Source organism: Nonomuraea sp. NPDC003804, assembly GCF_040610675.1.
Classification (GTDB): domain Bacteria; phylum Actinomycetota; class Actinomycetes; order Streptosporangiales; family Streptosporangiaceae; genus Nonomuraea.
On the sequence record NZ_JBEXMT010000013.1, the window covers coordinates 1 to 57,671 of the forward strand.

The following is a 57,671-nucleotide window of genomic DNA, read 5'->3' on the forward strand; positions in this document are numbered from 1 at the left end:
CGACTCGACGGCTGAGATCCTTGGCGAACACATCGGACACCTGGGCCTCCAACACGGGAATTCTGGTCCCTGAAATATAGGCAGCCCCGAGGTCCGCTGTCTGGTGAATCATTACGCGCTGGACCAGCTCGCACTCTTCGCCACTTTTACCGTATAGCGCACCCCGGGGCTTGCGGCAAGACCCGGGGCATGCTGCCTCATCGCGCGCGCACGAATGGTCGTGCTCTCGCTGGGACCTGGTGAAGGGACGAAAAACTACGTCCGGGTATGCCCCCGGGCCGAAAGAAATCGGCTGGTCCCCTGGCTCCCCGAGTCGACCAGCCGAGGAAACAAGCGCCGCTGTGGACCGCGGGCTCGCTGCCCGGGTCGGTGCGCGATCTGAAGGCCGTTCGCATCCGGGGGATCCTGCGCCGTCTGGCCGCCGCCGGGCTGGTCACGCTCGCCGACAAGGGTTACGGCGGCGCGGGTGAACATGTGCGGGTGCCGTACAACGGGAAGAACAAGCCCGCCTCGCAGAAGAGCGCGAACTCCGCCCACGCCAAGCTGCGCGGCCCCGGTGAGCGCGCCAATGCGCGACTGAAGACCTGGCGTATCCTCCGAAAGCTCCGCTGCTGCCCACTTCGCGCAGGCCGGCTGGTCAAGACGATCCTCCTACTACAGCTTCGCGAGAGCCGCTGAAACGGGCATCACGACGCCGATAAGGGCGCAACCGGAGTACGAATGTGAATACGCACTTTTCCCGCCCCGTCATCGCGGTGAAAGGCCGTGACAACGTGCGACCTCAACCGGGAATGGCGGCTGCTGGAAGTAAGGATTCATCAGCCGCGTACAGGCCCGGTATATCCACGCGCTGCCCGATGGGCTTCACCGGGGCGTGTCCGCCGTCCTCTCCTGGTGGGCGGCCCAGAGCCGGGCACTCGGCAGGGGGCATCCGGCCACGGCCTCCCACCCTGCCGGCCGCGGGCTCGGCCGGTCAGACCGTGTCCCATGCGGTGAGCCGGAGGAACCGCTCGCAACAGCACTCAGTGGCGGCGAGGACGAGGAAGGCCCACCGGCGATTCGTCGGGTCAAGCTCATCGCAGGCGTGACCGGTACACCCGCCTGGCCCGCTCGTACACGGCGAGGTGGTCGGCGTGCTGCTCCTCGCTCTCGAACCGGCCGAACTCCGCGATCAGCTCCTCCAGCCGGTCGAGCCACGCCAGGCACCAGCGCACGTCCGCCTCTCGGGCCACATGGTCGCCCGCCACGTCCAGGTAGACGGGGCTGGTGTGCGCGTAGACGCCGCGCCGAGCCTGCGAGCGTGGGTGCGGACCGCCGCTCGCGACGGCCACCACGTAGGTCGGCTCGCCCACCGTCAGCGTCGTCGTCAGCCGGCCGGGCGGCCCTTCGGCGACGACGCCGTCGGCGGTGCGGATCTCCAGCCGCTCCACCTCGGGCCCGATGGACACCACCTCGATCTCCACCCGGGTTCCCGGCGCCAGGTCCAGCGTGTCGCCAGGCTCGTGGCCGTTCACGGTGAGCCCGAGCCACGGTCCGGTGGTGGCGAACGTGCGGCCGAGCAGTACCGCCTCCATGTACGACTCCGCGGTGAGCGGCCCGTCCACGTGCGCGTACACCCGGGCCCATCCTGGAGGGCCGGATGCGGTGCCGCGCCGGCAGAAGGACAGCACGGCGTCGGTGCCGGCCGTGACCGCGAGCCGGTTGCCGGCCCCGACCAGGTGGCGGTAGACCACCGCCGTCCCCTGGATCGACGAGTGGTTGAGCACGTCGAGCGTGTCGACCAGTCCGAGAGCGGCGTCGGCGACGATCTCCCTGGAGGAGCAGTCACGCCCGCGGTCGAGGACCGCCTCGGGCGGGTCGTCGTCGGAGACCGGTCGGTGGAACGGATGACCGTAGCCCGTCATCGCGCCCAGGGCGCGAAGTTCCTCCAGCGCCGTCGCGTTCGGCGGCCAGTCGGCCTCGTCCGCGAAGCCCGAGTGGTAGCGCTCGGGCAGGCCGCGCGGCCCGAACGCGCTGAAGTGGCCCACCAGGTCGTTGCGGTACTCGACGCCGAGCCGGGCGATGTGCTCGCTGTCGGACCACGGCAGGTCGCGGCCCACCCAGTGGGCCAGCGCCTCCAGGTCGTAGACCCGCCGACCCGCCACGTTGCCCGCGACCAGCCCGAGCACGTGCAGGCCCTCGCCGTGCTGCGCCGCCGCCGCCAGCCGGGGAGCGGCGGGCTCCTCTCCCATCCAGTTGAGGTGGACGTGCAGGTCGCCGCCGTACCAGCCGTGGGCCGCCGCGTCGTAGAGCCGCTCGGGTGTCAGCTCCACCAGCGTCTCCTCTCCTGCGGCCGGGGTGAGCGACACACCCGACTCGGTGTACTCCATGCCGCGCGTGACGCTCACTCTGACCGGCTCGGCCGGCACCTCCACCACCAGGTCGTCGCCGTGGAAGTACGGCCGCAGGTGCGCGTCCACCTTGTGCGGCGCCCCCTCGGGATACCAGCCCTGCCCGTCCACGCCGGTGATGCTCCACCGGCACGGCAGGCCGGCGCGCAGCCGTAGCCTGGCCGCAGGCGCCCGCCTGGCGACCGGCGCGAGGTCCACCGCCTCGCCGCCGATCCGTACCTCGCGTGCGGCCTCGACCACCTTGGCGCCGCGCGGGGCCACCTCGTGGGCGACGCCGTCCACGACGACCGTGACCGGCTCCTCCCGGCTGGAGTCGAGCAGGAGGGCCGTCCGGAACGGCGCGTCGCCGAGCACGACCCTCGTGCGGGCCTCCAGGGTGACACCTTCGGGTGTGAGGCGCAGCGCCGGCAGGTGGCCGAGCACGTCGCCCCCGAGCCCGTCGCGCACCGCCCGGTCCACGTCCACCTCGCCGAGCCGGTCCTCCAGCTCGCCGGGGGAGGCGCCGGGGTGCCGCTCGGCGAGCTGCCGCAGGGCGGCGGTCACGTAGTTGTAGCGCCGGTCGAGGAAAACGGTGGCGCGGGCCTGGACGACGTACCCCAAGGGTGCCTCACCCCAGGTGAGGCCGTGCCTGTCGCGCAGGTCGCGGTAGTCGGCGACCGCGCGGGCCACCGGCTCGGGAAGCATCGGATCGTCACACATGCGTCACTCCTGGTCGACGGAGCATCTCGATCTTCATCAGGTGTCGGATGGTCGGGGCCGGGCAGCCTGGCCCTTGCCGGTCGGGTTCAGGTTCATGATCGCCATGGGACGCGCTGCACCCGGCTCAGCCACCCGTGATCGCGACCCGTCGTCAGGTTCTCATGAGAGGGAGGGCGGCGGTGGTACCGGCCACTCCGTACATCGCGATCGCGGCCGACGGTCCGGCGAGATCGGCAAGCGGGCCGCTGCAGCACGCCCAGCCCCTCTACCGTGGTGAGCGCCGAGGCCGCCACGCCGACCGCCTGGCCGCGCCGCTCGGCCGGGGCGACGCGGACGAACTCTGCGCGGGGGCCGGGGTGGCGGGGGCCGCCTGCCCTGTCCGGAGGGTGGGTGGCCGGTAGGGTGGGCGCATGATCGTGCGGGCGGTGGCACGCGATGCGGGACAGATCCTGACGGTGCAGCGGGCGGCCTACGTCACCGAGGCCCAGCTGTACGGTGACCCGTTCATCCCTCCGCTGGTCGAGTCGGTGGAGCAGGTGCGCGCCGCGATCGAGTCGGCCGTGGTGCTCAAGGCCACCGACGGCGAGCGGATCGTCGGCGCGGTCAGGGGCCGGCTGGCCGGCACCGCCTGCCGGGTCGGGCGGCTGATGGTCGCGCCGGATGCGCAGGGCCGCGGCGTCGGCACCGCCCTGCTGGAGGCCCTGCACGAGGCGGTGCCGGAGGCGGCGGCGTTCGACCTGTTCACCGGTCACCTGTCGGAGGGCAACCTGCGCCTGTACCGTCGCCTGGGCTACAGGGAGACGCACCGGGAGCGGATGGACGATCACCTCACGCTGGTGCACATGCGGCGAGACTGATCCGCGGCGACCGCGCGGCGGATAGGCTCTGCCTGTGCTGAAAGTGGGTCTGACCGGCGGCATCGGGTCGGGTAAGAGCGAGGTCTCCAAGCGGCTGGCGCAGCGCGGCGCCGTGGTCATCGACGCCGACAAGATCGCGCGTGAGGTGGTCGAGCCCGGCACGCAGGGGCTGGCCAGGGTGGTGGCCGCGTTCGGCGAGGAGATCCTGCGCCCGGACGGCTCGCTCGACAGGGAACGGCTGGGCTCGATCGTGTTCGCCGATCCCGACAAGCTGGCCACGCTGAACGGGATCGTCCACCCCCTGGTGGGTGAGCGCGTCGCGCAGCTGCAGCAGGACGCGCCCGACGACGCCGTGGTGGTCTACGACGTGCCGCTGCTGGTGGAGAACAAGCTGGCCCCCATGTACGAGGTGGTGATCGTGGTCGACGCCGCCGACGAGGTCCGGCTCGAGCGGCTGACCCGGGTGAGGGGCATGTCCGAGCAGGACGCGAGGGCGCGGATCGCCGCCCAGGCCGGCAGGGAGGAACGGCTGGCGGTCGCCGACGTCGTGATCCCGAACGAGGGCTCGCTGGACGACCTGGACGCCCGGGTCGCCGAGGTGTGGCGGCGGCTCACGGGTTGACCGTCGCGACGTGGTCGCGGTAGGGGTCGAGGTGGTCGAGCGCGATGCGGGTGACCTCCAGCAGGTCGGCCGGGGCCAGGTCCACGGCCACCCCGAGGGCGGCGAACAGCTGGTGGGCCTCCTCGACGGTGGGTGTGTCGCCGAGCGGGGTGGCGCGCTCCAGCGGGAGCCGCCGGGCCTGGCTGAGGCTGTTCTCCAGCTCGGTGGCCCACAGGTTGTAGTGGGGGCTGCCGCGCGGGATGGACACGGCGGGGAAGGCGGGGCCGCGCTGGGTGATGATGAGGCGGCTCCACGACAGGTCCCAGCGGAACAGCGAGAGGGTCTGGGAGACCCGGACCTCGATGTCGAGTAACTGCCGGTTGCGCTGGCGGTACCAGCAGGCGGCCAGGATGGTGGCGTACAGCTCCTGGCGGGTGCCCAGGTCGGTCCAGGTCTTCTCCTCGGTGCCGGCCGGGGCGAGGTCCCGGTGGAGGCGGGTGTAGGCGGCGCACAGGTCGAGGTCGGCCGGGTCGAGGATCTCCAGGCGGAAGGTCAGCTTCCTGCGCTGGCGCTGGGCGTGCTCGACGCACTCGGGCAGGGTGACGGCGCGGGTGAAGGTGCCGGTGCTGCCCTTGAACAGCCAGCGGTCGGTCTCGGCGCGGGCGGCGGTCAGCTCCCTGCTGATGGCGGGCCCGGTCAGCGTGATGACCGACTGCCCGCTGGTGAGCAGCGACCACATGCCGTCGGTCGTGGTGGCCACCTTGGCCAGCTGGTCGGCGACGCGGCGCTGGCGGTGGCGGTCCCTGATCCACACGAAGGCGAGAGCCGCCAGCACCGGCAGGATGACGCCGTCGGCCTTGCCGTCCTCGATGACGTTGAGGAGGTCGAGGCCGCCGACCACCATGGCGACCACGAAAACCACGATGATGTCGAGGTTGCCCGCGATGTCGCGCAGCCGCGCGGAGATTCCCATAGGACGCCATCTACCACGATCAGAATTCGGCGTCCAGGGCGACCGACCGGACGGCGGGCAGGTGCGGATCCAGCTCGCCCAGCTCGAATCTGGCCGTCCCGATCACATGCCAGAACTGCCCGGCCACCTCGCCCTGGAACTTGTAGCGCCCGTCGGGCGCCAGCGCCGCCCAGCCCTCGGGCAGGCCGAGGAGCGTGGCCTGCCGTACGCCGTCGCGCCAGAGGATGACCACCCCGTCGTCGCCGGCGCTGGCCAGCAGCCCGTCGGGGGAGAAGGCGACGGTCAGCACCCGGCGCGTGTGGCCGGTCAGCGTGTGCAGCAGCCGTCCGGTGGCGACCTCCCACACCCGCACGGCCAGGTCGTCGCCGCCGGTGGCCAGCAGGTCGCCCCCGGCGGAGAAGCCGGCGCTCCACAGCCGGCCCGCGTGCCCGCTGAGCGTGTGCAGCAGCCGGGGATTCCACGGATTGCCCGGGCGCAGCTCCCAGATCATCGCCCTGCCGTCGTTGGAGGCGCTGGCCAGCAGGCGGCCCGTGGGGTCGAAGGAGACGGAGTAGACGCGGTCGGTGTGCCCTTCCAGCGTCGCCACCCTGCCGCCCGACTCGACGTGCCAGACGCGGACCAGCCGGTCGTCGCAGCCGGTGGCGACGAAGACCCCGTCGGGGCTGAAGCCGATCGAGCGCACCCTGCCCTTGTGGTCGGCCAGGTCGCTGACCAGGCGGGCGGTCGGCCGGTACCAGATGCGGACGCTGTCGTCGTCGTTGGCGGTGGCGATGTGCCAGCCGTCGGGGCTGAACGCCTCGGCCCACACGTGGTCGGTCTCGACGTTCAGCTCGCGCTCGTGGTCGCCGGTGACCGCGTTCCAGAAGTGGACGCCGCCGTCGTTGCTGGCGGTGGCGAGGACGGGCCCGGCGGGGGAGAAGACGGCGGAGATCAGGCGGTCGGCGGCGCCGGTGAACTCCCGCAGGCGGCGGCACGTGCGCGGCTCCCAGATCCGTACCACGCCGTCGTTGCCGCTGGTGGCCAGCATCGAGCCGTCGGCGCTGAAGGAGACGGAGGAGATGCGGCGGCCGTGGCCGCGCAGGATGCGGGTGCACTGGCCGGTCACGGGATCCCACAGGCGGGTGGTGCCGTCGTTGCTGCTGGTGGCCAGTTGCGCCCCGTCGGGGCGGAAGGAGAAGGGCCACACCGAGCTGCGGTGCCCCGACAGCTCGGTCCTGCGCGGCCCGCCGATCTCCTGCACGCGGACGGTGCCGTCGGAGTCTCCGGTGGCCAGCAGCTCGCCGGTGGGGGAGAAGGTCACCTGGTAGACGGCGGCCCGGTGGGTGGTGTGCAGGCCGCGTGAGTGGCCGGAGCGCGGCTCCCACAGCAGGACGGCGCCCTCGGTGTCGCCGGTGGCCAGCAGGTCGGCGTCAGGTGAGAAGGCGACGCAGTAGACCCGCCCCTGGTGCCCGGACAGCGTGTGCAGGAGCTCGCCGTTCCGCCACACCCGCACCGTGCCGTCCTCGTGGCCGGTGGCCAGCAGGTCGGCGCCGGCGGCGGCGCGGTAGACCGCGCCCTGTCCGGAGAACAGCGTGCGCACGTGCCGGCCTGAGCGGGGGTCCCACACCCGGACGGTGCCCGCGGAGTCGCCCGTGACCAGCCCGGAGGGGGTGAACGCGGCGGTGAAGATGGGCGCGGTATGGCCGCTCAGCCGGTGCAGGAGCGCGCCGGTCGAGGTGGACCAGATCCGCACGACGCCGTCCCCGCCGCCGGCGACGATCAGGTCGCCCGCGGGGCTGAAGCGCACCGGCCACACCCCGTCGGCGTGGCCGCGCAGCGTGTGCAGCGGCCGGCCGGTGAGCGGGTCCCACAGCACCACCGTTCCGTCGCTGGCGCCGGTGGCGAGCAGGTCGTCGCTGAAGGCCACCGCGTAGACGCGCCCGCTGTGGCCCTGCAGCGTGCGGACCGGCAGCCCGCCGGTGGACAGCAGCACGCCGCCGTCCTCGTTGCCGACCGCCAGCAGCGCGCCCGAGGGGCTGTAGGCGATCGGCTCGGGCAGGCGGCTGGTCTGGAAGTGGTACCCGTACGGCACGCCGATCGCCGCGGGCGCCAGCTCCACCTCGACCGGGTCGCCCGGCACGACGGCCGCCCCGCGCAGCGGCGGCAGCGTCCCCTTGGTGTTGATGAGCGCGGCGCGGTGCCAGCGGCTGCCCTCGACGGAGACGTCGCTCAGGTCGGTGCCGAACAGCCGGGCTCCTGACAGGTCGGCCCCCCGCAGGTCCGCGCCGGACAGGACGGCGCCGTCGAGCCGGGCCCCCTGCAGGACCGCGTCGCGCAGGATCGCCCTGGACAGGTCGGTGCCGGCCAGCGTCGCCCCGTCCAGCCGCGCGCCGGTGAGGTCGACCTCGCGCAGGTCGCGCCCGGACAGGTCCTCGCCCTGCAGGTTCGCGCCGCGCAGGTCGGCCTTGGCGGGGGTGCGCAGCCGCGCCAGGATCTTGACCGCGTTGGCCCTGACCACGTCGTCGGTGCCGGGGTCGGACAGCACCGTGGCCACCCAGTTCTGGGTGGCCCTGATGTCGGCCAGGTCGCACAGGAACTCCACCATCAGCGCCGACAGCGGGCGCCTGGCCAGCAGCGACGAGTCGGGCAGTGAGGCGGCGACCTGCCGGGCGATCAGCCACTCCATCACCGAGGCGTGGATGAAGCCGAACATCCCCTCGTCGGTGCGCACCATCAGGCTGCCCGTGCCGACCGCGTGGGCCGCCTGCACACCGGTCAGCTGCCCGTCGGCCAGGTCGGTGAGCGTCTCGGCGATCTCGGTCAGCTCCGCCAGGCCGAGGAAGGACTCGCCGGTGTCCCACAGCCGCAGCGCCAGCGCCGTGACCGCCCGCCACAGCTCCCCGGCGGTCAGCGGCGCGGGGGCGCCCGGCACGCTGGTGCGCCGCTCCTCGAAGGCGAGCCAGGAGGTGAGGATCTCCTCGTACAGCAGGGCCGGACTGATCGTGTGGCGCGCGGTGGCGACCGTGCGCAGCCGCTCGGCGTCGAGATCGGCGATGAAGCTCAGCATCCTGGGGTTGCGCCCGAGGTCGAGCAGGTCCTTGATGCCTTCGAGCAACGACAGGCGGGCCTGCGCCTCGTCGCTGCCGGCGAAGCGGTTGGCGAGGTAGGCGCGGATCTGCCCGTGCGTGAAGTCCTCGACGCTGATGACGCGCCGCTGCGGCAGGACCCCGACCATCTCGCCCAGCGTGGTCAGCACCTGCCCGTGGGACTTGAAGTGCTGGGTACGGCTGGCCACGACGATCTTCGCCTTGTCCTCGGCCGCGGCCAGCAGCGTCGTCAGGTGGTCGGCCGCCCGGTCGTAGGTGACGCGGGTGACCAGCTCGTCGAACCCGTCGAACAGCAGCACGATCCGGCCCTGCCGGAGCAGGTAGTGGAAGGCCTTGAGGTCGATGAGCTCCTCGCCGTGGTTGGCCAGGTGCGCGGCCACCAGCCCGTCGACGGAGTGCGCCTTGTCCAGGGCGCGCAGCTCGATGAGGATCGGCGTCAGGTGCGGCAGCTCGGCGGGGATGCGCCTGGCCAGCTCCCGCAGGGCGAACGTCTTGCCGTGGCCGAAGTCGCCGAGCAGCAGCAGGAACCTGCCGTGGTCGGCCGACAGCAGCCGCATCAGCTCGTCGGTGAGCCCGTCCTTGGTCTCGGGCGTGGGGCGGTCGAGCTCGCGGTAGCGCTGGGGCACGTACAGCTCGGGCGGGTAGCGGCGGTCGGCGCGCAACCTCATGGACTGCTCGGCGACGTACTCCGACAGGTCGAGCAGGCCCTGGAACTCGGTGAAGCTGCGCACCCGCACGCCCCTGCGCATCAGGTCCTCGCGCAGCACCCTGGGGGGCGGCGGGCCCTGGTAGACGAGTTCGAGGGCGAGGGTGGTGGCGTGCGCCTGCCGGACGAGGGCCTCGGTGTGCTCGGCGGACAGCTCGCCCACGTGGGCGGCGATCATCGACTGGCGGACGAAGCCGTCCTCCGGGTAGGTCATCACCAGATGGGTGTCGAACCTGCGGATCTTGACGCGCTCGTGCCTGGCCTCGCACACCTCGGCGATGCGGTCGAGCAGCAGCTGCGCGGGGCTCGGCTGGCGCTCGACGACCTCCGGGGTCTTGGCGGGGCCCGGCGCGGCCTCGCCGGTGAACGTCGACCGGGCCGCCTTCCACCGGTACGGCGTGCGCTCCGGCTCCCCGTCGGGCCGCCAGAGCCGGATGCCGGTGGGGGTCAGCTCGACGACCTGGTGGCGCCTGGGCGCGCCGACCGTGCCCTCGGCGGTGGGGCCGGGCCCGTGGAAGAGCAGGTTCAGCCGGTGCCCGATCAGCCGCTCCATCGTGGTGATGTCGCGCAGCCCGCTGGGCGCGTGGCCGATCGCGCCCAGGCGCATCCAGGAGCGCTCCTCGTACTCGCGCAGCCGTTCGGCGAACCAGGCCGCCTGCGCCTCGCCGACCAGGCCGTAGGCGTCCTTCTCCAGGTGGCTCATCGCCATCGTGGAGTTGAGCCCCGCCACGGCCAGCCGCAGCTCGGGCAGCTCGAACAGGGTCCACGGCTGCCCGCCGTCGAACACCGCCCCGTCGTGGTGCAGCTCGGCGAACATGCCCGCGTAGTGGCGCCACTTCGGCCAGTACGGCGGGTGCGGCCGTACGTCGTCGGCCTCGCAGGTGGCGAAGTAGGCCTTGGCGGCGGCCTTGGTGACGTCGCGCGGGCCCGGCACCACGACCAGGCGGCGCGGTTCGAGACCGAGCAGCACGCGCAGGCTGGTCAGGAACTGGGTGGCGTGACCGAACTGGGTGAGCGTGCCCGACTCGGTCAGGTCGCCGGTGACCAGCATCAGGTCCGGCTTGGGCATGCCCTTGTCCTGCATCCTGGTCAGGTCCGCCCAGATGCGGGCCTGCAGGTCCTCCGGCGTGAACGGCTCGCCGGGTTCGGGCAGCGCCCGCCCGAACCTGGTGCCGCCCAGATGTAACACGCTGAGCGTGTCACGGGTGCGCTGCTGCGCCGGGCCGAGCGGGAACGACGGGGCGGTCCGCGGGGTGCGCCTGGCCCGGTCGAGGCGCTCCCTGGAGGGCGCCTCGTGCGGGGGCTCCGGCTCCGGCTCGCGCTCAGGCTCGGCCGCGCCGTGCGGGAAGGCGGGCGGCAGGTGGGGCTTGGCCCGCCCGGCGACCGCCTCGGCGATGCGGTTGAGCAGCAGGCCGCGCGCCGTGCCCTGGTCGGTGACGCCCACCAGGTCGACCCAGGTGATGGTGGACAGCAGGCCCCCGAGCGGGACGTCCTCGAGGCGGACGGTGATCAGCTTGGCGGAGGGGTTGTCGGGCACGGCGCGCAGCGCGGCCTGCCACTCCATGCGGCCGTAGCGGGAGCCGAGGTAGTTGCGTGACAGCACGGCCACGACGACCTGCGCCTCGCTGACGCCTCTGTCCATGAAGTCGATGAAGTTCGTGCCGGGCACGAAGTCCCACGCCTGGATCATCGTCCGGTAGCCGGCCGCCTCGAGCTCCCAGGCGATCCACGTGGCCCAGGCCGTGTCGGCGGGGGAGTAACTGACGAAGATGTCGGTGGGCCTGCCGTCACGCGCCATTGCGCCAGTATCCCCGCTACGGACGCGGTTGTGGAGGGTTACGGCACGCGACACGATCAGTTCGTCGACTCGGGTCCATGTGCGAAGATCGACCCGTGCTGAGCCGACTGGGCGTCCTGGACTGGATCAGGATCGGGCTGCTCGCCCTCGGGCTGGCGTTCGTGGCGACGGGGCTGCTCCCCCTCGAGAGGGCCGTCGAGGAGCTCGACGGCATCTGGCCGCTGATGATCTTCCTGGTCGGGGTCATCGTGCTGGCGGAGCTGACCAAGGAGGCCCGGGTCTTCGACGTCATCGCGGCCAGGATGGCGGTGCTGGCGCGGGGCAGCAACGTCGCCCTCTTCCTGCTGTGCGGGCTCTTCGCCTCGCTGGTGACGATCTTCCTCAATCTCGACACCACGGCGGTCCTGCTGACGCCCGTCATGCTGGCCCTGGCGCCACGCGCGGGCATCGCCGCGCTGCCGCTGGCGATGACGACGATCTGGCTGGCCAACACCGCCAGCCTGCTGCTGCCGGTCTCCAACCTCACCAACCTGCTGGGCATGGCCAGGATCAACCTGTCCACCAGGGAGTTCGCTGGGCACATGTGGGCGGCCCAGCTGGCGGCCATCGCGGTGACGATGGTGTTCCTGTGGGTGTTCTACTGGCGGGGCAACCGGCGCTACACCCCTCCCGTCCTGGAGCCGGTCGCCGACCGGGTGCTGTTCTGGGCCGCGTCCGTGGCGTGCGTGCTGTTCGTCGGCGCGCTGCTGCTGGAGGTGCCGGTGTCGGTGGCGGCACCGGTCGCGGCGGCCATCGTGGTGGTCGCCTTCTCGGTCAGGGACCGGGCCAAGCTCACCTGGGGCCTGGTCCCGTGGCAGCTGCTGATCTTCGTCACCGGGCTGTTCCTCGTCGTGCCGACGCTGAGCGCGCACGGGCTCGGCACGGCCATGTCGTGGCTGCTGGGCGAGGCCCAGGACCCCTATCGCACCGCGTTCGTCGGCGCCGGCCTGGCCAACCTGATCAACAACCTGCCCGCGTACAAGGCGTTGGAGAGCGTCGTGACCGACCCGCTCGCCCTGCTCATGGGCGTCAACGTGGGCCCCGTCGTCACCCCGTGGGCGTCGCTGGCCACGCTGCTGTGGTTCGAGTCGTGCGCCAGGCACGGGGTCAAGGTGCCCATGCGCCGCTTCCTGCTCACCGGCGCCGGGCTGGCGGTCGCCGGGATCCTGGCCGGCGTCGCCGCGCTGACGGCCTCCTCAGGCTGACCCGATCAGCTCCAGCAGCGCGGGGATCGCCCGCGGGTGCCCGGCGACGAAACTGCGGTCCTCGGGCGGCCCCTCCAGGCTCCAGGGGAACGGGCCGCCGTCCAGCGCCCTGATCTCGATGCCGGCCTCGTGGGCCAGCAACGCACCCGCGGGCAGGTCCACGGCCTCGGCGCAGTAGCCGACGAACCCGTCGATGTCGCCCCTGGCCAGCATCGCCCACGACAGCAGCGGCGCCCACAGCTGCAGCACCCGCCGGGCCCCCAGGTCCAGGCGCATCTTCAGCGGGTGCGCCGCAGCGCGCGAGACCCCGTGACCCTGCGTCCACGCCACCACGGGCCCGTGCCGCCAGGGCCGGTACGGCGGCGCCAGCCGTACCCCGGCAGGGCCGTAGGCTCCGCTCCCGCGGAGGGCCGACCAGGTGCGGTCGGCGACCGGCTCGTGCACCACGCCCACGACGGGCCGCCCGCGGTGGCACAGCGCCAGCCCGACGACGTAGGCGGGCAGGCCGATGGCCACGTTGTTGGTGCCGTCGAGCGGGTCGATGAGCCACGTCCACTCCCCGCCCGCCGCCCCCACCAGCCCCGACTCCTCGGCGATCACCGAGTGGGAGGGGAAGGCCGTCAGGATCCGTTCGAGCAGGAGCTTCTCCGAGGCCAGGTCGAGGTCGGTGACCACGTCGCCGGTGTCGCCCTTCGGCCGCACGGCGGGAGCGGGCCCGCCCTCGCGAAGGATCCTCCCGGCGGCTTCGGCGGCCTGCACCGCCACGTGCCGAGCGTGCTCGAGATCCACGGGATCCTCCCTAGATGAGGTGCTCGGCGATCAGCCTCGCCGCGCGGGCGGTCTCGGCGGCGTCGAGATGCTCGCGGACGGTGTGGTGGGCCGGCGTGCCGAGCGGGCCGAGCGACAGGTCGTGGCTGCCCGGACGGCCCCTGCCCAGGGCGATGGTGGCCGCCTCGCCGTCCTCGGGGATGACGCTGGCGTGGAAGCGGTCGGCCGGCAGCGTGTAGGTCTCGCCCTCACCGAACACCTCCACCTGGCTGGTGCGGTGCCGCACGGTCCGCTCGGTCGGCTCGATGCGGTCGCCGCCGGGGTCGCTGACCACCTCGAACACCCGGTGCGTTGCGTCGGCGGCGGCGTCCTCGACGATCACGTGGACGTTGCGCACCTGGCCGTACAGGACGTGGCTGACCAGGTCCCAGCTGTGGCAGTGGATCTGCGAGGTGGTGGCGTCGGCGTGCGGGAACGCCTTGGACCACAGGTGCAGGCACACGCCGTCGACGCCGTCGCGTTCGAGTGGCAGGCAGACGAAACCCAGCGGATGCCGTACGGCGCGCAGGTCGCCCAGGCCGGCCAGCGCCTCCAGCGCCCACCGCCGGGCGCCGCCGCGCAGGATCTCCTCGTACACCGCCTGGTGGCTCATGACCCGTAGGGGTCCTTGGCCTGCAGGGCCTTCCTGGTGACGTCCACGACGTCGTGCTCGGTGTAGGCCTTGGGCAACGGTAGCTCGATCCGCCTGAACAGCTCCTCGACCTCCTCGACCGTGGGCTCGTCGCTGAGCGGCACCGCCTTGTAGCGCTCGACGGGGACCCGCCGGGCCTGCTCGAGACTGAGCCGCAGCTCCGAGTCGCAGTTCTCGTAGTAGAAGGTGCCGGCCAGGGCGCTCATCGCCCTGTTCGGGTCTTCGACGGTCATGACCAGCCGCGTGGCCGACAGGTCCCAGCGGAAGGTGGTCATCGTGCGGGACAGGCCGACGCCGATGTCGAGCAGCCCGTAGCGCTGGCGGTGCCAGAAGACGGCCAGGATCGTCGCGTAGGACTCCTTCCTGGCCCGGTCGGTCGACCATCGCTCGCCCGTGCCGTCGGGCAGGTCGGACAGCGAGCGCCGGTAGTGCGCGTAGGCCTCGCAGACGTTCTCGTCGGTGGGGTCGATGATCTCGATCGTGATCGTGAGATGCCGCCGCACCCGGCGCGCGGCCGCCACGCACTGCGGCAGCGTGACGGCCCGCAGGTAGGTGCCCGTGCCGCCCTTGAAGCTCCAGCGTGTGGTGTCCCTGCGGGCGGCGGCCAGCGCCTCGGCGATCTCCTGCCGGCTGCCGAGCACCCTGACCAGCTGCAGCTCGTCGAGTGCCCGCCGGGTGCCGGCGACCAGCGACTCCAGGTGCTCCAGGCGCTGCAGCCGCTCGGGCAGCTGGGTGAGGGCGCCCGAGGTGATGGTGCGCTCGACGGGGGCCTGGCGTGCCCGGTCCCTGAGCAGCGCGGTGGCGACGAGGGCCAGGATGACCAGCGTCGCGGAGCTGATGAGCTGGGTCTTGACGGTGTCGAGGATGACCGGGTCCGGCATGATGCCGAGCACGCCGACCACGACCGCGAGCGTCAGCGCGATGGCGCCGTCGGCGTTCTGCGCCGCCCAGGGCGCGGCCCGCTTGATCCCCGTGACGAGCCGCCTCATGGTGTGCCCCGCACCTCCTCATGACTCCCCACGCCATGGTAACGAGGACGTCACGCGATCACCAGCGCACGGTAATACCAGGGGAGGAGGCGGACCCGACTTCCGGCCGATGTCACGACATATCGCCCACCCCTACGGTCAACGGACGGGGCTCACGGGGGTGGGATTTGTTCTTCGGCCGGTACGGCACGCGCGCGCTCAGCCTGCTCGTCGGCGGCGCGCTCATCGTGCTGGCGGCGTTGCCGGTGGCGGTCCGCCCGGACAGGTGCCTGTCCGGCCGGCCGCCGGAGGGGGAGCGCTACGTCCAGGTGGTGGCGCACCCCGACGACGACCTGCTGTTCATGAGCCCGGACCTGTTCGCCGCCGTGGTGGCGGGGTGGCCCACCATGACGGTGTTCCTCACCGCGGGGGAGGGGACGGCGGGCCTGGACGACGATCACGATCCGCACGAGTACGCCCGGCGACGGCAGGACGGCATCCGCGCCGCCTACGCGTGGCTGGCCGGGGTGCCCGACCGGTGGCACGGCCGTACGGAGCTGGCGGGCGGGGTGCCCGTCAGGACCGAGTGGCTGGTCGGCAGCCCGAGGGTGCGGCTGGTCTTCGCCGGGTTACCCGACGGCGGCGACCCGCGCGCCGACGGCGGGCCGGACGCGCTGTCGCGGCTGCTGTCCGGTGTGACGCGCTGCGTGCGGGCCTTCAGCCTGCCGGGCAGGTGCCTGTCGAAGGCGGACGTGGTCGGCATGCTGGCCGCGCTGCTGACCGGGTTCGGGCCGACCGAGCTGCGCACGCTCGACCCTGACCCGTCGGGAACGCCCGCCGACCACCACGACCACACCGCCTCGGCCAGGTTCGCCAGGTCCGCGGCGGCGGGACTGCGGGTGCGCGTGCGGTCCTACCGCGGGTATCCGATCACGTCGGCGCCGCCGAACCTGCGGGCGGGAGCCGCGTGGCTGAAACGGGTGGTCTTCCAGATCTACCGGCGCCACGACTACCGAACCCGCGGCGCGCCGCGCTACGGCAACTGGGTCGGCCGGATGTACACCGTCGCGCCGCCCGAGCGGTAGGCGGGACGGGAGTGAGGGGCCGGGCGGCCCCTCACTCCGTGCCGTACCCCACGGGCTAGAACCAGCCGCGGCGCCGGGCCATCTGCTCCAGGCCCGCCTGCAGCGCCTGCTCGGCCGCGCCGGGGTGGTCGCCGTAGCGGACGGTGAAACGGTTGTAGGTGTCGTGGCTGGAGGTCAGGAAGCCGCCGCGCTTGTCGGCCTCCAGGATCACGTCCATCTGGGTCGGGCCCGCGATGAACGTCAGCTCCAGCTCGTTGAAGTGGCCGCGCCACTGGCCGCCGGCGTAGTACTCGATCTCCTGGAAGAACGGCATCGTCGAGCCGTACAGCGTGCCGCGCTCCAGATCGGCCTTCTTGAAGCGGAAGCCCATCCGGTCGAGCGCGGCCAGCACGTGCTCCTGGGCCGGCAGCGGCGTGACGTACAGCGGGTCGAGGTCGCCCTTGTCCATCGCGCCGGACAGGGACAGCTCGGTCTGCACGCCCAGGCGCATCCCGTGCAGCGGGTGGTTGCCGATCGCGCTGATCGGCGTCTCCCACGGCACCGGGATCTGGAACGGCTGCTGGTGGGCGGCCCCCCCGGCCAGGTGGAACGGCCCGGCCACCTGCTGGCGCAGGAAGCTGTAGGTGGTCTTGAACTCGTGGTCGCCGCTCTCGACCTCGACGACGGCGGTCAGGTCGATGGTGATCCCGTCGACCTTGTAGTCCGAGCTGCCGCTCTTGAAGTTGACCACGCCGCGCAGGGCCTCACCCGGCCGGACAGTGGTGTTGTGCAGAACCGTGTCGACCTCGACGCCTGCCCCGAAGGCGGCCTTCAGCTTGCGGAACACCATGAGCGTTCTCCTTGAGGTTTTTACTGGCCAACGGGCGGGTTGGCCGGGCCGTTCCCCGCGATCCTGGGCAGCAGCTGGGCCAGGAGCAGGGTGGACAGCGCCGAATCGCCCTGCCCGCTCGCCGTACGGACGACGAGCGGCTGCGGGGCGTTCTCGGCCAGCTTGGCCCCCACGTCGAGCCGGCGGCGAGCCAGCTCGTACTGCAGGACCGCGCGGTTGTCACGGTAGGAGTCGGCGAGCCTGCGCAGTGCCTTGGCCTCGTTCTCGGCGGCGGTGAGCTCGGCCCTGCCGCGCGCCTCGATCTCCCATCGCACCCGCTGGGCCTCGGTCTCCTGCTCCTCCAGCATACGGGCGACGTCCTTGCGGGCGGTGTTGTGCGCGGCCTTGACCTCGACGACGCGGGCGTCGCGGGTCTTCTTCGACCGCTCGATCTCCATCAGCAAGGTGTCGATGCGGCGCTTGCGGGTCAGCTCCCACTCCCGCTCGTAGGCCGACAGCTCCTTGGCGACCTTCTCCCTGGTGGCCAGGTGCTGCTGGTACTGGTCGGGAAGCTGCACGTCCGGGATGTTGGCGCCGGTGACGCGCACGCCGTAGCGGCCGAGCTGCCTGTTGAGCGCCTCCTGCATGTCGCCCACGTCGGAGCCGCGCAGGTCGTAGGCGCGCTCGGTGTTGACCCTGCGGCTGCGCTGCCTGATGGCGTCCTGGACGGCGCTCGACAGCACCAGGTCGAAGTTGCCCGCGCCGATCGTGCGGACGAAGGCCACCGGGTCGACGATGCGGAACTTCAGGAAGAACTCGATCGACTTCAGCGGCACGTTCTCGGCCGTCGGGCAGGCGGAGATGGGCGCCGAGTAGGGGATCTCGGTGGAGGTGTCGACGACGGCGTCCACCTTGTCCCAGGGCAGCCACAGGTAGTGGCGACCGGGGGGAAGCACCCCGGTGATCGCGCCCCACCTGCTGCGCACGCCCGTGGTGCCCTCCTCGATCTCGATGATGGCGCGCCGCCACACCGAGATCAGGGCGATCAGCAGGACGGCGATGGCGGCCAGGACCGCCAGCAGCTCGCCGGTGAAGACGGCCATCAGCGCGAAGTACAGGGCGAGGAACACCAGGGTCATCCACGCGAAGCCGCGCCTGTCCTTGGGGATGACCACGGGGACGAGCTGGCCCTGCTCGCCGCCGCGCAGCAGCTGGCGGATCTCGGACCAGGCGGCCAGCGACTCCTTGATCTTCGAGAACTCGCGGCTCATCGGGCGTCATCCTCCTCGTTGCCCTGGGGCTGCCGGGCGGGCCAGACGGGGGTGCCGAGCGGGCGCGGCTCGGGCGGCGGCGCCGGCCAGCCCCCGCCGGACGGGCTGGGGGCGGGCGCGCCGGGGACCGAGCCGGGTGCGGACGCGCCGGGGAAGCCCGGCGCGGACGGGCCGGGGACGGCCGAGCCAGGGGCGGGCGGCGGGGGCACGGGCCGCTCGTAGGAGGGCAGCGCGCTGGGCGCCGAGGGAGGCGCCGGGCTGGGCAGGCGCATCGGGCGCTCGATCGTCGTCTCGGCGTCGACGTCCGCCCAGTCGGGGCCGCCGGCCGCCGCGCGGGGGGAGCCGGCCGCGCCGTCACCGGGGGCGGCGCTACCGGAGGCGCCGCTACCGGCGGCGCCGGGGGCGGCAGTGGCCGCGGCGGGACGCGCCGGCTCGGCGGGTGCCTGCGCGATGGCGGGGATCACGGTGTCGGGGACGGCCGCGGGCTCGGGATCGGCGGCGGTCGCCACCTCGTCGGCGGCGCGCCTGAGCAGTGCGGTGATCTCGTCCTCGCGCTGCTCGACCCGCTGCGCGATCTCGGACAGCCTGGCCCTGATGGCCGCCATGTCCTCGGGCGAGAACAGCGCCGCCCCCTTGCCGCCGACCAGCTGCTGGGCCAGCGCGAGGAAGTCGATGTCGGTCTCCTCGCCCACCTGCACCACCTGGGGCAGGCGCGCGGCCACCGACTCCAGCTTGTCCAGCAGGTCCTGCTGGAAGCGGTAGTCGAGGATCTCGGGCGCCTCGGCCGCCGACAGCGCCCTGATGTCCAGCGCCTGGGCCTCCAGCAGCGCCGCGTTGGCGTTGGCCGTCGACTCGGCCTCGACGAGCCGCTGCCTGGCCTGCGCCTTGGCCTGGTGCGAGGCCCGCTCCAGCGCGGTGTCCATGCGCGCCTGGTAGGAGGCGATCTCGGCCTGGATGGCGCTCAGCGTCTCCTGCAGGCCGGCCAGCTCCTTGACCAGGTCGCCCTCGTTCTGCTCCTTGCGCAGCTGCAGCTCGTACTCGTAGGTGTAGGCCTCCTTGGCCACCCGCACCATCTCGGGGGCCGCCAGGTCCATCCGGTACTCCTGGCTGGACGGCTCGGCGTGGGTGATGTTCACGTCCGTCAGCCGTACGGCGGGCAGGAACTGCTGGTTGAGGCTGTCGAGCATGCCGAGCGTGCTCTCGCCCACCAGGTCGTAGATCTCCTCGGCGCGCTGCGCGTAGATGAGCGAGCGGGTGACCTCGCTGATGGCGTTCTGCAGCTTGGACTGGAAGCCGCTGACCGAGCCGAGCACGAAGATGAACTCCGCCGGGTTCTCGATCCTGAACTGCAGGAACAGGTCGACGCTCGCCTTGACGCCCTGCTGGGTCGGCGCCTCCCTGATGGGCGCGTTGAACGGGTACTCGCGAGTGGTGTTGACGATGTAGCTGACCCGCTTCCACGGGTTGAACAGCGTCACCCGGCCGGGATCGGCGATGTGCACCAGCTTGCCGAACTTGGTGATCAGCGCCTTGCAGCCCTCGGGCACCATGACCACGCTGCGCCGCCACCACAGGAACGCCGCGGCCAGCACCAGCACCACCCAGTAGTGCACGCCGAACAGCACGTCGACACCGGGCACCACGTTGCCGAGGGCGCCGACGAGCCCCAGCACGACCAGGATGGCCAGCGGGATGAGCACCTTGGCGGTGCTGCCCTTGGGGATCACGACGGGGGAGATGACGTGCAGGGGCTCGCCGTTCGGGCCGCGTTCGGTGAAGCTGCGGCTGACGATCTCACCGGCCTCGCCCAGCGTCGCCGACCGCGCCTCGATGATCGTGCCGACGGACGCGCCGCCGTCACGGGCGGCCAGGAAGTCGCGGGGGTTGAGCTGGAAGCCCGGTGCCTGCCCTGCCAGCTGCCCGACCTGGTCCACGGCCTGTTCGACGGCCTGGCCCATCGCCTGCCGTACGTCTCCGCCCTGTGCCATGGCTTGAGCTATGCCCTGACCGGCTTGGATCAGGGCTTCTCGTGGTCGAGACATCGCACCTCTCTTGTCGAACCGGGGGGAATCCGTACCGTATCGGGCAAGCCTTGATGATCGCTTGCAAAAGAGTGTCAACAGCCCGTGACGGTCGAAGGTCTCGGCCGGTGCCCGAGGTGTCGTGCTGGGACGGTGCGGACCTCCCTAGGAGATACCCGAGGAGGCGCCCCGGTGTAAACGCCCTGTTACCTCTTCGTGGCTCATCGCGACGCGATCGTGAGGTCGACGACCGTCAGCCTGCCGTCGAGCTCGTAGGCGAACACGCCCGGAGCGCGGCGGTCGAGGTCCGGGGAGGCCGATCCGCCCTCCGCCTCCGCCCTGATGCCCAGATCACCCGACCTGCCGGTGGCCAGGTCGTACAGCTGCGTGTGCTGGAACCGGCCGTCCTCGACCGTGGTGGCGAGCACGAACCGGTCCATCGCGGGCACGTCCCAGGCATGACCGCCCAGGAGGCGTTCGCGCGAGCCGTCGCGCGTCAAGGCCCGCTCGCCGGCGACACACCAGGTGATCCCGCAGTTCACCGGCCGGTCCTGGCCGGCCGCCGGAGCCGCGCGCCGCTCGCCGGTCAGCACGTTCACCAGCTCGCCGAAGGGCGGCTCCGGCTGCTTCTTCGTGCGCGGATACTGGAACGCCGCCGCCCACGGCCAGCGGAGCAGGTGCAGCCCCTCGGTCCCGCCGATCCTCCTGGGGGCGCCGCCGCTCAGCGGTGCCTCGTACAGGCCGCCGTCCCCGCCCAGCGACCAGACCACCTTCCCTTCGGCGACGGCGAAGTGGCCGATCTCCCCTCGTCCCGGCGCGCTCTCGAAGGAGGTCACCCTGCGCTGCGCGCCGCCCTTCACCGGAGCCGCCCAGATGTCGGTCACCCGGCGGGCCCCGTCCTTGCGGAGCGTCCACCAGACCAGCCGGCCCTCCCCGGCGGCGGTGAAGGGCCAGCTCACCACCGTGCCCTTCGGCGGCTGGACGGCGACCAGCCTGGTCAGCGCGCCGGACTTCACGTTGTAGGACCACAGCCCGTCGGCGCGGTCGGCGTTGCCGTCCTTCGTCGTGCGCACCAGCAGGGTGTCCCGGTCGAGGAACCTCTCCACCTGGTACGGCCTGCCGTCCGGCAGCGTGCGCGGAAGGGTGTGGACCGCTTGCGGCCACACCTTCCTCAGCGGTCGCGGGTCGCCGGAGGCCGTGGCGGGCGCGGCCGGTTCCGCCGGCCGCGCCGGCGTCAGCGAGGACGTCACGAGGAAGCCGGTCATCGTGACGGCGACCACGGCGACCACGGCGGCCGCGGCGGCCGCGCCCGCCGCCGCCGTGCCCCTGCGACGGCGGCGGCGGGCGGCGGCGTCCACCCGCTGGAGGAGGTCGTGGGGGGCGGCCGGCGCGCGGCCCGCCGAGCGGGACAGGGAGTCCTGCAGCAGGGTTTCCAGCTCGCTCATCGTGCCCTCTCCGTTTCTCGGGGGATGGGTCGCGCCGATCCGGGACGCTTGGCGCGGCGGCCGGGGGATCGGCGTGCGCCGGGGCGCAGGCTCGGCCCGCGGGTCGCGGGGGCAGGGCCGGTGACGGTCATGGGGACGGTCATGGAGATGGCCATGGAGATGGTCATGGAGATGGTCATGGGGTGGTCAAGGGAGGCGGTCATGTCGTCGGCTCCGGTTCGGGGAGCAGGGTCAGGCTCGACCTCAGCTTGTCCAGCGCGCGGGAGGCCTGGCTGCGGACCGTGCCCTGGGAGACGCCCATGATCGCGGCGATCTCCTCGTCCGACCGGTCCTCGTAGTAGCGCAGCACGATCACCGTGCGCTGACGGCGGGGCAGCTTGGCCAGCTCCCGCCACAGATCGGAGTCGAAGTCGGCCCACGCCGACGGGACGTCGGCCGTCTCCCTCTCCGGCGGGTCCCACGCCAGATGCTCGCGCCGCCGCCGGCGCCAGACGTTGATGTGCAGCCGGGTCATCGACACCCGCACGTAGCTCTCGGGGTCGTGCTTGCGGCACACCCGCGACCAGGAGCCGCGCAGCCGCACCAGCGCCTCCTGCACCAGGTCCGCCGCGTCGTGCGGGTTGCCGGTCAGCGCGTACGCGTAACGGGTCAGCGCGTCGGCCCGGCCGGCGACGAACGATTCGAACAGCGCATCGTCGGTCATGTGGTCCCTTCCATCCCGGTATAGACGGGGAGGGAGGCGCTGACGTTGCACGGCGGGCGGGAGAAAATGGGCCCGATGCGACCGCGGGTACCGGAGTCTCGCCGGAGTGCCCGGGCAGGCGTCAGCGGGCGGGCGGGCTTGCCGTGAGAAATGTCAGTCCCACCACCTACAGTGAATGACATGCGGCCGGTAACAGATTTGCAGCGCAAGGTGGCGCCCTTCGAGGTCGTCACCGAGATGACCCCCTCCGGCGACCAGCCGACGGCGATCGCCGAGCTGGAGCGCAGGGTGAAGGCGGGGGAGAAGGACAACGTGCTGCTCGGCGCCACTGGCACGGGCAAGACCGCCACGGTCGCCTGGCTGATCGAGCGCCTGCAGCGGCCCGCGCTCGTCATGCAGCCCAACAAGACACTGGCCGCGCAGTTCGCCAACGAGCTGCGTGAGATGCTGCCCAACAACGCGGTCGAGTACTTCGTCTCCTACTACGACTACTACCAGCCTGAGGCCTACGTGCCGCAGAGCGACACCTACATCGAGAAGGACTCCTCGATCAACGACGAGGTCGAGCGGCTGCGCCACTCGGCGACCAACTCGTTGCTCACCAGGCGCGACACCATCGTGGTCGCCTCGGTCTCATGCATCTACGGCCTGGGCACGCCCCAGGAGTACGTCGACCGCATGACCAGGCTGCGCGTCGGCATGGAGGTCGACCGCGACCAGCTGCTGCGCCGCCTGGTCGACATGCAGTACACCCGCAACGACCTGGCCTTCACGCGCGGTACCTTCCGGGTGCGCGGCGACACGATTGAGATCATCCCGAAGTACGAAGAGCTGGCCGTGCGCATCGAGATGTTCGGCGACGAGATCGAGAAGCTCTCCACGATGCACCCGCTGACCGGCGACGTCATCACCGAGGACGAGGAGCTCTACATCTTCCCCGCCTCCCACTACGTCGCGGGCGAGGAGCGCATGGCCAGGGCCGTCGAGGGCATCGAGGCCGAGCTGACCGGGCGGCTGGCCGAGCTGGAGCGGCAGGGCAAGCTGCTGGAGGCCCAGCGGCTGCGCATGCGCACCACCTACGACATCGAGATGATGCGTCAGGTCGGCACCTGCGCCGGCATCGAGAACTACTCACGCCACATGGACGGCCGCGAGGCGGGCAGCGCGCCCAACACGCTGCTCGACTACTTCCCCGAAGACTTCCTGCTGGTCCTCGACGAGTCCCACCAGACGGTGCCGCAGATCGGCGCCATGTACGAAGGCGACGCCTCCCGCAAGCGCACCCTCGTCGACCACGGCTTCCGCCTGCCGTCGGCGCTCGACAACCGGCCGCTGAAGTGGGAGGAGTTCCTGGAGCGGATCGGCCAGACCGTCTACCTGTCGGCCACGCCGGGCACCTACGAGCTCGGCCGGGTCAAGGGCGAGGTGGTCGAGCAGGTCATCCGCCCGACCGGCCTCGTCGACCCCGAGGTCGTCGTCAAGCCGACCAAGGGCCAGATCGACGACCTGGTCCACGAGATCCGCGAGCGCGCCGACAGGGACGAGCGGGTCCTGGTCACCACGCTCACCAAGAAGATGGCCGAAGACCTGACCGACTACCTCCTCGAGCTCGGCATCCGGGTCCGCTACCTGCACAGCGAGGTCGACACGCTGCGCCGGATCGAGCTGCTGCGCGAGCTGCGCATGGGCGAGTTCGACGTGCTGGTCGGCATCAACCTGCTGCGGGAGGGCCTCGACCTGCCCGAGGTCTCGCTGGTGGCCATCCTCGACGCCGACAAGGAGGGCTTCCTGCGCTCGGAGACCTCCCTGATCCAGACGATCGGCCGCGCGGCCCGTAACGTGTCCGGCCAGGTCCACATGTACGCCGACAAGATCACCCCGTCGATGGAACGGGCGATCGAGGAGACCTCGCGGCGCCGCGCCAAGCAGATCGCCTACAACGAGGCCAACGGCATCGACCCGAAGCCGCTGCGCAAGAAGATCGCCGACATCCTCGACTCGCTGCAGCGCGAGGACGCCGACACCGAGCAGCTGATGGGCAGCGGCAGGCAGCAGTCGCGCGGCAAGGCGCCGGTGCCGGGTTTTGCCGCGCAGCGCGCACTGCGTGCCTCCGGCGCGACCCCGGCCGGCCAGCACGCCAAGGCGATCGCGGGCGAGATGCCGCGTGCCCAGATGGAGACGCTCATCGACTCGCTCACCGAGCAGATGCACCAGGCGGCGGCCGACCTGCAGTTCGAGGTGGCGGCCCGGCTGCGCGACGAGATCAAGGAGCTCAAGCGCGAACTCCGCGACATGCGCGAGGCCGGGGTGAAATAGCCCCGCCGGTATGTGCAGGGTCCCTCGCCGACCTGCGACGGGGCCCTTACCCCGGCGTCCGCGGGTGTCGGTCGGCGTCCCCTGGGTGTCTGTAGCGGGGCGTTCCTGGGGTGTCGGCCGATATCCGTGGGGTGGTGGTCGGGGCCGCTGGTGGGTGCCCGTACGGCAAGCGGGGTCACGGCCACCGTGGTCACCGGTGGCCGCCCGTCCATCACGCGTACTCCAGCGGGACTCCGGCTGATGTCCCCGACGCCGGCTTTGCGGGCTGATCGTCAGGGTGAGCGCCCGTTGGGTTGGTGACGGACTCAGGGTTGTGGGCGACCTGGCCAGACCGGACCGCCTGTCCGCGGTTCGATGCCGCCCAAGAGGAGCATCCGGCCGGCCCGAAGGGCGCATCACGCACCCCGAAGGGCCGTATCACGCATCCACCCGGAAGCACCGCACGTATCCACCCGGAAGGGCCGTATCACGCATCCGGAAGGGCCGCAGCACGCTGCCACCTGGGAAGGGCCGCAGCGCGCATCCGGAAGGGGCGCGGCAAGCGCGTCCTGCGGTGGTGAAGGAGCGGGTGTGCCCGGTCAGGAGGCGGGGATGTGCGACATCATGCGTTCCATGCCGTTGATCCAGTTGTCGCGCAGCGCCTCGCCGGCCTGGGCAAGATCGCCGGTCATGAGGAGTTCGGCCACGCGGCAGTGTTCGGCCGCCTCGCGTTCGAGGGGCGTCTCGTCGCCGGCGAGCAGGTGGGCGTAGCGGCGCATCCCGGCTTTGACGCTGGTGATGAGGTCCAGCAGCCGCTCGTTGCGGCAGCCGCTCAGCAGCAGGTCGTGCCACTCGTCGTCGTGCCGCTCTATCTCCTGCTGCTCGGCGATCCGGTCGGGGAAGTCGCGGGCCAGATCGAGCAGCTTGGGGCCGATCTCGCGCAGGTAGGTCGGGTCGGAGCAGTCGAGCGCCAGAGACTCCAGCGCGGCGACGATCTCGCAGAGCTCCCTGAACTCCTTCCTGCTCACCGGGGCGAACCGGAACCCGCGGCCCTGGTTGCTCTCCAGCACGCCTTCACCCGCCAGAGTGATCAGCGCCTCGCGCAGGGGGGTGCGGCTGACGCCCAGGTCGGCGGCCAGCGCGACCTCGTTGATGTCGGTCCCCGCGGCGAAGTCGCCTCGATCGAGCCTGCTCAGCAGCTCTTCCCTGATCTGCTCGCGTAGCGGTCGCCGGTCGATCGGCATATCACTCCTTCGGTTCGGCCCTGATCAGCTTAACCCTTGACGGCATGCAAAATACAGCACTATGAATTCTGTATACAGATTTCGGATGTCCGGAAGGAGCGATCAGTGCGCCTGACCCGAGTGCCGGGACTGCTGTTCGGCGGTGACTACAACCCCGAGCAGTGGCCGGAGGAGGTCTGGGCCGAGGACGTGCGGCTCATGTCCGAGGCCGGGGTCACGATGGCCACCGTCGCGGTTTTCTCCTGGTCAAGGCTGGAGCCCCAACCAGGCGTGTACGAGTTCGGCTGGCTGGACCGGGTCCTCGACCTGCTCCACGAGCACGGGGTGACCGCCGACCTGGCGACCGCCACCGCCACCCCGCCGCCTTGGCTGGTTCGGGAGCATCCGGAAATCATGCCGGTGGACGCGCAGGGGGTACGGCTGGAGTTCGGGTCCCGGCAGGGGTACTGCCCGAGTTCGCCGATCTTCCGTGAGCACGCCGTGCGCCTCGCGACGACGATGGCCACCCGGTACGCCGATCATCCGGCGCTGGCGATGTGGCACGTGGGCAACGAGTACGCCGACCACACGCTCGAATGCTTCTGCCCCGAGTCGGCCCGGCACTTCCGCGCCTGGCTCCAGGCCCGCTACGGCACGATCGGCGCGCTGAACGACGCCTGGGGCACCTCCTGCTGGGGCCAGCACTACACGGGTTTCGGGCAGATCGAGCCGCCCCGCAAGGCGCCGGGGCCGGTCAACCCCGCCCAGCTGCTCGACTGGCGCCGCTTCTGCAGCGACGCCCTGCTGGAGCTGTTCACCGCCGAGCGGGACGCGCTGCGCGAGGTGACGCCCGCCGTACCCGTCACCACGAACTTCATGAGCATCCTGCACGGCCTCGACTACTGGGCGTGGGCGGCGGCCGAGGACCTGGTGAGCGACGACGCCTACCCCGACCCCGCCGACCCGCACTCGCACGTGGCGATCGCCCTCAGCTACGACCTCATGCGCTCGCTCAAGCAGCGCCCCTGGCTGCTGCTGGAGTCGGCGCCCTCGGCGGTGTCGTGGCGCGAGGTCAACGTGGCCAAGCCGCCCGGCATGATGCGCCTGCACAGCCTCCAGGCGGTGGCCCACGGCGCCGACGGGGTGATGTTCTTCCAGTGGCGCCAGGCCAAGTACGGCCCGGAGAAGTTCCACTCGGCCCTCCTCCCGCACGGCGGCACCCGGACGCGCGGCTGGCAGGACACGCTGCGGCTCGGCGCCGACCTGCGGCGACTGGCCGAGGTCGCGGGCACCGCCACGCGCGCCGAGGTGGCGCTGGTCATGGACTGGGACAGCTGGTGGGGCCTGGAGGCGCCGGAGTCGATGCCCTCCAACCGCCTCAAGCTCAAGGATCTGCTGCTGGCCTGGTACGCGCCGCTGCACGCCCGCGGGATCGCGGTCGACCTGGCGCCGCCGGAGCGCGACCTGTCGGCCTACCGCGTCGTGATCGTCCCCAACCTGTACCTGTGCACGGCCGAGCAGGCCAAGGCCCTCGAGTCGGTCACCGGCGAGCTGGTCGTCGGCCCGTTCAGCGGCGTGGTCGACGCCTCTGACCGGGTCCACGACGGCGGCGCCCCCGGCCCGCTGCGCGACCTGCTGGGCGTCGCGATCGACGAGTTCTGGCCGCTGCCCGACGGGACCGCCCAGCCGGTACGGCACGCCGACGGCACCCCCGGCCTCGCCCGCACGTGGGCCGAGTGGCCGCGCCTGGTCGGCGACGCCGTCGAGGTGCTGGCCCGCTACGAGGGCGGCGACCTGGACGGCCTGCCCGCCGTCACCCGCAACGGCACCGTCACCTACGTCAGCTGCCTGCTCGACGACGTCACGCCCGTCCTCGACCGGGTGCTCCACGGGGTGGAGGCGATCGACGTCCCCGCGGGCGTGGAGGCCACCCGGCGGGAGAACCACCTCTTCCTGCTCAACCACACCGCCACCCCGCAACAGGTCACCCTCCCGAGGCCGGGCAGGGACCTGCTCACCCAGACCGACCTGCGAGGCACCATCCAACTCGCCCCGCGCGACGCCGTCGTGCTGAGGATCGAAGGAGACACGTGACGCACCCCTACATCCCGAACGCCGAGCCCGGCGTGCGGGCGGAGATGCTCGCCGCCATCGGCGCGGCGAGCGTCGAGGAGTTCTACGCCGACATCCCGGCGGAGTTGCGGCTGGCCAGGCCGCTCGACCTCCCGGAGCCGTTCACGGCTGAGCACGACCTCGTGCGCCACATGAAGGGCCTGCTCGACCGCGTCACCGACACCGAGCAGGCGCTGAGCTTCCTCGGGCACGGCTGCTACCCCCACCACGTGCCGGCCGTCTGCGACGAGGTCAACTCCCGCAGCGAGTTCCTGACCGCCTACGCCGGCGAGCCGTACGAGGACCACGGGCGTTTCCAGGCCCTGTTCGAGTACGTCAGCATGATGGGCGAGCTGCTCGAGATGGACGTGGTCAACGTCCCGACCTACGACGGCTTCCAGGCGGCGGGCACGGCCCTGCGCATGGCCTGCCGTTACACCGGGCGCTCGAAGGTGCTCCTCTGCGCGGCCGTCAGCGCCGACAAGCTGAGCAAGCTGCGCGACTTCCTCAGCCCCGACATCGAGATCGTCCTGGCCCCGGTCGGAGACGGCGGCGAGATCTCCGTCTCGGCGTTCGACGACTCCTACGCGGCCGTCTACCTGGAGACTCCCAACGTCTACGGCGTCGTCGAGACCCGCGGACGGGAGCTGGCCGACCTCGCCCATGTCCACGGCGCGCTGCTCGTGGTCGGCGCCGACCCGATCTCGCTCGGGGTGCTGGCCCCGCCGGCCGCCTACGGCGCCGACATCGTCTGCGGCGACATCCAGTCGCTCGGCATGCACCAGAGCTACGGCGGCGGCCACGCCGGCTACATCGCCACCCACGACCACGAGCCGCTGGTCGCCGAGTTCCCCTCCCGGCTGTTCGGCATCGCGCCCACCAAGGTCCCCGGCGAGTACGGCTTCGGCGACGTCTACTACGACCGCACCTCCTTCGCCCTGCGCGAGGAGGGCAAGGAGTGGGTCGGCACCGCGGCCGCCCTCTGGGGCATCACGGCGGGCGTCTACCTGGCGCTCATGGGGCCGGAGGGCATGCGCGAGCTGGGCGAGACCGTCCTGGCCCGCACCCGCTACGCCATGGACGCCCTCGCCGGATCCGTCACCGTGCTGCACAGGGACGCGATCCACTTCCGCGAGTTCGCCATCGAGGTGCCCTCCAGCCGGGCCCTGCTCGACGGGTTGCGCGCCCGCGGCATCTACGGCGGCGTCGCCCTCGACGACCGCACGGTGCTGGTCTGCGTGACCGAGCGCCACTCCATCGCCGACATCGACCGCCTCGCCGCAGCCGTCCAGGAGGTGCTGTGAACACCGGTGAGTCCTTCGCCGAACTCCCCGTCGCGCCGAAGCCGCCGCTGCGCCGCTTCCACCAGGCCCGCTGGGACGAGCCGATCATCTTCGAGCTGTCGGCCCCCGGCCGCCGCGGCCTGGCCGTGCCGGAGCCGGGCGCGCCGCGCGTGGAGCTGCCCGAGTCCGTACGGCGCGCCGAGCCCCCGAAGCTGCCCGAGATGGCGCAGCTGCACGTGCTGCGGCACTACCTGCGCCTGTCGCAGGAGAACCTCGGCGTCGACCTGAACATCGACGTCGGCCAGGGCACCTGCACGATGAAGTACAGCCCCAAGGTCAACGACAGGTTCGCCGCCGCGATCGCCGAGGTGCACCCGCTGCAGCACGAGGAGACCGTCCAGGGCGTCCTGGAGATCTACTGGCGGCTGGAGCGGATGCTGGCGGAGATCTCCGGCATGTCCAGGGTCTCCCTCCAGCCCGGATCGGGGTCGGCGGCCATCTACGCGAACATCGCCATGATCCGCGCCTACCACGCCGCCAACGGCGAGGGCCACCGCGACCAGGTCATCACCACGATGTTCTCCCACCCGTCGAACGCCGCCTGCGCCAAGACCGCCGGCTACGAAGTGATCACCCTGATGCCGGACGCCGACGGCTACCCCGACATCGAGGCGCTGCGCGCGGCCGTCGGCCCCCGCACCGCCGCGCTGATGATCACCAACCCGGAGGACACCGGCATCTTCAACCCCCGCATCAGGGAGTTCGTCGAGCTGGTGCACGGTGTGGGCGGCCTGGCCTGCTACGACCAGGCCAACGCCAACGGCATCCTCGGCATCACCAGGGCCAGGGACGCCGGGTTCGACCTGTGCCACTTCAACCTGCACAAGACCTTCTCCACGCCGCACGCCTGCGGCGGCCCCGCGGCGGGCGCGTGCGGCGTCTCCGAGGCGCTGGAGCCGTTCCTGCCCGGCCCCGTCGTCACCTTCGACGGCTCGGCCTACGGCCTGGAGACCCCGTCCCGCTCGATCGGCAAGGTGCGTCCCTTCCTCGGCGTGACCCCCAACATCGTCCGCGCCTACGCCTGGATCATGGCCCTCGGCGGCGAGGGTCTGCGGCAGGTGGCCGAGACGGCCGTGCTCAACAACAACTACCTGATGCACAAGATCCTGCAGATTCCCGGCGCGTCGGCGCCCTGGGACAAGCGGCGCGTCGAGCAGGTGCGCTACTCCTGGCAGGAGCTGTCGGAGGAGACCGGGGTCCACTCGGAGGAGATCGGCGTCAGGGCGGCCGACTTCGGCGTCCACTACTGGACCAGCCACCACCCCTACCTGGTGCCGGAGCCGTTCACGCTGGAGCCCACGGAGTCGTACTCGAAGGAGGACCTGGACGAGTACGCCGCCATCCTGGCCCACGTGGCCGACGAGGCGCGCCGCGACCCCGAGTTCGTCAAGGGCGCGCCGTACAACCAGAGTGTGCACAAGATCGACCCGACGCCGCTCGACGACCCCAAGGAGTGGGCGCCCACCTGGCGCGCCTACGTCCGCAAGCACCTGTCATGACCGCCGGCCTGCCCGCCCCGCGCCCGCCCCGCGACGCGGTGGTCGGGCTGATCGTGAACCCGGTGGCCGGGCTGGGCGGGGCGGCGGGTCTGAAGGGCAGCGACGGCGCGCGGATCCAGCGTGAGGCCCTGGCCAGGGGCGCGACGCCTCGGGCGGGGGAGCGGGCGGCGCGCGCCGTCCGCGCCCTGCTGGCCCGCCGCCCCGGCACCCGCGTGGTCACGGTGCCGGGTCCGATGGGCGAGGACAGCGCCCGCGCCGCCGGAGCGTCCTTCACCCTGGTACGGCCGGCCCCGGCCCCGGCGGACGCCGGAACGCCGGAAACGGACCTCCCGGCGGGCATCGGAACGCCGGGAGCGGATCTCCCGGCGGGCGCCGGAACGCCGGGAGCGGATCTCCCGGCGGGCGTGGCCACCACGGCACGTGACACGCGGCTGGCGGTCGGCGCGCTCGCCGACGTCGACCTGCTGCTGTTCGCCGGCGGCGACGGGACCGCGCGGGACGTGCTCGACGCGGTCGGCGCGCTCGGCGACCAGGCGCCCCCGGTGCTGGGGATCCCGGCGGGGGTGAAGGTCTACTCGGGCTGCTTCGCGGTCAGCCCGGCCGCGGCGGGACTGCTCGCCGCCGACCATCTCTCTGCCGCCGAGGCCGGCCTGCGGCGCGGCGCCGGGACGGCGGTCCCGGCGGACCCGGACCCGGCGCAATCGGACCCGGCGACACCAGGCCCGGCGACACCAGGCCCGGCGACACCAGGCCCGGCGACACCAGGCCCGGACGTACCGGGCACGGTGGAGGCCGAGGTGGTGGATCTCGACGAGGAGCGCTACCGGCAGGGACAGGTGAGCCCGCGCCTCTACGGAATCCTGCGCGTCCCCGCCGCCAGGGCCGGCCTGTCGGGCCGGAAGGCCGGATCCAGCGGGATCGGCCCGGCCACCGTCGAGGGCATCGCGCGAGAGGTCGTGGCCCGCATGCGGCCCGGCGTCCGCTACGTCCTGGGTCCCGGCGCGACTACGCAGGCGGTCGGCCGCGCCCTCGGGCTGGCGACCACGCTGCTCGGGGTGGACGTGGTCGAGTCCGGTGAGACGGGCGTGCTGGTGGCGGGCGACGTCGCCGAGCCGGAACTGCTGGCTCTCGTCGCGGGCCGGGAGGCGGTCGTCGTGCTGTCGGTGATCGGCGGGCAGGGGTTCGTCCTCGGCCGCGGCAACCAGCAGATCTCGCCCCGGGTGCTCGACGCGGTCATCGGGTACGGCGACGCCGCCGCGCGGCGCCTGCTGGTGGTCTCCACCCCGCAGAAGCTGGCCGCGTTGCGGGGCCGGCCACTGCTGGCCGACAGCGGCGACGAGGACCTGGACCGCAAGCTCAGCGGCCACGTCCAGGTGATCACCGGATACCGCGAAAGCACGATTTACCAGATCTGTACAGCAAGTGAGGAGTTCCACGGATGAAGACGCTCGAGGGCAAGGTCGCGATCGTCACAGGCGGTGCCTCGGGCATCGGGCGGGCGACGGCGCTGCTGTTCGCCCGCGAGGGCGCCCAGGTGGTGGTCGCCGACCTCGACGGCCCCGGAGCCGAGGCGACGACCGAGCAGATCGCGGCCGAGGCGGGCGACAAGGCCGCCGTGGCGGTGCGGGCCGACGTGTCGGACCCCGACGACTGCGAACGGATCGTCCGCACCGCCGTCGACACCTTCGGCGGGCTGCACGTGCTGTTCAACAACGCCGGCATCATCCGCCGGACCACCGCCCTGGACCTCGACGTCGAGGAGTGGGACCGCGTCATGGCGGTCAACGTGCGGTCCGTCTTCCTCATGTGCAAGCACGCCATCCCGGCCATGACCGAGGGCGGCTCCGTCATCAACACCGGCTCCGGCTGGGGCCTCAAGGGCGGTGGCAACGCCATCTCCTACTGCGCCTCCAAGGCCGCCGTCGTCAACATGACCAGGGCCCTGGCCATCGACCACGCCAAGGCCGGCATCCGCGTCAACTCGGTGAACCCCGGCGACACCGACACGCCGATGCTGCGCGACGAGGCCCGCCAGCTCGGCGAGGACTGGTCGGCCTTCGAGGCCGACGCGGCCGACCGGCCGATGGGCAGGTCCGGCACCCCGGACGAGATCGCCCAGTCCGTGCTCTTCCTGGCCAGCGACGCCGCCAGCTACATCACCGGATCGGCCCTCGTCGTCGACGGCGGCGGCCTCGCCTGACCCCCCGGGCCCGTCCCCCGGGCCCCGAATCGCCTCACCACCCCCCGAAAAGCCTGAAGGAGCCACCATGAAGCGTGCGCTAGCCCTCCTGGGCGCACTCGCCCTCGCCACCACCGCGTGCAGCGGCAGCGGCGGCGGCAACGTTCCCGGCACGAGCGGCGGCCAGGTCACCGTCCGCTGGTCCACCTGGGGATCGGCCGAGGACGTGAAGCTGTACGAGAAGTTCACCGAGGACTTCCACAAGCGCCACCCCGGCATCCGGCTCAAGATGGAGTCGGTCGCCAAGTACGAGGAGTACCACCCCAAGCTGCTGGCCCAGCTCACCAGCAAGACGGCGCCCGACGTGTTCTTCGTGGGCGACGACAACATCGGCAAGTTCGTCTCCGCCGGCGTGCTCTCCCCGCTCAACGACCAGCTCGCCGGGGCCGACTCCAAGAGCAAGCCGGAGGACTTCTTCGAGGGCGTGTACGGCGGCGCCAAGCGCGACGGGAAGATCTACGGCGTCCCCAACGACACCAACCCCGAGGTCCTCTGGTTCGACAAGCAGGCCCTGAAGGACGCCGGGATCACCGAGGACCCCGCCGCCCTCCACGAGGCCAAGCAGTGGACCATGGCCAAGTACCTGGAGATGAACACCAAGCTCAAGGCGGCGGGCAAGGCCGGCTCGATCTTCTGGAACTGGTACGGCTCGACGTACTCGATGATCAACGGCTTCGGCGGCAAGGTGTGGGACGGCGGCAAGTTCGTGGCCACCACCGACGCCAAGTCCCGCGAGGCGTTGCAGACGCTGGCCAAGGGCTACCAGGACGAGACCTTCCTCAGCGCCGACACGCTGCCCGACAGCAACGGGCCCAGCACGCAGTTCCTCAAGCACAAGGCCGGCTTCTACGCCGGCGGCCGATGGATGATCGACTCGCTCAGGAAGGGCGGCGACCTCGGCAACTACGACATCGTGCCGTTCCCCTCGCCGACCGGTGAGCCGATGCCCGGCGCGGTCGCCGCCTCCTACCTGGCGATCAACAAGGACACCAAGCTGCCGAAGGAGGCCTTCACCTTCTTCACCGAGTTCGTCGGCAAGGACGGACAGCTGCTGCGGCTCAAGGACGGCGGCGCCGTGCCGTCCATCAAGGGCGCCGAGCAGGTCGTCCTGGCCGACAACTACCCCGCCCACGCCCAGACCTTCCTCGACGTGCGCGACACCGGCTTCGCGAACTACCCCGAGGAGGTGTCCGTGCCCGGCCTCACCGCCGACATCAACGAGCACCTGATGAAGGTGTGGACCGGCAAGGTCGGCTTCGACCAGGGCATGGACGAACTGCAGAAGCTCGTCGAGAGCAAGCTGGGCTAGCCGTGGCCATCGTCACCGAGGCGCGCCCCCGGGCGGCCGCCCGGGGGAAGCAGACCATCAGGAACAGGGACGGCTGGTGGGCCGCGCTCTTCCTCGGGCCGCAGCTCGTCGCGCTGGCCCTGTTCCTGGTCTTCCCGCTCGGCTTCGCCGTCGTGCTGGCCTTCATGCGATGGGACGGGCTCGGCGAGAAGGACTGGGTGGGCCTGGACAACTTCGCCGCCCAGCTGTCCGACCCCGAGTTCGGGCTGGCCGTGTGGAACACGATCAAGCTCGCGCTGCTGACCGTCCCGTTCGGGCTCGCCCTGGCGCTGCTCATCGCGATCGCGCTGAACAGCGTCAAGGGCAGCGGCTTCTACCGCGTGCTGTACTTCATGCCGGTGGTCACCAGCTCGGTGGCCGTCGCGCTGATGTGGCAGATCATCCTGGCCGGCGACGAGTACGGCGTGCTGAACACCTCGCTGCAGCGCTGGTTCGGCATCACCGCGCCCGACTGGCTGCGCGACCCCGGCTGGGTGATCGTGGCCATCGCCGTCGTGACGATCTGGTCGTCCCTCGGCCTCAACGTGGTGATCTTCCTGGCCGGGCTGCAGACCATCCCGCCGCAGATCGTCGAGGCCGCCAGGATGGACGGCGCGGGCAGCCTGCGCATCTTCCGTTCGGTCACGCTGCCCCTGCTCTCGCCCACCATCTTCTTCTCGACGGTGGTCGCGGTGATCAGCTCGTTCCAGGCCTTCGACCAGATCTACGTGCTGGTCAACCCGAAGTACAACGAGGGCGCCCGCACCATCGTCTACCAGGTCTACGAGCTCGGCTTCCAGGACTTCGAGTTCGGCATGAGCAGCGCCGCCGCGCTGATCCTGCTGGTCCTGACGCTGCTGGTGACCCTCGTCCAGTTCGCCGCGCAGAAGCGCCTCGTCCACTACGACACGTGAGGGAGCCCGGATGCGACACCGGCAGGTAGCCCTGCACGCCGCGCTCACCATCGGCGGGCTGGCGATGCTCTTCCCGTTCGTATGGATGCTGCTGACGTCCTTCAAGGGCGTGCGGCAGATGCTCAACAACCCGCTCGACTGGCTGCCCGCCCCGTGGCGGTGGGAGAACTATCCCGACGCGCTGGCGGCGATGCCGTTCGGCACCGCGTACTGGAACAGCTTCTACATCGCCGTGCTCAACGTCGCGCTCACGCTGCTGACATCGGCCATGGCCGCCTACGCCTTCGCCCGGATCAAGTTCAAGGGTTCAGGCGTGCTGTTCGTGGTGTTCCTGGCCACCCAGATGGTGCCGGTGCAGGTCACGATCGTCCCGCTTTACCTCATGCTGGCGGAGTTCGGGTGGATCGACTCGCACCTGGCGCTGATCGTGCCGACGATCGCGAACCCGTTCGCGGTGTTCCTGCTGCGCCAGTTCATCAGGGCGGTGCCGGTGGAGCTGGAGGAGGCCGCCAGGATCGACGGCGCGGGCCGCTGGCGGTGCTTCTGGAACGTCGTGCTGCCGAACATCCGCCCCGGCCTGGGCGCGCTCGGCATCATCGCCTTCCTCGCCTCGTGGAACTCCTTCTTCTTCCCCCTGATCTTCCTGAACTCGCCGGAGCTGTTCACGGTGCCGCTGCTGCTCAGCCAGTTCTCCGGGGAGCGCACGGCGGTCGACTACGGGCTCATCCTGGCGGGGTCGGCGATCGCGGTCGTGCCCACGCTGATCGCCTTCCTGATCGGCCAGCGGAAGATCATCAACTCGATGGCGGCTTCCGGACTGGGTGGACGCTGATGCTGGAGCTGAGAGAACGGCCGTTCACCGACCGGGGCTCCCGGCTGCTGGTGATGGCGGCCGACGACGGTTCCTTGTGGATCGCCAGAGCCCTGTACGAGACCCGGCTGAGCGACACGACCGTCCTCACGGGCCTGCGGGTCCTCGCCGGCGACAGGCAGCTGCCGGTACGGCAGGCGCTGCCGGACCGGATCGACTTCGCCGGCGGCGTGGCGATGGCCTTCGCCGGGCCCGACACCATCGTGCTGACCGGCAGGGACGCGCGGGCGGTGTGGGACGGCGGCGAGGCGGACATCGACGGCTGCCTCACACTGGTCGGCCCCCCGACCGGCTCCCCTGGCGGCTCCCCGACCGGCGATGGTCCCGGCGTGCTGGCGGCCGCCGCCGCGCGCTGGCGTGACTGGTTCGCCGCCATGCCGTCCGTGCCGCAGGCGCTGCGCGAACGCGCCGAACAGGCGTGGTGGACGCTCGGGGTGAACCTGGTGCCGATCAGGGGCAGGCAGTCGCTGATCCCCTCCAAGTACGGCTACGTCGGCCTGTGGAACTGGGACTCCTACTTCCACGCCATCGCGCTCAGGCACGCCGACCCCGCGCTGGCCAGGGAGCAGATCCGCATCCTGCTCGACAACCAGCGCCCGGACGGCCTCATCCCCGACGTGGTCCACGACCACGGGGTGCTCAGCGAGACCACCGACCTGCCCCGCTCGGACCTGGCCCGCCTGGCCCAGCACGTGGGCGGCGAGCCGGTCCGCGAGGTCGTGCCCGTCACCAAGCCGCCGCTCACCGCCTGGGCGGTGTGGAAGATCCACGAGGTGGACCCGGACCCCGACTTCCTGGCCGAGGTCTTCGAGCCGCTGGTCCGCTCGCAGGAGTGGTGGTTCACCCACTCCGACCCCGACGGCGACGGCCTGGCCGAGTACCTCCACCCGTACTCCTCTGGCCTGGACGACAGCCCCGTCTGGGATCACGGGCCGCGCGCCGAGCCCCCCGACCTCAACTCCTACCTGGCCCTGCAGTACGACCGGCTGGGCGACATCGCCGCCGCGCTCGGCCGCGACCCGTCGCCGTGGCGGGCCAGGGCGCAGGAACTGGTCGACCGCATGGTGGCGCGCCGCTGGACCGGCACGCGGTTCGCCACCAGGGTCGGCGGGCAGGAGGTGGCGGTGCGCACCCCGCTGGAGCTCATGCCGCTGCTGACCGGCCGGCTCCCCGCGGACATCGCCGCCCGGCTCGTCGCGGACCTGCGCTCGCCGAGCTTCTGGGGCGAACGTCCCGTGCCCACCGTCGCCTTCGACGACCCGAGGTTCGACCCCGACGCCATGTGGCGCGGACCGGTCTGGCTGAACATCAACTACCTGCTGATCGAAGGGCTGCGCCGGTCCGGCCACCCCGGGACGGCCCGCGAGCTGCGGCAGCGCACGCTGGCGATGGTCCGCGACGGCGGCGGCCTCTACGAGTACTGGAACCCGCTGACGGGCCGCAGGGCCGGCCGGGCGACCAGCGGGTTCGGCTGGTCGGCCGCGCTCTTCCTCGACCTGGCCCACGAGGATCTCCTCGATCCGGCCCGCGAGGAGACGGCCGGCGCGGCGCAGTGACCGCACCGGGGCGCCGTCCCGAGCGGGAGGCGCCCCGTAAGGTCACGCCAGGCCGGCCTCGCTGCGCAGCAGCCCCGACAGGGCCTCCCCCGAGACGGGCAGGCCCTTGTGCGCGAACCAGGTGGCCACGTTGCGCGCGTCCCTGTCGAGGAAGTCGGGCCCCGTCGGGTGCGCGATCACGTCGACGATCTGCGGCAGGTCGATGATCACCAGCCGGCCCTCGTGCACCAGCAGGTTGTACGGCGACAGGTCGCCGTGCGCCAGGCCCTCCCCGGCGAGCGTCACCATGGCCGCCACCAGCTGCTCCCACAGGTCGTCGAGCCCCTCGTCGACGGTCGCCAGCCGGGGCGCGGCATAGCCGTCGGCGGTGCCGACGAACTCCTCCAGGATCTCGGTGCCGAGGATCTGCACCGGATATGGCACCGGCAACCCCAGCTTCCACAGCCGCACCAGCGCCGCGAACTCCGCCTGCGCCCACTGCCCGGCGATCACCTGCTTGCCGAACGCGGTCCGCGAGGCCATGGCCCTGCTCGCCCGCGAGTCGCGCATCCGGCGGCCCTCCAGATATCCGGCGTCGCGGTGGAAGAGCCGGTGGTCGTTGGACCGGTAGCGCTTGGCGGCCAGCAGGCACACCCGGTCGGTGTCGGGAACGCCGCGCGAGATGAGATGGACGTCGGCTTCCTTGCCGGTCTTGAGGATGCCGAGCTCGGTGTCGACGGCGGCCAGCTCGGTCACCAGCCAGTCGGGATGCGGCCGGGGGCCGCGCTCGGTCGGGGTGCTGAGATCCCAGGTGGACCAGCGGTCACCGGCGGGCGGCCCGTCGAGGTCCACGGGGTTGTTCTCGAGCCACTCGAGGTCGTCGGCGTCGAGACGGTTCTTCTTCGGCACGGTGGTGCTCTCCTGATGAGAATGCCCACCGGCGCGCGATCAGGTCGGAAGCTGACCGGTGGGGAGGAAACAGGACGCGAAAAACGGCATGCGAACAGTCGTCGTCACGGTTGTCCCTCCTTTCGGTCGAAGCTCCGACGAGTGTGCCGGAGCGAAAACCGGCGGCGCAACGTATTTTCGGCCGCCTACCATCGCGGCATGGAAAGGTGCGTGGAGTGCGGCCGGCTGCCGTACGGCGGAGCGCCGGGCTGCGGTCGCTGCCTGGCGCTGGTCGACCGCATCGTCGAGGACGGCTACCAGGCGTTTCTGGCCGAGCAGGGGTTCGAGGACGACCCGGCTCTGGCCGAGATGATCGTCGACGAGATCAAGGGCTACGACTGGCGGGTGGTCGACGCCGCCTTCGAGCGTCTGACCTGCGCGCAGTGCGGCAACCGGCGGGGCAGGGGGCCGACCGGCTGCCCGCCGTGCGACCTGGACGAGGGGTTCCGCTACGCCGCCCGCGAGGTGGACCGGCCCGGTGTGGCGCCGCGCAACGAGCACGCCGTGCGGGTGGGCGCCGCCGTCCTGCGCAACGGCCACCGGCATTCGCCGCGGGCCCTGCTCAGCTGGCAGATCAGCTTCCCGCTGGTGATGGGCGGGGCAATGCTCACCACGCCGCAGGCCCAGGCCCTGCGCGCCCGCATCAACAAGGGCGCCGCCTACGAGGAGCTCGCCACCGAACTCGTCACATGACCTGGTCGAGATCGAGGTCGATGTCGACGTCGAACCCGACATAGGTGTGGAGCTTCTCGCGGTGGATGCCGGTGGGGACGTAGGCCTTGACCGCCGGTTCGAGCTCGAAGGTGTAGACGACAGGCCGGTCGTCTTCGAGCTCGATCCGCCAGAAGTACTTGATGCCCGCGTCGGAGTATTTGATGGGTTTCGTCGTCCGATCGCGCTCCATGGATTCATCCGAAACGACCTCGACCACCAAGTGGACGTCCTGTGGCTTGAACGAGGTGCCCTTTTCAGTGAAGGCGGTCCGATTGACGAGCAGGATGTCGGGCTCGGGGCGTTGGCGGAGACCGAGGGTGACGGTCATCTCACGGGCGACGATCAGGGCGGACGGGGGTGTGAGCCGTTGCTCGAGCAGCCGAAGCATCAGCATGTGGAAGCCGGTCTGCGGCGACATCATGACGAGGGACCCATCGATCAGCTCGACGTGCTTGGGCGCGTCGGGGGGGAGACGATCGAGCATGTCAGCGGTCCACCCGCCTGGAGGACCCGGCCAGAACCACTCGGGAAGTGCGGTGGTCATCGGGTACCTCCTCCGGGGGGATTACGCGACGGATCCATGATGACACAGCCGGTGACCGTCAGGTCTGGTCTCGGCGCTCCTGCAGGGTCTTGCGGTAGAGCTCGTCGATCTCGTCCAGCGGGTCGACCGTGCGGCGGCGCGACTCGATCTCCAGCTCGGTGCGGGCGTGCAGCTCGTCGATGCCGGTGCCGGCGTGGTGGACCTGGCTGTCGAGCAGGTCGGCCCTGATCCTGGCGCACATGGCGGTCAGCTTGGCCTGGTGCTCGCGCAGCCGGTCGAGCGTGACGTGGTCGACATACGGCGACACGCGGCGCTGCTGGGCGTAGATCCCGAGCTGGGTGTCGTGCACGTCGGCCTGGCGCGACAGCTCGCCCATCAGGTGCGGCAGGTCGCCGAGGCTCCAGCCCTGCTGCGTCGCCGCGTCGATCGCCTGGCGGGTCATGGAGACCTCCCGGCGCAGGTCGAGGCGGAGCCGCTCGACCTCGGCCGCGTCGCCCACGCCCATGGCGTTGACGTGGGTGGCCAGGCGGGCGGTGACCTGCCGGGCCGACCGGCTGGCCCGCTTACCGACCTTGACCAGGGCGTAGACGGCCACACCCGCGAGCGCCAGGAAGATCAGGACGATCGCGAGCAGGATCAGAAGGAATGTGCTGATTGGAGGGACCTCCCGTCCGGCCTTTACCTGAGAGGATAAGCGATCCCTGGCGGCGCGGCGCGGCTCGTTCCGAGGCGGCGACGGACGTGCGGGCGCCAGGGCGGGGGCACGTCGCCCGCACGTCGTCCCGTCGAAGGCTAGGGGCCGGGCCGGGTCTTGGGATCAGCCTGCCGGGTGAGATCGTCTCACCTCCTCGACGGACTGCGCACCTTCCTGAACAGCCGCCACGCGAGCACCGCCATCCCGATCATCAGGAACAGCACCAGAACCGGCAGGAAGATGGCGACCAGGCTCACGCCCAGCGAACCGGCGTCCTCCACCGTGCTGGCCACGGGGCCGCCCAGCCCTCCGGTGGTGGCGTTGACGACCGGCCTGGCCGTGGACTTCAGCACGTGCACGGCCAGCGCGGTCACGATGCCGATCAGCCACCCGGCCCACGGGTGCTCCGCCATCCAGGTGGAGTTGTCGAACTCGGCGGCGGCCGCCGTGGCGCTGAAGACCACGCCGCCGGACGCGGGCCGTATCGCGGTCTGGATGGCGTCGTTGACGCTGTCGACGACCGGCACCTTGTCCAGCACGAACTCGGCGAGCAGCAGCACCGCGATGATCGCCAGCACCCACCAGTCGGTCAGCCACGCGTAGCCGTCGGGCAGCTTGACCGCGTCCGTGATGTTGGCCAGCACCCCGACGACCAGCAGCGGGATGTAGGCGTTGAGCCCGGCCGCGGTGCTCAGGCCCAGACCGGTCAGTGCTGCGAGCATGGTGTTCCCCGTCCTGTACGGCCGGCACCCCACAGCCCGCCGCGGTCCTTGCGTGACCCTCCGTCCTTCACGCTAACGCCGGCCGAACCGCGGTGCTCGCCATGGCGTCGCACCCGACGCCGGATCTTCCCCGTACCGTGACCCGCGGCCCGCGGCCCGCGGCCCGCGGCCCGCGGCCCCGGCAGAACGCCGGCCCCGGCTCCCGGCGGGTGGTGCGGCGGGCGCGGTCAGGCGGTGGCCTGGCGGTCGAGCGGGGTGACGCCGGGCGGGTGCCAGCCGAGCTCGGGCGTGTAGCTCCTGACCAGCTTGGCCGGAACCCCCGCGATCACGCTGTGGTCGGGGAAGTGCCCCCGCACCACCGCGCCGCCCGCCACCACGCACTGCCGTCCGATCCTGGTGCCCGGCAGGATGATGGCGCCGGTGCCCAGCCACGACCCGGCGCCGATCGAGACCGGATTGTTGCGCGGCCACTGCCGGCCGATCGGCGTCTCCGGGTCGTCGTAGACGTGGTTCTGGTCGGTGATGTAGACGTAGGGGCCGGTGAAGACGTGCTCGCCGATGTCGATCGACTGGTGGGCGACGATGTGGCTGCCCCTGCCGATCGAGCAGCTCCCGCCGATCCGCAGGATGGAGCCGGGGCCGAGGTCCACGCCTGGGCCCATGCCGCACGACAGCGAGACCCGCTCCCCGATGAGCGTGTGGTCACCGATCTCGATCCACCGCTCGCCGAAGATGGCGCCCACCGGGAAGGCGATGCTGACGCCCTCGCCGAGCCTGCCGAAACGGTACCCGGCGGGGGTGGCGGGCGTGATCGCTCCCGCGGCGCGGATGGCGGCGTAGGCGCGGTGAACGAGGGAGCCGACCGCCCGCCGTACAAGTGACATAGGGCCCAAAGTTACTCTCTGGTACGCCGTTAGGGCATGTCGGGGCGCCGTTTGATATCCTGAGAGCCCGTGGACGTCAACGCCACACCTCGAGCCACGGGAGACTTCTTGCGCAGCGCATCGCAAACCAAGCATCTGTTCGTCACCGGCGGTGTCGCCTCCAGTCTCGGCAAGGGACTCACGGCCTCCAGCCTGGGCCGCCTGCTGAAGGCCCGTGGGCTGCGGGTCACCATGCAGAAGCTCGACCCCTACCTCAATGTCGACCCCGGCACGATGAACCCCTTCCAGCACGGAGAGGTCTTCGTCACCGACGACGGCTCTGAGACCGACCTCGACGTCGGCCACTACGAGCGCTTCCTCGACACCGACCTGCACGGCTCGGCCAACGTCACGACCGGTCAGGTCTACTCCAACGTCATCGCCAAGGAGCGGCGCGGCGAGTACCTCGGCGACACCGTCCAGGTCATCCCGCACATCACCAACGAGATCAAGGACCGCATCCGCGGCATGGCCGGTCCCGACGTGGACGTGGTCATCACCGAGGTCGGCGGCACCGTCGGCGACATCGAGTCGCTGCCCTTCCTGGAGTCGGTGCGCCAGATCAGGCACGAGGTCGGCCGCGACAACGTCTTCTTCCTGCACGTCTCGCTGCTGCCGTACATCGGGCCGAGCGGCGAGCTGAAGACCAAGCCGACCCAGCACAGCGTGGCCGCGCTGCGCAGCATCGGTATCCAGCCCGACGCGATCGTGCTGCGCTCCGACCGCCCCGTCCACACCTCCATCAAGCGCAAGATCAGCCTGATGTGCGACGTCGACGAGGACGCCGTGGTCAGCGCCGTCGACGCCGCCTCCATCTACGACATCCCCAAGGTGCTCCACTCCGAGGGTCTCGACGCCTACGTCGTGCGCCGCCTCGGCCTGCCGTTCCGTGACGTCGACTGGAAGGAGTGGGAGCAGCTGCTGCGCCGCGTCCACCGTCCGGCCAAGGAGGTCACGGTCGCGCTCGTCGGCAAGTACATCGACCTGCCCGACGCCTACCTGAGCGTCACCGAGGCGCTGCGCGCCGGCGGTTTCGCCAACGACAGCCGCGTCAACATCCGCTGGGTCAAGTCCGACGACTGCGAGAGCGAGGAGGGCGCGGCCCGCGAGCTCGACGGCGTCGACGGCGTGCTCATCCCCGGCGGGTTCGGCGTGCGCGGCATCGAGGGCAAGATCGGCGCCATCCGCCACGCCCGCGAGAAGAAGATCCCGCTGCTCGGCATCTGCCTCGGCATGCAGGGCATGGTCATCGAGGCCGCCCGCAACCTGGCCGGCGTCGACGACGCCAACTCCGCCGAGTTCGACCCCGACACCAAGCACCCGGTCATCTCCACCATGGCCGACCAGGAGGACGTCGTCGCCGGCGAGCGCGACATGGGCGGCACCATGCGCCTGGGCCTCTACACCGCCAAGCTCGGCGAGGGCACGCTGGCCCGCCAGCTCTACGGCGGCAAGGCCAAGGCCGACGAGCGCCACCGCCACCGCTACGAGGTCAACAACGCCTACCGCGAGCAGCTGGAGAAGGTCGGCCTGGTCTTCTCCGGGCTGTCGCCCGACGGCCGCCTGGTGGAGTACACCGAGCTGCCCGTCGAGCAGCACCCCTTCTTCATCGGCACGCAGGCCCACCCCGAGTTCCGCTCGCGGCCGACCCGCGCCCACCCGCTGTTCAAGGGCCTCATCTCGGCCTCGCTCGCCTACGCGGCGGGCCGCTCGCCCAAGGCGGCAGGCAAGTGAGCTCCGACGCCGGCCTGCCCGTGGCCGACTCTCCCGAGGAGTGGCCGGTCGTCGACTCGCGGGAGCACTTCAGGGGATACGTGATCGGCGTGCGCACCGACACCGTGCGCATGCCGCGCGACGAGGTCGCCCAGCGTGACTACGTCGTCCACCCCGGCTCGGTGGCGGTCCTCGCGCTCGACGCCGACGAGCGCGTCCTGCTGATCAGGCAGTACCGGCACCCGACGCGCCGTCTGCTGTGGGAGCTGCCCGCGGGCCTGCGCGACGTCGAGGGCGAGCCGCTGGTCGCCACCGCCGCGCGCGAGCTGGCCGAGGAGGCGGGCTACAAGGCCGACACCTGGCACACGCTCGTCGACCTCTACACCTCGCCCGGCATGTCCGACGAGCGCATCCGCGTCTTCCTGGCCAGGGACCTGTCCGAGACGGAGATCGACTTCGAACGCCGCCACGAGGAGTTCGACATGCCGGTCCAGTGGGTCCCGCTCGCCGAAGCGGTCGAGAAGACGCTCGAGGGAATGATCCACAATTCCCCGGCCGTGGCCGGTATCCTCGCCGCATATGCGGCGTCGGCCGACGGATTCGCCCACTTGCGGCCCGCCGACGCACCGGAGGCGTGACGGGAGGATCATCCGTGGAGGCAGTGCTCTCCAGCTACCTCGCCCATCTGGCGGTGGAGCGGGGCCTGGCTGCCAACACGCTGGCCTCCTACCGCAGAGACCTGCGCCGCTACGTCGACCACCTGCGGTCGCGCGGCCGGGTCTCGCTGGGCGAGGTGGGCGAGGCCGACGTCCTCGCCTTCCTCGCCGCGCTCCGCGAGGGCGACGGCGAGCACCCGGCCCTGGTGGCCGGCTCGGCGGCGCGCGCCGTCTCGGCCGTGCGCGGCCTGCACAGGTTCGCCCTGCGCGAAGGCGTCACCGGCCACGATCCCGCCCACGAGGTGCGCCCGCCCCGCCAGCTGCGCCGCCTGCCCAAGGCGATCGGCGTCGCCGAGGTCGAGCGGCTCATCGCCGCCTCCGGGCCCGACGGCGCGCCGCTGACCCTCCGCAACCGCGCCCTCCTGGAGCTCCTGTACGGCACGGGCGCCCGCATCTCCGAGGCCGTCGGCCTGGCTCTCGACGACCTCGAGGACGACCAGGTACGGCTGCGCGGCAAGGGCGGGCGCACCCGCGTCGTGCCCGTCGGCCGCTTCGCCAGGGAAGCGCTCGACGCCTACCTGGTGCGGGCCAGGCCGTCCCTGCTCGGCCACGGCAGGGGCACGCCGGCCGTCTTCCTCAACGCCCGCGGCGGCCGCCTCACCAGGCAGGGCGCCTGGGAGGTGCTGCAGGCCGCCGCCGAACGGGCCTGCCTGGAAGGGATCTCTCCGCACGTCTTGCGGCATTCGTTCGCGACCCACCTGCTCGACGGCGGCGCGGACGTTAGGGTGGTCCAGGAACTGCTCGGCCACGCCTCGGTGACGACCACCCAGGTCTACACGCTGGTGACGGTCGACAAGCTCCGTGAGGTCTACGCCGCCGCGCACCCCCGTGCCCGCCGGTGATCTATAGTCTTTGCGTCGTGCGGTAAGTCGGCGTGCCTTCTTGCCGCCTAAGTGCTGACGCCATAGTGTCCGTCCGGACGGTCCGGTTCGGGACCGTCAGGGAGGTTCGAGCTGGTGACTGTGACCGCCAACGGTTCGACCCCGGGGACCCCTGAGAACCCCTGGGGCGACACGAAGACCGACACGACCGCCAAGGGCGTGAATCTCGGCCCCACCGGGCGGCCGCGCCCGGTGTTCCCAGAGCCGGTGCCGCGCGAGACGCACGGCCCCGCGCGGGTGGTCGCGATGGTCAACCAGAAGGGCGGGGTCGGCAAGACCACCACCACGATCAACCTGGGCGCCGCGCTCGTCGAGTGCGGGCTGAAGGTCCTGCTGGTCGACTTCGACCCGCAGGGCGCCCTGTCGATCGGCCTGGGCATCAACCCGCTCCAGCTCGACCTGACGGTCTACAACATGCTCATGGAGCGCGACGTCGCCGCCGAGGACGTGCTGCTCCAGACCGGGGTCGAGGGCCTCGACCTGCTGCCGTGCAACATCGACCTGTCGGCGGCCGAAGTCCAGCTCGTCACCGAGGTGGCCCGCGAGCAGGTGCTGGGGCGCGTGCTCAAGCCGCTGCTGCCCTTCTACGACGTGTGCCTGATCGACTGCCAGCCCTCGCTCGGCCTGCTCACGGTCAACGCGCTCACCTGCGCCCACGGCGTCATGGTGCCGCTGGAGTGCGAGTTCTTCGCCCTGCGCGGTGTCGCCCTGCTCATGGACACCATCGCCAAGGTGCAGGAGCGGCTCAACGACGAGCTCGAGATCGAGGGCCTGCTGGCCACCATGTACGACGCCCGCACCCTGCACGGCCGCGAGGTGCTCGCCCGCGTCGTGGAGGCCTTCGGCGACAAGGTGTTCCACACGGTCATCAACAGGACCGTCCGCTTCCCCGACGCGACCGTCGCGGGTGAGCCGATCACCACCTTCGACCCGTCCTCGCTGGGCGCCAACGCCTACCGCGAGCTGGCCAGAGAGGTGCTCTCGCGCTGGCAGCAGCCTGCGACAATGGCCAGGTGACCGCGACCTCCCCCACACGCTCCGGGCAGGGGCGGCAGTCCCCGCCCGGGAAGGCCGGCCCAGCCGGCGGTCAGGGCGACGAGCGGCCGCAAGGCTTCCAGGTGCACCTCGACGTCTTCGAGGGCCCCTTCGACCTGCTGCTCGGCCTGATCTCCAAGCACAAGCTCGACATCACCGAAGTCTCGCTGTCGAAGGTGACGGACGAGTTCATCGCCTACATCAGGTCCAAGGGCCCCGAGTGGGACCTCGACCAGACCAGCCACTTCCTGCTGGTCGCCGCCACGCTGCTCGACCTCAAGGCGGCCCGGCTGCTGCCGACCGGCGAGGTCGAGGACGAGGAGGACCTCGCGCTGCTGGAGGCGCGCGACCTGCTGTTCGCCAGGCTGCTGCAGTACAAGGCCTACAAGGAGGTCGCCAAGGTCTTCTCCGGGCTGATGGCGGAGGAGTCGCTGCGGTTCCCGCGGGCCGTACCGATGGAGCCGCAGTTCGCCAACCTGCTGCCGGAACTGGTCCTCGGCATCGGGCCCGAGCAGCTGGCGCGCATCGCCGCCAAGGCGTTCACGCCCAAGCTGCCGCCCACCGTCGGCGTCGGGCACATCTACCAACCGCTGGCGAGCGTCAGGGACCAAGCCGCTATTCTTGTGCGGCGGTTGCGGCACCTGCGCACGGCCACGTTCAGGACGCTGGTCGCCGACTGCGAGGGCACCTTCGAGGTGATCGCCCGCTTTCTGGCCGTGCTGGAGCTGTTCAGGGAGTCGGCTGTCAGCTTCGAGCAGGTGGAGCCCCTCGGCGATCTGCATGTGACCTGGACGGGAGCCGACGACGGAGACGTCGCGGTGGGCGACGACTACGAAGAGAGCGCGGAGAAGGCTGCTGATGAGTGAGTTCCCGGCTCCTAGGGACCCGTCGCCGTCCGAGCGCCGGGCCGACGGCTCGCCGGCGCCCCGGCGCGAGCGTCCGCGCGGGGCCGCGTGGGCGGGCCTGCCGGGTTCGGGCGCTTTCGGCGCCGGCCTCGAGGACGCTCCGGCGGATCCAGCGGCCGCCTCCCGCGTGGACAACCCAGCCCCGCAGACGGCGGCGCCGGACGCGCCGGAGCCGCGGGAAACGCGGGCCGAGCCGGAGCCTGCCGAGGAGCCGCTGGAAGCGCGGGCCGAGCCGGAACCTGCCGAGGAGCCGGTCGCGCCCGACCTCCTGGGGACCGCGCACGTTACCGGGGGGCACACCGGTTCCGAGGATGGCGCGCCCGCCGCTCCGGAGGCCGAGCGCACGGTGGTGGCGGCCGAGCTCGCCGCTCAGGGTGCCGACTTCGCCGCTCCGAGTGCCGAGCTCGGTGCTCCGGAGACGGTCGTGGGCGCGGCGGCGGCTGAGTTCGCCGCTGCGGAGGTCGGGGGTGTGGCTGCGGGGGTGTCCGGTGCCGTGCGGGGTGCCGGCCGTGACGGCGGGGAGACGACCCCGGGTACGGGTTCGTCCGGCCTGGTCGGGTCGCCGGCCGATGACCCGTCCCGCCCGGACGAGGCGGACTTCGCGCCCCTCGACGCCGACGAGCCCGCGCCCGGTACGGCCGCGCCGGATCTGAACGCGGCACTGGAGGCGATCCTGATCGTCGTCGACGAGCCGGTCGACGCGATCACCCTCGCCCAGGTGCTCGAACGCCCCACCCACGAGGTCGAGGCCGCGCTGAATGCGCTGGCGGCGGAATACTCCGGTGCCGGGCGGGGTTTCGATCTGAGGGAGGTCGCAGGCGGCTGGCGGTTCTACTCGCGCGCCGACTGCGCCCCGCTGGTCGAGCGGTTCGTCCGCGATGGCCAGCAGGCGCGGCTCACCCAGGCCGCGCTGGAGACTCTCGCGGTCGTGGCCTACCGGCAGCCGGTGAGCCGCGCCCGTGTCGCCGCCGTGCGCGGCGTCAACAGCGACGGCGTCATGCGGACGCTGGTCGCCAGAGGGCTGGTCGAAGAGGCCGGCACCGATCCGGAGAGCCAGGCGGTGCTCTACCGGACCAGCTCCTACTTCTTGGAGCGACTGGGCCTGAAGAGCCTCGACGAGCTTCCCGAGCTCGCGCCCTTCCTGCCCGACGACGTGGAAAACCTTGAGGAGACAACGAAGTGATCAACAGGCGCAGCACCCCGTCCGGTGATGGACGCGGTCGAGGACGCACCGGCGGTTCCCGGGGCGCGAGCTCCAGGAGCGGCGGCAGTGGGCGTCCCGCCTACCGCTCCGACGACAGGCGCGACTCGCGCCGCGACGACTCTCGTGGCGGTCCCCGCCGCGACGACTTCGGCGGGGGTTCCCGCCGTGACGACTTCCGTGCCGGATCCGACAGCCGGGGCGGCTTCGGCGGTTCCCGCGACTCCATGCGCGCCGACCGCGGCGGCTCCCGTGCCAGGTACGGCAAGCCGCAGTCCCGCGACGAGCGCGGTGGCGGCTTCCGCGACGGCGGCCCGCGCGAGGACCGCGGCTTCCGCGACGGCGGGGGTCACCGTGGCGATCAGGCCCGGGACAACCGGGGTTTCCGCGACGGGCGGGGCGATCGGGACGGCCGGGCCCGTGAGGACCGCGGTTCTCGTGAGGACCGCGGTTTCCGCGGTGGCGAGCGCGGCTCCCGCGACGCCGGCCGCCAGGACCGGGGCGAGCGGGGTTTCCGCGCCGATCGTGACGAGCGCGGGTTCCGTGCCGGCGACCGTCCGGGCCGCGGGTCCGGCGGTGGCGACCGTGGCGAGCGTGGTGAGCGTGGTGAGCGTGGTGACCGCCGGTTCGGCGGTGACCGTGACGACCGCGGGTTCCGCGGCGGCGACCGGGAAGGTCGCGGGTCCCGCGAGCGCGGCTACGGCGATCGCGGGTTCGGCGGTGACCGTGACGGCCGCAGGTTCGGCGGTGGCCGTGACGGGCGTGGATCCGGCGGCGACCGCCCGGACCGCGGCTTCGGCGGCGACCGGGGTAACCGTGGTGACCGCGGCGACCGCGGTGACCGTGGGTTCCGTGACCGGGACGGCCGCGGCTTCCAGGGTGGCGACCGGGCCGGTTTCCAGGGCGGTGACCGTCAGGAGCGCGGCGCCTCGGGCCGTGACGACCGTGCGGGCCTGAGGGCCGGCAGGGTCGGCAGGCGCGGGGAGAGCTCCACGCGGGCCCGCTACGGCAGGCGCGAGGAGCCCCAGACGATCGGCCGGGTCTCCAGCCGTCCCGCCCCCAAGCGCGAGGCCGGCGCGGGCCGTACCGGAAGGGCGCAGTCGTTCGGCGGCGGCAAGCCGCGCGACGCCTTCAAGTCGGCTCGCCAGCCCGTCCGCGACCGCGACTTCTACCCCGACGACTACGCCGACGAGCGCGACACCACCGAGGTGCCGGGCGGCGTGCGGCTGCAGAAGGTGCTCGCCCAGGCGGGCGTGGCCAGCAGGCGGGCCTGCGAGGAGATGATCGGCGAGGGCCGCGTCACCGTGAACGGCCAGGTCGTGCGGAGGTTCGGTGCGAAGGTCGACCCCGCGACGCAGGTCATCCACGTCGACGGCAAGCGCATCCCGACCGCTCCCGACCTGGTCTACTACGCGTTGAACAAGCCCATCGGCGTGGTCTCCACGATGGAGGACCCGCAGGGCCGCCCGTGCCTGGCCGACTACGTGCAGGAGCTGGCTCCCCGCCTGTTCCACGTGGGCAGGCTCGACACCGAGACCGAGGGCCTGCTGCTGCTCACCAACGACGGCGAGCTGGCCAACAGGCTGACCCACCCCAGCTACGGCGTGCAGAAGAAGTACTGGGCGAAGGTGCCCGGTCCCATCCCGCGCGACCTGGGCCGCAGGCTCAAGAAGGGCATCGAGCTGGAGGACGGCCTGGCCAAGGCCGACCACTTCGAGATCGTCCAGGAGCACGGGCAGCAGGCGCTGGTGGAGGTCGTGCTGCACGAGGGCCGCAAGCACATCGTCAGGCGCATGCTGGAGGAGTCGGGTCACCGTGTGATCGACCTGGCGAGGATCGAGTTCGGTCCGGTCAAGCTGGGCCGTACCAAGCCGGGCACGATCAGGGCGCTGACCCTCAAGGAGGTCGGCGACCTCTACGCGGCGGTCAAGCTGTAATCTGGCCGGACGCTGGAGCCCGCGCACATGTGTGCGGGCTCCGAACCATATGGAGGGATTGACATGGTGCGGGCGATTCGCGGGGCGATCCAGGTGGAGGCCAACGACCGCGACGCGATCATCAGCGGGACCACCGAGCTGGTCTCGGCGGTCATGGAGCGCAACCAGCTGACCACCGACGACGTGATCAGTGTGCTGTTCACCGCGACGCCCGACCTCACTGCCGAGTTCCCCGCCCTCGCGGCGCGTAAGCTCGGCTTCCATGAGGTACCGCTCATCTGCTGCACCGAGATCGGCGTGCCGGGCGCGCTGCCGCGCGTGGTCCGGTTGATGGCGCACGTGCAGAGCGACCGTCCGCGCCGCGAGATCCAGCACGTCTACCTGCGCGGCGCGACCGTGCTGCGGCAGGACATCGCGCAGTGACGACCGCGCGTGGACACGCGGGGTCGTGATCGCGTGACGCGCACCTGACAATCGCGCAGTGAGAATGGACACGGAGAAAGTGGACACGGTGAAGCTCGACACCGTCCTCGTCCTCGGCACCGGCCTGGTCGGCACGTCGATCGGACTGGCGCTGCGCCAGCGCGGCGTGACCGTGCTGCTGGCCGACCGCGACCTGGGCGCCGTACGGCTGGCCAGGGAGATGGGCGCGGGCCAGGAATGGCGCCTGGGCGACCCGGTCGACCTCGCGGTGGTCGCCGTCCCGCCGGGCCATGTGGCCAGTGAGCTGCGCGGCCTGCAGCAGCGTGACGCGGCCCGCTTCTACACCGACGTCGCCAGCGTCAAGGCCAGGCCGATCGCCGAGGCGGCCGGGCTCGGCTGCGACCTGAGCACCTACGTCGCCTCGCACCCCATGGCGGGCAGGGAGAAGGCGGGCCCTGGCGCGGCCAGGGCCGACCTGTTCCTCGGGCGGCCGTGGGCGCTGTGCCCGACCCCCGAGGCCGCGCCGGAGGCCAGGGAGGCCGTGCTCGCCCTCATCGAGCTGTGCGGGGCCAACCCGGTCGAGGTGGCGGCCGAAGACCACGACAGGGCTGTGGCGGTCGTCTCGCACGCCCCGCACGTGGCCGCCTCGGCGGTGGCCGCCCGCCTGGCCGAGGCCTCGGACGTGACGCTCGGGCTGGCCGGCCAGGGCGTGCGCGACGTGACCAGGATCGCCGGCGGCGACCCCGGCCTGTGGCTGGGCATCCTGTCGGGCAACGCCGCCCCGGTGGCCGAGGTGCTGGAGGCGGTCTCTCGCGACCTGGCCGACGCCGCCACCGCGCTGCGGGCCATGGCCGCGGGTGACGACGGCGCCGGCCCCGAGGTGACCGAACTGCTCAAGCGGGGCGTGGTCGGCCACGGCAGGATCCCCGGCAAGCACGGCGGGCCCGCGGCGGCCTATGCCGTCGTCCAGGTGGTCATCGGTGACCGGCCCGGCCAGCTGGCCAGGCTGTTCCAGATCTGCGACGAGGTGGGCGTCAACGTCGAGGACGTCAGGCTCGAGCACGCGCCCGGCCTGCCGCTGGGCCTGGCCGAGCTGTCGGTGCAGCCGGACGCGGTCGCCGTCCTGAACCAGGCGCTGCAGGAACGCGGCTGGCAGGTTCCCTAGGAGAGCGCCGTCCTGGTCACTTCCGGGCGACCGCCTGGCTGACGGCGTTGCGGCCGTCGTACTCGCCCAGCAGCACACGGGCCCGTTCCACGTCGCGCGGCAGTTCCTGCCGCAGGGCCAGCGCGCGCGGCAGCCGCCGTACCGCGGCGCGCAGCCCGGCCCGACCGGCGGCGCCGGCGGCGGCAGCGCGCAGCACCGTGCGGGCGACGACGGGCCACGGCCGGCGCAGCACCGCGGTCAGGACGGCGTTGCGGGCGGCCAGCGCCCTGCGCCCGTGCGGGTCGCGGGCGGGGGAGGGGTGGTGGTGGGCCACGACGTCGGCCACGTAGGCCAGCTCCCAGCCGCGCGCGGCCAGGTCCACCGCGAGCCGTTCCTCCTCCCCGAAGAAGAAGATCACGTCGTCGAAGCCGCCCGCCTCCAGGTAGGCCCGCCTGCGCACCACCGCGCCGCAGGCCAGGAAGCCGAGTACGCCGGGTCCGGCGGAGCCGGGCAGCGGCGAGCGGGCCATGACGGCGCTGACCGGGTCGGTGCGCTCCTCCGGTCCGACCAGTACGCGGGCGGCCAGCACCGCCAGGCGCGGGTGGGCGTCGAGCACGTCGGCGGCCCGGTCGAGCGCGCCGGGGGCCCACCAGGAGTCGTCGTCGGCGAAGGCCACGTAGGGGGTGGCCGCCAGCCGTACGCCGAGATTGCGCGCGGGAGCGCCCAGGTTGCGCCCCGCCTCCACGACCCGCACGTGCGGGAAGGTGTGGCGGACGAAGGCGGCGGTGCCGTCCGCGGAGCCGTTGTCGACCAGGACGACGGGCCCGGGATGCCGGGGCAGCGTCCTGGCCAGCGACTCGCGCCGGTCCCTCGTCGCGACGACCACGGTCACCCGATCGTTGCTCATGGGGGAGTTCTATCCGGGAACGCTCCCTTGACGCGTGGCGCGGGTGCGCGTACAAAGACGGTAACAGTGTTACCGCAAAGAAACGGCGTTACCGACCTATGACGGCATACAGCGAGGCACAGCAGGTCGGGCAGGAGGCCGTCCGGGCCGCGATCCTCGACGCCACCACTCATCTGCTCGTCGCCGAAGGGCCGGGGGCGCTGACCGTGCGCCGGATCTCGGGCGCGGTCGGCTGCTCGACGAAGGTGATCTACACGCTGTTCGGCGCCAAGGAGGGGCTGGAGGAGGCGCTCTGGCTGGAGGGCTTCGCCAGGTTCGAGCGCGCCCTGCGGACCGGTCGCACCTCCGCCGACCCGCTGACCAGGCTGCACGAGTGCGGGGCCGCCTACCGCGCCTACGCCCTCGCCGAGCCCGAGTACTACCGGGTGATGTTCCAGGGTGCGCTGCCCGGGTTCGTGCCCGACGCCGCCGCGCTGGCCGCGGGCCGCAGGGCCTTCGACATCCTGTACGCCGACGTGGCGTCCTGCCTGGAGGCGGGACAGCTGCGCGGCGACGCCCAGGAGATCGCCGACCTGCTCTGGATGGCCGCGCACGGCGCGACCAGCCTCGAACTGTCCGGGCACTTCGGCCCGGTCGAGGCCGAACAGCGTTTCGTCACGCTGTGCGCCTCGGTGCTCACCCCGTTCCTGCCCGGCCCGCCCGACGAGAGGACACCGTCATGACCACCCCCTTCAGGGGCGGCTTCGCCCCCGTCGCGGAGGAGATCACCGCCTTCGACCTGCCCGTCACCGGGCGCGTCCCCGCCGAGCTGTCGGGCCGCTACCTGCGCAACGGGCCCAACCCGCTCGGCCTCGACGACCCCGCCGCCGCGCACCTGTTCCTCGGCCAGGGGATGGTCCACGGGGTACGGCTGCGCGACGGCAGGGCCGAGTGGTACCGCAACCGGTGGGTCCGCAGCGCCGACGTGGCCACGCGCCTGGGGGAGGAGCCGCGTCCGGGGGCCGTCCACGCCGACTTCGACTTCGCCGCCAACACCCACGTCATCGGCCACGCGGGGCGCACGTTCGCGACGGTGGAGGCGGGCGGCCGGCCGTATGAGCTGACCTACGAGCTCGACACGGTCGGCCCGTGCGACTTCGGCGGCACGCTGCCCGGCGGCTACGCCGCCCACACCAAGCTCGACCCGCACACCGGCGAGCTGCACGCCATCGCCTACTACTTCGGCTGGGACCACCACCAGCACGTGGTCATCGACCCGCAGGGCAGGGTCAGCAGGACCGTCGACATCCCGGTGGCCGACGCCCCGATGGTCCACGACCTGGCGCTGACCCAGCGCTACGTGGTGATCTACGACCTGCCCGTCACCTTCAGCATGGACCACGCGGCCAGGGGGGTGCCGCTGCCGTACAGCTGGAACGACGACCACCCCGCGCGCATCGGGCTGCTGCCGAAGGACGGCGGCGGCCCGGTGCGCTGGCTGGAGGTGGAGCCGTGCTGGATCTTCCACACCCTCAACGCCTACGACGACGGCGACCAGGTGGTCATCGACGTGGTGCGCTACCCCAAGAGGTTCGTCGACGCCCGGCTCGACCTGGGCGGCGTGCCCACGCTCGACAGGTTCACGCTCGACCTCACCTCGGACAAGGTCACCGAGACCAGGCTCGACGACCGGGCGCAGGAGTTCCCCCGCGCCGACGAGCGGCTCACCTCCCTCCCCTACCGGTACGGCTACGCCGCCGCGGCCGACGACCTGGCCGACCTCGTCTACCCCGGCGACAGCGACCTGGAGGACCTGCCCGACACCGCCTTCGGCAACGCGCTCATCAAGCACGACCTGGCGGCCGGCACCCAGGAGACGCGTGAGCTGCCCAGGGGCGTCGCCGCGGGCGAGCCCGTCTTCGTGCCCGCCGAGGGCGGCGTGGCCGAGGACGACGGCTACGTCATGGCCTTCGTCAACGACCCCGGCAGGGGCGCCACCGACCTGCTGATCCTCTCCGCCCAGGACTTCACCGGCGAGCCGGTCGCCACCGTGCACCTGCCCGCCCGCGTCCCCCTCGGTTTCCACGGCAGCTGGGTGGCCGACACGGGCGCGGCCTGAGCGCCGGACCGATCCCGTCGCCGTCCCGCGCCGCTCCGTGTCTGTCTGCATGGGCATAAGGCGGTAGCCTCTTGAGGTTGGGAAAACGTGAAGAGGGAGAGGCCGTGACCGCTCTGGTCGTCGCCATGGACGGGCCTTCGGGGTCGGGTAAGTCGAGCGCGTCGCGCGGGGTGGCCCGCGCGCTGGGGCTGCGATACCTGGACACCGGGGCGATGTACCGCGCGATCACCTGGTGGATGCTCCAGCGGGGCGTCGACCTGACCGACCCTGCGGCTATCGCGGCCCGCGCGGGCGAGCCCTCGCTGGTTTCGGGCACCGACCCCGACGACCCCACCGTCCACGTCGACGGCGTCGACGTGGCGGAGCCGATCAGGAGCCAGGAGGTGACCGGCGCGGTGTCGCTGGTGGCCGCCGTGCCCGAGGTGCGGGCCAGGCTCGTGGAGATGCAGCGGGAGATCATCGGCAAGGGCGACATCGTGGTCGAGGGCCGTGACATCGGCACCGTGGTCGCACCCGACGCCACGCTCAAGGTCTACCTGACCGCCAGCGCCGACGCCAGGGCGCTGCGCCGTACGGCGGAGCTCAACGTCGAGACGGGCGGCCCGGACACCACCACGGTGGAGGCGCAGCGCGCCGCGATGGCCAGGCGCGATTCTCTTGACTCGACACGGAAGACCGACCCTCTCTCGATGGCGGATGGCGCCGTCGAGATCGACACCACGCCGCTCGACCTCGACCAGGTCATCGCGGAGGTGCTGAGGCTGATCAGGGAGCGATCGAGCCAGGACGAGTCCTAGTTCGGCCGCGCCCATACACCGAGCGCGCCTGAGGCCAGGTGCGGTACTCAAAGGAACGAGACACGTGACTACGGGGGAGTACGACGACTCCGGCTGGATCGAGGCCGAGCTCGCCGACATGCGGATCCCTGACCACAGCGCCGACGAGCAGGTGGCGCTGCCGGTGGTGGCCATCGTCGGCCGGCCGAACGTCGGCAAGTCGACGCTGGTCAACCGCATCATCGGCCGCCGGGAGGCGGTCGTCGAAGACGTGCCGGGCGTGACCCGCGACCGCGTCACCTACGACGCGAACTGGCGCGGCAGGCGCTTCACCGTCGTCGACACCGGCGGCTGGGACCCGGACGCCACCGGCATGAACCTGCGCATCGCCGAGCAGGCCCAGGTCGCGGTCGAGCTGGCCGACGTGATCGTCTTCGTGGTCGACGCCGTCGTGGGCGCCACCGACGCCGACGAGATCGTCGGCGGCGTGCTGCGCGCCTCCGGCAAGCCGGTCATCCTGGTCGCCAACAAGGTCGACAACCAGCAGATGGAGCTGGAGGCGCACGCGCTGTGGTCGCTCGGCCTCGGCGAGCCGTACCCCGTCTCGGCGTTGCACGGCCGCTCCTCCGGCGACCTGCTGGACGTGGTGCTCGACGCGCTGCCGGAGACTCCCGCGCAGACCTTCGGCCAGGCGAGCGGCCCCCACCGGGTGGCGCTGCTCGGCAAGCCCAACGTCGGCAAGTCGTCCCTGCTGAACAAGCTGGCGGGCGAGGAGCGGGTGCTGGTCGACCCGATGGCCGGCACCACCCGCGACCCGGTCGACGAGCTGATCGACCTCGGCGGCACCACCTGGCGCTTCGTCGACACCGCCGGCATCCGCAGGCGCGACAGGGAGCTGCAGGGCGCCGACTTCTACGCCGCGATGCGCACCCGCGCCGCGCTGGAGAAGGCGGAGGTGGCGATCGTGCTGATCGACGCCTCCCAGCCGCTGACCGAGCAGGACCTGCGCATCATCGGCCTGGTCATCGAGTCGGGCCGGGCGATGGTCGTGGCCTTCAACAAGTGGGACCTGGTCGACGAGGACCGGCGCTACTACCTGGAGAAGGAGATCGACCGGCAGCTCGTCCGCACGCCGTGGGCGCTGCGGGTCAACATCTCCGCCAAGACCGGCCGCCACATGGACCGGCTGGTCCCGGCGATCGAGAAGGCGCTCGACTCGTGGTCCACCCGCGTGCCGACGGCACGGCTCAACGCCTTCCTCACCGAGCTGGTCCAGCAGACGCCGCCGCCGGTGCGGGGCGGCAAGCAGCCGAAGATCCTCTTCGCGACGCAGGCGTCGACCGAGCCGCCCAAGTTCGTGCTGTTCACCTCGGGGTGGCTGGAGGACACCTACCGGCGCTTCATCGAGCGGCGCATCCGCGAGGAGTTCGGGTTCGCGGGCTCGCCGATCGAGGTGACGATGAAGATCCGCGAGAAGAAGAAGGGCGCTCCGGCCAAGAAGTAGGCCGCCGCCCGGCCCGCGCCCCTCTCCGCCCAGGAGGGGGGCGCTTCGCCTTTCCAGGAGACTCCAGGAGACCGGTCCAGAGACCGGCGTGGTCGCGTCCGGGAGGAGACCGGCGCGGTCGTGCTCACACCGCCGGGACGGCGACCGCCCGGGCGTGGGCCCGCGCGCCCCGCGACGCCGAGATGGCCGCGCCGAGCAGCAGCACGCCGACGACGGCGTGGAAGCCCAGGACGAACAGGCTCGCGGGCGTGGTCCTGTCCATCGTCGCGCCGGCCAGTTCGGCCAGCGGGAACAGCACGAACATCTGGACGGCGACCAGCACGATCGGCGCGGCGCCGGCGGCGATCACCTTGCCCGGCGCCCGCGCGATGGCCGCGATGATCGTCGTGATCAGGGCGACGGCGGGGATGACGA

At 71.8% G+C, this 57,671-nt stretch carries 47 protein-coding genes and 1 pseudogene (1 of these 48 running past the window's edge); 29 read left to right on the plus strand and 19 right to left on the minus strand.

Going from position 1 to position 57,671, the window contains the following annotated elements:
- Nucleotides 1–339 precede the first annotated feature (339 nt).
- A pseudogene (locus tag ABZX22_RS19075) lies at nt 340–678 on the plus strand (transposase family protein); the annotation flags it as partial.
- A gap of 395 nt (nt 679–1,073) precedes the next feature.
- Here the strand turns inward: ABZX22_RS19075 and ABZX22_RS19080 are convergent.
- Nucleotides 1,074–3,089, minus strand: coding sequence for a CehA/McbA family metallohydrolase (locus tag ABZX22_RS19080; RefSeq protein WP_354910547.1), 2,016 nt, complete (start codon nt 3,087–3,089; stop codon nt 1,074–1,076).
- Between the two features lie 410 nt (nt 3,090–3,499).
- On the opposite strand from ABZX22_RS19080, the gene ABZX22_RS19085 reads away from it, so the two are divergent.
- A complete protein-coding gene (locus tag ABZX22_RS19085) occupies nt 3,500–3,946 on the plus strand; it encodes a GNAT family N-acetyltransferase (RefSeq protein WP_354910550.1) in 447 nt (148 codons plus the stop codon).
- A gap of 34 nt (nt 3,947–3,980) precedes the next feature.
- Nucleotides 3,981–4,568 (plus strand): dephospho-CoA kinase, encoded by a 588-nt coding sequence (coaE, locus tag ABZX22_RS19090; protein WP_354910553.1) that lies wholly within the window; start codon nt 3,981–3,983, stop codon nt 4,566–4,568.
- Here the strand turns inward: coaE and ABZX22_RS19095 are convergent.
- Complete coding sequence (locus ABZX22_RS19095) at nt 4,558–5,520, minus strand: hypothetical protein (RefSeq protein ID WP_354910555.1); 963 nt, start codon at nt 5,518–5,520, stop codon at nt 4,558–4,560. The two genes, coaE and ABZX22_RS19095, sit on opposite strands and share 11 nt — an antisense overlap.
- A gap of 19 nt (nt 5,521–5,539) precedes the next feature.
- On the minus strand, nt 5,540–11,110 hold the full coding sequence (locus ABZX22_RS19100) for a TIR domain-containing protein (RefSeq protein WP_354910557.1): 5,571 nt from the start codon (nt 11,108–11,110) through the stop codon (nt 5,540–5,542).
- 95 nt (nt 11,111–11,205) lie between these two features.
- On the opposite strand from ABZX22_RS19100, the gene ABZX22_RS19105 reads away from it, so the two are divergent.
- Nucleotides 11,206–12,354 (plus strand): SLC13 family permease, encoded by a 1,149-nt coding sequence (locus ABZX22_RS19105; protein ID WP_354910560.1) that lies wholly within the window; start codon nt 11,206–11,208, stop codon nt 12,352–12,354.
- On the opposite strand, the gene ABZX22_RS19110 is transcribed toward ABZX22_RS19105, so the two are convergent.
- Genes ABZX22_RS19110 through ABZX22_RS19120 form a run of 3 tightly spaced genes read right to left on the minus strand, consistent with a single transcriptional unit; the run spans nt 12,346 to nt 14,802 of the window.
- On the minus strand, nt 12,346–13,143 hold the full coding sequence (locus ABZX22_RS19110) for an inositol monophosphatase family protein (protein WP_354910563.1): 798 nt from the start codon (nt 13,141–13,143) through the stop codon (nt 12,346–12,348). The genes ABZX22_RS19105 and ABZX22_RS19110 overlap by 9 nt on opposite strands.
- Before the next feature lie 10 nt (nt 13,144–13,153).
- Complete coding sequence (locus ABZX22_RS19115) at nt 13,154–13,774, minus strand: hypothetical protein (protein ID WP_354910566.1); 621 nt, start codon at nt 13,772–13,774, stop codon at nt 13,154–13,156.
- Nucleotides 13,771–14,802 carry a hypothetical protein gene (locus tag ABZX22_RS19120; protein ID WP_354910568.1) on the minus strand — a complete coding sequence of 344 codons (1,032 nt, stop codon included), beginning with the start codon at nt 14,800–14,802 and terminating at the stop codon, nt 13,771–13,773. The genes ABZX22_RS19115 and ABZX22_RS19120 overlap by 4 nt, the downstream gene beginning before the upstream one ends.
- A gap of 167 nt (nt 14,803–14,969) precedes the next feature.
- On the opposite strand from ABZX22_RS19120, the gene ABZX22_RS19125 reads away from it, so the two are divergent.
- Nucleotides 14,970–15,866: a PIG-L family deacetylase gene (locus ABZX22_RS19125; RefSeq protein ID WP_354910570.1), complete on the plus strand. Its 897-nt coding sequence runs from the start codon at nt 14,970–14,972 to the stop codon at nt 15,864–15,866.
- Nucleotides 15,867–15,921: 55 nt separating this feature from the next.
- On the opposite strand, the gene ABZX22_RS19130 is transcribed toward ABZX22_RS19125, so the two are convergent.
- The 5 genes from ABZX22_RS19130 to ABZX22_RS19150 form a co-directional block, all read right to left on the minus strand.
- Entirely contained in the window at nt 15,922–16,695 is a 774-nt protein-coding gene (locus ABZX22_RS19130; RefSeq protein WP_354910572.1) for a sporulation protein, read from the minus strand.
- A 20-nt stretch (nt 16,696–16,715) separates the two neighbouring features.
- Entirely contained in the window at nt 16,716–17,945 is a 1,230-nt protein-coding gene (locus ABZX22_RS19135; RefSeq protein WP_354910574.1) for an SPFH domain-containing protein, read from the minus strand.
- On the minus strand, nt 17,942–19,933 hold the full coding sequence (locus tag ABZX22_RS19140) for an SPFH domain-containing protein (protein ID WP_354910577.1): 1,992 nt from the start codon (nt 19,931–19,933) through the stop codon (nt 17,942–17,944). The genes ABZX22_RS19135 and ABZX22_RS19140 overlap by 4 nt, the downstream gene beginning before the upstream one ends.
- Before the next feature lie 254 nt (nt 19,934–20,187).
- Nucleotides 20,188–21,411: a hypothetical protein gene (locus ABZX22_RS19145; RefSeq protein WP_354910578.1), complete on the minus strand. Its 1,224-nt coding sequence runs from the start codon at nt 21,409–21,411 to the stop codon at nt 20,188–20,190.
- A 199-nt stretch (nt 21,412–21,610) separates the two neighbouring features.
- Nucleotides 21,611–22,114 carry a SigE family RNA polymerase sigma factor gene (locus ABZX22_RS19150; RefSeq protein ID WP_354910580.1) on the minus strand — a complete coding sequence of 168 codons (504 nt, stop codon included), beginning with the start codon at nt 22,112–22,114 and terminating at the stop codon, nt 21,611–21,613.
- 180 nt (nt 22,115–22,294) lie between these two features.
- Here ABZX22_RS19150 and uvrB point away from each other — a divergent pair, with 180 nt between their 5' ends.
- Nucleotides 22,295–24,430 (plus strand): excinuclease ABC subunit UvrB, encoded by a 2,136-nt coding sequence (gene uvrB, locus ABZX22_RS19155; RefSeq protein WP_354910583.1) that lies wholly within the window; start codon nt 22,295–22,297, stop codon nt 24,428–24,430.
- 578 nt (nt 24,431–25,008) lie between these two features.
- Here uvrB and ABZX22_RS19160 read toward each other — a convergent pair.
- Nucleotides 25,009–25,653 (minus strand): GntR family transcriptional regulator, encoded by a 645-nt coding sequence (locus ABZX22_RS19160; RefSeq protein WP_354910586.1) that lies wholly within the window; start codon nt 25,651–25,653, stop codon nt 25,009–25,011.
- A 105-nt stretch (nt 25,654–25,758) separates the two neighbouring features.
- On the opposite strand from ABZX22_RS19160, the gene ABZX22_RS19165 reads away from it, so the two are divergent.
- The 9 genes from ABZX22_RS19165 (at nt 25,759) to ABZX22_RS19205 (ending at nt 37,493) form a co-directional block, all read left to right on the plus strand.
- The gene (locus tag ABZX22_RS19165; RefSeq protein ID WP_354910588.1) at nt 25,759–27,726 is read left to right on the plus strand and encodes a beta-galactosidase; all 1,968 of its coding nucleotides are present in this window, start codon (nt 25,759–25,761) and stop codon (nt 27,724–27,726) included.
- Nucleotides 27,723–29,048 carry an aminomethyl-transferring glycine dehydrogenase subunit GcvPA gene (gcvPA, locus tag ABZX22_RS19170; protein ID WP_354910591.1) on the plus strand — a complete coding sequence of 442 codons (1,326 nt, stop codon included), beginning with the start codon at nt 27,723–27,725 and terminating at the stop codon, nt 29,046–29,048. Before ABZX22_RS19165 ends, gcvPA begins: the two co-directional genes overlap by 4 nt.
- Nucleotides 29,045–30,586: an aminomethyl-transferring glycine dehydrogenase subunit GcvPB gene (gcvPB, locus tag ABZX22_RS19175; protein ID WP_354910593.1), complete on the plus strand. Its 1,542-nt coding sequence runs from the start codon at nt 29,045–29,047 to the stop codon at nt 30,584–30,586. Before gcvPA ends, gcvPB begins: the two co-directional genes overlap by 4 nt.
- Nucleotides 30,583–32,028 carry an NAD(+)/NADH kinase gene (locus ABZX22_RS19180; RefSeq protein ID WP_354910595.1) on the plus strand — a complete coding sequence of 482 codons (1,446 nt, stop codon included), beginning with the start codon at nt 30,583–30,585 and terminating at the stop codon, nt 32,026–32,028. The genes gcvPB and ABZX22_RS19180 overlap by 4 nt, the downstream gene beginning before the upstream one ends.
- On the plus strand, nt 32,025–32,786 hold the full coding sequence (locus tag ABZX22_RS19185) for an SDR family oxidoreductase (protein WP_354910597.1): 762 nt from the start codon (nt 32,025–32,027) through the stop codon (nt 32,784–32,786). Before ABZX22_RS19180 ends, ABZX22_RS19185 begins: the two co-directional genes overlap by 4 nt.
- 67 nt (nt 32,787–32,853) lie before the next feature.
- On the plus strand, nt 32,854–34,134 hold the full coding sequence (locus ABZX22_RS19190) for a sugar ABC transporter substrate-binding protein (RefSeq protein ID WP_354910599.1): 1,281 nt from the start codon (nt 32,854–32,856) through the stop codon (nt 34,132–34,134).
- Nucleotides 34,135–34,136: 2 nt separating this feature from the next.
- Nucleotides 34,137–35,066, plus strand: coding sequence for a sugar ABC transporter permease (locus ABZX22_RS19195; protein ID WP_354910600.1), 930 nt, complete (start codon nt 34,137–34,139; stop codon nt 35,064–35,066).
- 10 nt (nt 35,067–35,076) lie between these two features.
- Nucleotides 35,077–35,898, plus strand: coding sequence for a carbohydrate ABC transporter permease (locus ABZX22_RS19200; protein ID WP_354910603.1), 822 nt, complete (start codon nt 35,077–35,079; stop codon nt 35,896–35,898).
- Nucleotides 35,898–37,493 carry a glycogen debranching protein gene (locus tag ABZX22_RS19205; RefSeq protein ID WP_354910605.1) on the plus strand — a complete coding sequence of 532 codons (1,596 nt, stop codon included), beginning with the start codon at nt 35,898–35,900 and terminating at the stop codon, nt 37,491–37,493. Before ABZX22_RS19200 ends, ABZX22_RS19205 begins: the two co-directional genes overlap by 1 nt.
- Before the next feature lie 42 nt (nt 37,494–37,535).
- Here ABZX22_RS19205 and ABZX22_RS19210 read toward each other — a convergent pair whose 3' ends face one another.
- A complete protein-coding gene (locus ABZX22_RS19210) occupies nt 37,536–38,381 on the minus strand; it encodes an RIO1 family regulatory kinase/ATPase (protein ID WP_354910607.1) in 846 nt (281 codons plus the stop codon).
- A 198-nt stretch (nt 38,382–38,579) separates the two neighbouring features.
- Between ABZX22_RS19210 and ABZX22_RS19215 the strand changes: the two genes are divergently transcribed.
- Entirely contained in the window at nt 38,580–39,113 is a 534-nt protein-coding gene (locus tag ABZX22_RS19215; protein ID WP_354910610.1) for a hypothetical protein, read from the plus strand.
- Here the strand turns inward: ABZX22_RS19215 and ABZX22_RS19220 are convergent.
- The 4 genes from ABZX22_RS19220 to ABZX22_RS19235 all read right to left on the minus strand — a co-directional run bounded on the left by ABZX22_RS19220 (nt 39,106) and on the right by ABZX22_RS19235 (nt 41,978).
- The gene (locus ABZX22_RS19220) at nt 39,106–39,678 is read right to left on the minus strand and encodes a Uma2 family endonuclease (protein WP_354910613.1); all 573 of its coding nucleotides are present in this window, start codon (nt 39,676–39,678) and stop codon (nt 39,106–39,108) included. The two genes, ABZX22_RS19215 and ABZX22_RS19220, sit on opposite strands and share 8 nt — an antisense overlap.
- 58 nt (nt 39,679–39,736) lie before the next feature.
- Nucleotides 39,737–40,273: a hypothetical protein gene (locus ABZX22_RS19225; protein ID WP_354910615.1), complete on the minus strand. Its 537-nt coding sequence runs from the start codon at nt 40,271–40,273 to the stop codon at nt 39,737–39,739.
- A gap of 245 nt (nt 40,274–40,518) precedes the next feature.
- On the minus strand, nt 40,519–41,094 hold the full coding sequence (locus ABZX22_RS19230) for a DUF4126 domain-containing protein (protein WP_354910617.1): 576 nt from the start codon (nt 41,092–41,094) through the stop codon (nt 40,519–40,521).
- Between the two features lie 227 nt (nt 41,095–41,321).
- Entirely contained in the window at nt 41,322–41,978 is a 657-nt protein-coding gene (locus ABZX22_RS19235; protein ID WP_354910620.1) for an acyltransferase, read from the minus strand.
- 108 nt (nt 41,979–42,086) lie between these two features.
- On the opposite strand from ABZX22_RS19235, the gene ABZX22_RS19240 reads away from it, so the two are divergent.
- From ABZX22_RS19240 to ABZX22_RS19280, 9 genes are all read left to right on the plus strand, one after another.
- Nucleotides 42,087–43,751, plus strand: a complete 1,665-nt coding sequence (locus ABZX22_RS19240) for a CTP synthase (protein ID WP_354910623.1) — start codon at nt 42,087–42,089, stop codon at nt 43,749–43,751.
- Nucleotides 43,748–44,368 (plus strand): NUDIX hydrolase, encoded by a 621-nt coding sequence (locus ABZX22_RS19245; protein WP_354910625.1) that lies wholly within the window; start codon nt 43,748–43,750, stop codon nt 44,366–44,368. The genes ABZX22_RS19240 and ABZX22_RS19245 overlap by 4 nt, the downstream gene beginning before the upstream one ends.
- Before the next feature lie 14 nt (nt 44,369–44,382).
- Nucleotides 44,383–45,288, plus strand: coding sequence for a site-specific tyrosine recombinase XerD (locus ABZX22_RS19250; RefSeq protein ID WP_354910628.1), 906 nt, complete (start codon nt 44,383–44,385; stop codon nt 45,286–45,288).
- Between the two features lie 198 nt (nt 45,289–45,486).
- On the plus strand, nt 45,487–46,344 hold the full coding sequence (locus ABZX22_RS19255) for a ParA family protein (RefSeq protein WP_354910997.1): 858 nt from the start codon (nt 45,487–45,489) through the stop codon (nt 46,342–46,344).
- Nucleotides 46,345–46,445: 101 nt separating this feature from the next.
- Nucleotides 46,446–47,228, plus strand: a complete 783-nt coding sequence (locus ABZX22_RS19260; protein WP_354910999.1) for a segregation/condensation protein A — start codon at nt 46,446–46,448, stop codon at nt 47,226–47,228.
- Nucleotides 47,229–47,916: 688 nt separating this feature from the next.
- Complete coding sequence (gene scpB, locus ABZX22_RS19265) at nt 47,917–48,450, plus strand: SMC-Scp complex subunit ScpB (protein WP_354911001.1); 534 nt, start codon at nt 47,917–47,919, stop codon at nt 48,448–48,450.
- Complete coding sequence (locus ABZX22_RS19270) at nt 48,447–50,405, plus strand: pseudouridine synthase (protein ID WP_354910630.1); 1,959 nt, start codon at nt 48,447–48,449, stop codon at nt 50,403–50,405. Before scpB ends, ABZX22_RS19270 begins: the two co-directional genes overlap by 4 nt.
- 63 nt (nt 50,406–50,468) lie before the next feature.
- Nucleotides 50,469–50,828, plus strand: coding sequence for a chorismate mutase (gene aroH / locus ABZX22_RS19275; protein ID WP_354910633.1), 360 nt, complete (start codon nt 50,469–50,471; stop codon nt 50,826–50,828).
- Between the two features lie 64 nt (nt 50,829–50,892).
- On the plus strand, nt 50,893–51,993 hold the full coding sequence (locus ABZX22_RS19280) for a prephenate dehydrogenase (RefSeq protein WP_354911003.1): 1,101 nt from the start codon (nt 50,893–50,895) through the stop codon (nt 51,991–51,993).
- 16 nt (nt 51,994–52,009) lie between these two features.
- On the opposite strand, the gene ABZX22_RS19285 is transcribed toward ABZX22_RS19280, so the two are convergent.
- Nucleotides 52,010–52,879: a glycosyltransferase gene (locus ABZX22_RS19285; RefSeq protein WP_354910635.1), complete on the minus strand. Its 870-nt coding sequence runs from the start codon at nt 52,877–52,879 to the stop codon at nt 52,010–52,012.
- A gap of 98 nt (nt 52,880–52,977) precedes the next feature.
- Between ABZX22_RS19285 and ABZX22_RS19290 the strand changes: the two genes are divergently transcribed.
- The 4 genes from ABZX22_RS19290 (at nt 52,978) to der (ending at nt 57,257) form a co-directional block, all read left to right on the plus strand.
- Nucleotides 52,978–53,601, plus strand: a complete 624-nt coding sequence (locus ABZX22_RS19290; RefSeq protein WP_354910638.1) for a TetR/AcrR family transcriptional regulator — start codon at nt 52,978–52,980, stop codon at nt 53,599–53,601.
- Complete coding sequence (locus ABZX22_RS19295) at nt 53,598–54,977, plus strand: carotenoid oxygenase family protein (protein WP_354910641.1); 1,380 nt, start codon at nt 53,598–53,600, stop codon at nt 54,975–54,977. Before ABZX22_RS19290 ends, ABZX22_RS19295 begins: the two co-directional genes overlap by 4 nt.
- Nucleotides 54,978–55,081: 104 nt before the next feature.
- On the plus strand, nt 55,082–55,774 hold the full coding sequence (gene cmk, locus ABZX22_RS19300) for a (d)CMP kinase (RefSeq protein WP_354910644.1): 693 nt from the start codon (nt 55,082–55,084) through the stop codon (nt 55,772–55,774).
- Between the two features lie 97 nt (nt 55,775–55,871).
- Nucleotides 55,872–57,257, plus strand: a complete 1,386-nt coding sequence (gene der / locus ABZX22_RS19305; RefSeq protein ID WP_354911006.1) for a ribosome biogenesis GTPase Der — start codon at nt 55,872–55,874, stop codon at nt 57,255–57,257.
- 124 nt (nt 57,258–57,381) lie between these two features.
- Here the strand turns inward: der and ABZX22_RS19310 are convergent, their stop codons facing one another.
- Nucleotides 57,382–57,671, minus strand: partial view of a DUF6220 domain-containing protein gene (locus tag ABZX22_RS19310; RefSeq protein WP_354910646.1) — the 3' portion only. It continues 148 nt past the right edge of the window; the window shows 290 of its 438 coding nt (coding positions 149–438); its start codon lies beyond the right edge, outside the window; the stop codon is at nt 57,382–57,384.

What these genes read in the sequence shown, in the direction of transcription:
- ABZX22_RS19085 (WP_354910550.1), top strand. Translation starts at nt 3,500, where the DNA reads ATGATCGTGCGGGCGGTGGCACGCGATGCGGGACAGATCCTGACGGTG.
- ABZX22_RS19190 (WP_354910599.1), top strand. Translation starts at nt 32,854, where the DNA reads ATGAAGCGTGCGCTAGCCCTCCTGGGCGCACTCGCCCTCGCCACCACC.
- aroH (WP_354910633.1), top strand. Translation starts at nt 50,469, where the DNA reads ATGGTGCGGGCGATTCGCGGGGCGATCCAGGTGGAGGCCAACGACCGC.
- ABZX22_RS19140 (WP_354910577.1), bottom strand. Translation starts at nt 19,933, where the DNA reads ATGGCACAGGGCGGAGACGTACGGCAGGCGATGGGCCAGGCCGTCGAA.
- uvrB (WP_354910583.1), top strand. Translation starts at nt 22,295, where the DNA reads ATGCGGCCGGTAACAGATTTGCAGCGCAAGGTGGCGCCCTTCGAGGTC.
- ABZX22_RS19120 (WP_354910568.1), bottom strand. Translation starts at nt 14,802, where the DNA reads ATGAGGCGGCTCGTCACGGGGATCAAGCGGGCCGCGCCCTGGGCGGCG.
- ABZX22_RS19235 (WP_354910620.1), bottom strand. Translation starts at nt 41,978, where the DNA reads ATGTCACTTGTACGGCGGGCGGTCGGCTCCCTCGTTCACCGCGCCTAC.
- ABZX22_RS19295 (WP_354910641.1), top strand. Translation starts at nt 53,598, where the DNA reads ATGACCACCCCCTTCAGGGGCGGCTTCGCCCCCGTCGCGGAGGAGATC.
- ABZX22_RS19080 (WP_354910547.1), bottom strand. Translation starts at nt 3,089, where the DNA reads ATGTGTGACGATCCGATGCTTCCCGAGCCGGTGGCCCGCGCGGTCGCC.
- ABZX22_RS19135 (WP_354910574.1), bottom strand. Translation starts at nt 17,945, where the DNA reads ATGAGCCGCGAGTTCTCGAAGATCAAGGAGTCGCTGGCCGCCTGGTCC.
- ABZX22_RS19290 (WP_354910638.1), top strand. Translation starts at nt 52,978, where the DNA reads ATGACGGCATACAGCGAGGCACAGCAGGTCGGGCAGGAGGCCGTCCGG.
- ABZX22_RS19215 (WP_354910610.1), top strand. Translation starts at nt 38,580, where the DNA reads ATGGAAAGGTGCGTGGAGTGCGGCCGGCTGCCGTACGGCGGAGCGCCG.
- ABZX22_RS19200 (WP_354910603.1), top strand. Translation starts at nt 35,077, where the DNA reads ATGCGACACCGGCAGGTAGCCCTGCACGCCGCGCTCACCATCGGCGGG.
- ABZX22_RS19115 (WP_354910566.1), bottom strand. Translation starts at nt 13,774, where the DNA reads ATGAGCCACCAGGCGGTGTACGAGGAGATCCTGCGCGGCGGCGCCCGG.
- ABZX22_RS19180 (WP_354910595.1), top strand. Translation starts at nt 30,583, where the DNA reads ATGACCGCCGGCCTGCCCGCCCCGCGCCCGCCCCGCGACGCGGTGGTC.
- ABZX22_RS19100 (WP_354910557.1), bottom strand. Translation starts at nt 11,110, where the DNA reads ATGGCGCGTGACGGCAGGCCCACCGACATCTTCGTCAGTTACTCCCCC.
- ABZX22_RS19220 (WP_354910613.1), bottom strand. Translation starts at nt 39,678, where the DNA reads ATGACCACCGCACTTCCCGAGTGGTTCTGGCCGGGTCCTCCAGGCGGG.
- ABZX22_RS19095 (WP_354910555.1), bottom strand. Translation starts at nt 5,520, where the DNA reads ATGGGAATCTCCGCGCGGCTGCGCGACATCGCGGGCAACCTCGACATC.
- ABZX22_RS19230 (WP_354910617.1), bottom strand. Translation starts at nt 41,094, where the DNA reads ATGCTCGCAGCACTGACCGGTCTGGGCCTGAGCACCGCGGCCGGGCTC.
- ABZX22_RS19160 (WP_354910586.1), bottom strand. Translation starts at nt 25,653, where the DNA reads ATGCCGATCGACCGGCGACCGCTACGCGAGCAGATCAGGGAAGAGCTG.
- ABZX22_RS19185 (WP_354910597.1), top strand. Translation starts at nt 32,025, where the DNA reads ATGAAGACGCTCGAGGGCAAGGTCGCGATCGTCACAGGCGGTGCCTCG.
- ABZX22_RS19285 (WP_354910635.1), bottom strand. Translation starts at nt 52,879, where the DNA reads ATGAGCAACGATCGGGTGACCGTGGTCGTCGCGACGAGGGACCGGCGC.
- ABZX22_RS19205 (WP_354910605.1), top strand. Translation starts at nt 35,898, where the DNA reads ATGCTGGAGCTGAGAGAACGGCCGTTCACCGACCGGGGCTCCCGGCTG.
- ABZX22_RS19130 (WP_354910572.1), bottom strand. Translation starts at nt 16,695, where the DNA reads ATGGTGTTCCGCAAGCTGAAGGCCGCCTTCGGGGCAGGCGTCGAGGTC.
- ABZX22_RS19280 (WP_354911003.1), top strand. Translation starts at nt 50,893, where the DNA reads ATGGACACGGAGAAAGTGGACACGGTGAAGCTCGACACCGTCCTCGTC.
- ABZX22_RS19150 (WP_354910580.1), bottom strand. Translation starts at nt 22,114, where the DNA reads ATGACCGACGATGCGCTGTTCGAATCGTTCGTCGCCGGCCGGGCCGAC.
- ABZX22_RS19145 (WP_354910578.1), bottom strand. Translation starts at nt 21,411, where the DNA reads ATGAGCGAGCTGGAAACCCTGCTGCAGGACTCCCTGTCCCGCTCGGCG.